Origin of the sequence: Labrys sp. 22185 (genome assembly GCF_052045555.1) — a bacterium.
In the GTDB taxonomy this organism is placed as follows: domain Bacteria; phylum Pseudomonadota; class Alphaproteobacteria; order Rhizobiales; family Labraceae; genus Labrys; species Labrys neptuniae.
Genome location: NZ_JBQEPH010000005.1, coordinates 28,213 through 82,340, shown reverse-complemented (window position 1 = coordinate 82,340; position 54,128 = coordinate 28,213). Strand labels below are relative to the sequence as shown.

The 54,128-nt window shown below is 62.7% G+C and carries 54 protein-coding genes and 1 pseudogene (1 of these 55 running past the window's edge); 31 read left to right on the top strand and 24 right to left on the bottom strand.

Annotation, left to right across the window (positions count from 1 at the left end):
- Window positions 1-670 carry the 3' portion of a sugar ABC transporter permease gene (locus ACTJKX_RS12240; RefSeq protein WP_311941894.1) on the top strand. Its footprint begins 617 nt before the window's first position, so 670 of the gene's 1,287 nt are visible here — the last part of the coding sequence; its start codon lies off the left edge, out of view; its stop codon occupies window positions 668-670.
- A gap of 121 nt (window positions 671-791) precedes the next feature.
- Entirely contained in the window at window positions 792-1,550 is a 759-nt protein-coding gene (locus ACTJKX_RS12235) for an SDR family oxidoreductase (RefSeq protein WP_415087129.1), read from the top strand.
- 98 nt (window positions 1,551-1,648) lie between these two features.
- Here ACTJKX_RS12235 and ACTJKX_RS12230 read toward each other — a convergent pair whose 3' ends face one another.
- Window positions 1,649-2,548: a LysR family transcriptional regulator gene (locus tag ACTJKX_RS12230; RefSeq protein ID WP_440725576.1), complete on the bottom strand. Its 900-nt coding sequence runs from the start codon at window positions 2,546-2,548 to the stop codon at window positions 1,649-1,651.
- Between the two features lie 103 nt (window positions 2,549-2,651).
- Here ACTJKX_RS12230 and ACTJKX_RS12225 point away from each other — a divergent pair, with 103 nt between their 5' ends.
- The 3 genes from ACTJKX_RS12225 to ACTJKX_RS12215 are packed head-to-tail and all read left to right on the top strand — an operon-like array spanning window position 2,652 to window position 4,028.
- Window positions 2,652-3,215, top strand: a complete 564-nt coding sequence (locus ACTJKX_RS12225) for a chromate transporter (RefSeq protein ID WP_440725425.1) — start codon at window positions 2,652-2,654, stop codon at window positions 3,213-3,215.
- The gene (locus ACTJKX_RS12220; protein WP_440725424.1) at window positions 3,212-3,745 is read left to right on the top strand and encodes a chromate transporter; all 534 of its coding nucleotides are present in this window, start codon (window positions 3,212-3,214) and stop codon (window positions 3,743-3,745) included. Before ACTJKX_RS12225 ends, ACTJKX_RS12220 begins: the two co-directional genes overlap by 4 nt.
- Before the next feature lie 28 nt (window positions 3,746-3,773).
- Window positions 3,774-4,028, top strand: coding sequence for a hypothetical protein (locus tag ACTJKX_RS12215; protein ID WP_394307952.1), 255 nt, complete (start codon window positions 3,774-3,776; stop codon window positions 4,026-4,028).
- A gap of 9 nt (window positions 4,029-4,037) precedes the next feature.
- On the opposite strand, the gene ACTJKX_RS12210 is transcribed toward ACTJKX_RS12215, so the two are convergent.
- From ACTJKX_RS12210 to ACTJKX_RS12200, 3 genes are read right to left on the bottom strand one after another with little or no spacing between them, the layout of a single operon-like run.
- Entirely contained in the window at window positions 4,038-4,646 is a 609-nt protein-coding gene (locus tag ACTJKX_RS12210; RefSeq protein ID WP_440725423.1) for an HAD-IA family hydrolase, read from the bottom strand.
- Between the two features lie 47 nt (window positions 4,647-4,693).
- Window positions 4,694-5,695 carry an NADP-dependent oxidoreductase gene (locus ACTJKX_RS12205; protein ID WP_440725422.1) on the bottom strand — a complete coding sequence of 334 codons (1,002 nt, stop codon included), beginning with the start codon at window positions 5,693-5,695 and terminating at the stop codon, window positions 4,694-4,696.
- A gap of 48 nt (window positions 5,696-5,743) precedes the next feature.
- Complete coding sequence (locus tag ACTJKX_RS12200; RefSeq protein WP_440725421.1) at window positions 5,744-6,559, bottom strand: oxidoreductase; 816 nt, start codon at window positions 6,557-6,559, stop codon at window positions 5,744-5,746.
- A gap of 89 nt (window positions 6,560-6,648) precedes the next feature.
- Here ACTJKX_RS12200 and ACTJKX_RS12195 point away from each other — a divergent pair, with 89 nt between their 5' ends.
- Window positions 6,649-7,080: a winged helix-turn-helix transcriptional regulator gene (locus tag ACTJKX_RS12195; RefSeq protein ID WP_434955663.1), complete on the top strand. Its 432-nt coding sequence runs from the start codon at window positions 6,649-6,651 to the stop codon at window positions 7,078-7,080.
- Between the two features lie 219 nt (window positions 7,081-7,299).
- Here the strand turns inward: ACTJKX_RS12195 and ACTJKX_RS12190 are convergent, their stop codons facing one another.
- Complete coding sequence (locus ACTJKX_RS12190) at window positions 7,300-8,874, bottom strand: MFS transporter (protein WP_440725420.1); 1,575 nt, start codon at window positions 8,872-8,874, stop codon at window positions 7,300-7,302.
- A gap of 151 nt (window positions 8,875-9,025) precedes the next feature.
- Here ACTJKX_RS12190 and ACTJKX_RS12185 point away from each other — a divergent pair, with 151 nt between their 5' ends.
- On the top strand, window positions 9,026-9,883 hold the full coding sequence (locus ACTJKX_RS12185) for a LysR family transcriptional regulator (protein WP_149251501.1): 858 nt from the start codon (window positions 9,026-9,028) through the stop codon (window positions 9,881-9,883).
- A gap of 14 nt (window positions 9,884-9,897) precedes the next feature.
- On the opposite strand, the gene ACTJKX_RS12180 is transcribed toward ACTJKX_RS12185, so the two are convergent.
- Window positions 9,898-10,380 carry an Lrp/AsnC family transcriptional regulator gene (locus tag ACTJKX_RS12180; RefSeq protein ID WP_440725575.1) on the bottom strand — a complete coding sequence of 161 codons (483 nt, stop codon included), beginning with the start codon at window positions 10,378-10,380 and terminating at the stop codon, window positions 9,898-9,900.
- 146 nt (window positions 10,381-10,526) lie between these two features.
- Here ACTJKX_RS12180 and hppD point away from each other — a divergent pair, with 146 nt between their 5' ends.
- Window positions 10,527-11,630: a 4-hydroxyphenylpyruvate dioxygenase gene (gene hppD / locus ACTJKX_RS12175; RefSeq protein WP_440725419.1), complete on the top strand. Its 1,104-nt coding sequence runs from the start codon at window positions 10,527-10,529 to the stop codon at window positions 11,628-11,630.
- Window positions 11,631-11,694: 64 nt separating this feature from the next.
- Here hppD and ACTJKX_RS12170 read toward each other — a convergent pair whose 3' ends face one another.
- The gene (locus ACTJKX_RS12170; RefSeq protein ID WP_440725418.1) at window positions 11,695-12,660 is read right to left on the bottom strand and encodes a methionyl-tRNA formyltransferase; all 966 of its coding nucleotides are present in this window, start codon (window positions 12,658-12,660) and stop codon (window positions 11,695-11,697) included.
- An 89-nt stretch (window positions 12,661-12,749) separates the two neighbouring features.
- The gene (locus ACTJKX_RS12165; RefSeq protein ID WP_440725417.1) at window positions 12,750-14,204 is read right to left on the bottom strand and encodes an aldehyde dehydrogenase family protein; all 1,455 of its coding nucleotides are present in this window, start codon (window positions 14,202-14,204) and stop codon (window positions 12,750-12,752) included.
- Window positions 14,205-14,444: 240 nt separating this feature from the next.
- Here ACTJKX_RS12165 and ACTJKX_RS12160 point away from each other — a divergent pair, with 240 nt between their 5' ends.
- The 8 genes and pseudogenes from ACTJKX_RS12160 to ACTJKX_RS12125 all read left to right on the top strand — a co-directional run bounded on the left by ACTJKX_RS12160 (window position 14,445) and on the right by ACTJKX_RS12125 (window position 21,092).
- A complete protein-coding gene (locus tag ACTJKX_RS12160; protein ID WP_311941933.1) occupies window positions 14,445-15,521 on the top strand; it encodes a substrate-binding domain-containing protein in 1,077 nt (358 codons plus the stop codon).
- A gap of 99 nt (window positions 15,522-15,620) precedes the next feature.
- Window positions 15,621-16,259, top strand: a complete 639-nt coding sequence (locus tag ACTJKX_RS12155) for a hypothetical protein (RefSeq protein WP_394307945.1) — start codon at window positions 15,621-15,623, stop codon at window positions 16,257-16,259.
- A gap of 297 nt (window positions 16,260-16,556) precedes the next feature.
- Entirely contained in the window at window positions 16,557-17,228 is a 672-nt protein-coding gene (locus tag ACTJKX_RS12150) for an amino acid ABC transporter permease (protein ID WP_440725416.1), read from the top strand.
- A gap of 8 nt (window positions 17,229-17,236) precedes the next feature.
- Window positions 17,237-17,887 (top strand): amino acid ABC transporter permease, encoded by a 651-nt coding sequence (locus tag ACTJKX_RS12145; RefSeq protein WP_440725415.1) that lies wholly within the window; start codon window positions 17,237-17,239, stop codon window positions 17,885-17,887.
- Between the two features lie 28 nt (window positions 17,888-17,915).
- Window positions 17,916-18,743 (top strand): transporter substrate-binding domain-containing protein, encoded by an 828-nt coding sequence (locus ACTJKX_RS12140; protein WP_440725414.1) that lies wholly within the window; start codon window positions 17,916-17,918, stop codon window positions 18,741-18,743.
- Between the two features lie 639 nt (window positions 18,744-19,382).
- Window positions 19,383-19,589, top strand: a pseudogene (locus ACTJKX_RS12135) (CatB-related O-acetyltransferase); the annotation flags it as partial.
- A 222-nt stretch (window positions 19,590-19,811) separates the two neighbouring features.
- A complete protein-coding gene (locus tag ACTJKX_RS12130) occupies window positions 19,812-20,531 on the top strand; it encodes a WbqC family protein (RefSeq protein WP_367623294.1) in 720 nt (239 codons plus the stop codon).
- A gap of 57 nt (window positions 20,532-20,588) precedes the next feature.
- Window positions 20,589-21,092, top strand: coding sequence for a GNAT family N-acetyltransferase (locus ACTJKX_RS12125; protein WP_440725413.1), 504 nt, complete (start codon window positions 20,589-20,591; stop codon window positions 21,090-21,092).
- A gap of 27 nt (window positions 21,093-21,119) precedes the next feature.
- Here the strand turns inward: ACTJKX_RS12125 and ACTJKX_RS12120 are convergent, their stop codons facing one another.
- Entirely contained in the window at window positions 21,120-21,992 is an 873-nt protein-coding gene (locus ACTJKX_RS12120) for a glycosyltransferase family 2 protein (RefSeq protein WP_311941951.1), read from the bottom strand.
- 163 nt (window positions 21,993-22,155) lie between these two features.
- Between ACTJKX_RS12120 and ACTJKX_RS12115 the strand changes: the two genes are divergently transcribed.
- Complete coding sequence (locus ACTJKX_RS12115) at window positions 22,156-23,301, top strand: DegT/DnrJ/EryC1/StrS family aminotransferase (RefSeq protein WP_367623295.1); 1,146 nt, start codon at window positions 22,156-22,158, stop codon at window positions 23,299-23,301.
- Between the two features lie 460 nt (window positions 23,302-23,761).
- Here the strand turns inward: ACTJKX_RS12115 and ACTJKX_RS12110 are convergent, their stop codons facing one another.
- A complete protein-coding gene (locus tag ACTJKX_RS12110) occupies window positions 23,762-23,962 on the bottom strand; it encodes a hypothetical protein (protein ID WP_311941956.1) in 201 nt (66 codons plus the stop codon).
- On the opposite strand from ACTJKX_RS12110, the gene ACTJKX_RS12105 reads away from it, so the two are divergent.
- Window positions 23,961-25,160, top strand: a complete 1,200-nt coding sequence (locus ACTJKX_RS12105) for a multidrug effflux MFS transporter (protein ID WP_394307935.1) — start codon at window positions 23,961-23,963, stop codon at window positions 25,158-25,160. The two genes, ACTJKX_RS12110 and ACTJKX_RS12105, sit on opposite strands and share 2 nt — an antisense overlap.
- 787 nt (window positions 25,161-25,947) lie before the next feature.
- Complete coding sequence (locus ACTJKX_RS12100; RefSeq protein ID WP_311942030.1) at window positions 25,948-26,283, top strand: ArsR/SmtB family transcription factor; 336 nt, start codon at window positions 25,948-25,950, stop codon at window positions 26,281-26,283.
- 34 nt (window positions 26,284-26,317) lie between these two features.
- Here the strand turns inward: ACTJKX_RS12100 and ACTJKX_RS12095 are convergent, their stop codons facing one another.
- The gene (locus ACTJKX_RS12095) at window positions 26,318-26,893 is read right to left on the bottom strand and encodes a TetR/AcrR family transcriptional regulator (RefSeq protein WP_440725412.1); all 576 of its coding nucleotides are present in this window, start codon (window positions 26,891-26,893) and stop codon (window positions 26,318-26,320) included.
- Between the two features lie 91 nt (window positions 26,894-26,984).
- Here ACTJKX_RS12095 and ACTJKX_RS12090 point away from each other — a divergent pair, with 91 nt between their 5' ends.
- The 3 genes from ACTJKX_RS12090 to ACTJKX_RS12080 all read left to right on the top strand — a co-directional run bounded on the left by ACTJKX_RS12090 (window position 26,985) and on the right by ACTJKX_RS12080 (window position 30,511).
- Complete coding sequence (locus ACTJKX_RS12090) at window positions 26,985-27,890, top strand: SDR family oxidoreductase (protein ID WP_440725411.1); 906 nt, start codon at window positions 26,985-26,987, stop codon at window positions 27,888-27,890.
- Window positions 27,891-27,898: 8 nt separating this feature from the next.
- Window positions 27,899-28,771, top strand: coding sequence for a DMT family transporter (locus ACTJKX_RS12085; RefSeq protein WP_440725410.1), 873 nt, complete (start codon window positions 27,899-27,901; stop codon window positions 28,769-28,771).
- Between the two features lie 144 nt (window positions 28,772-28,915).
- On the top strand, window positions 28,916-30,511 hold the full coding sequence (locus tag ACTJKX_RS12080; RefSeq protein WP_440725409.1) for a peptide ABC transporter substrate-binding protein: 1,596 nt from the start codon (window positions 28,916-28,918) through the stop codon (window positions 30,509-30,511).
- A gap of 146 nt (window positions 30,512-30,657) precedes the next feature.
- Here the strand turns inward: ACTJKX_RS12080 and ACTJKX_RS12075 are convergent, their stop codons facing one another.
- The 8 genes from ACTJKX_RS12075 to ACTJKX_RS12040 all read right to left on the bottom strand — a co-directional run bounded on the left by ACTJKX_RS12075 (window position 30,658) and on the right by ACTJKX_RS12040 (window position 42,500).
- Entirely contained in the window at window positions 30,658-31,917 is a 1,260-nt protein-coding gene (locus tag ACTJKX_RS12075) for an MFS transporter (RefSeq protein WP_440725408.1), read from the bottom strand.
- Between the two features lie 124 nt (window positions 31,918-32,041).
- Window positions 32,042-32,641: a short chain dehydrogenase gene (locus ACTJKX_RS12070; RefSeq protein WP_440725407.1), complete on the bottom strand. Its 600-nt coding sequence runs from the start codon at window positions 32,639-32,641 to the stop codon at window positions 32,042-32,044.
- On the bottom strand, window positions 32,638-33,000 hold the full coding sequence (locus ACTJKX_RS12065) for a MerR family transcriptional regulator (RefSeq protein WP_394307926.1): 363 nt from the start codon (window positions 32,998-33,000) through the stop codon (window positions 32,638-32,640). Before ACTJKX_RS12065 ends, ACTJKX_RS12070 begins: the two co-directional genes overlap by 4 nt.
- A gap of 102 nt (window positions 33,001-33,102) precedes the next feature.
- Entirely contained in the window at window positions 33,103-33,702 is a 600-nt protein-coding gene (locus tag ACTJKX_RS12060; protein WP_311941979.1) for a sarcosine oxidase subunit gamma, read from the bottom strand.
- Complete coding sequence (locus tag ACTJKX_RS12055; RefSeq protein ID WP_440725406.1) at window positions 33,695-36,676, bottom strand: sarcosine oxidase subunit alpha family protein; 2,982 nt, start codon at window positions 36,674-36,676, stop codon at window positions 33,695-33,697. The genes ACTJKX_RS12060 and ACTJKX_RS12055 overlap by 8 nt, the downstream gene beginning before the upstream one ends.
- On the bottom strand, window positions 36,673-36,951 hold the full coding sequence (locus ACTJKX_RS12050) for a sarcosine oxidase subunit delta (protein ID WP_311941983.1): 279 nt from the start codon (window positions 36,949-36,951) through the stop codon (window positions 36,673-36,675). Before ACTJKX_RS12050 ends, ACTJKX_RS12055 begins: the two co-directional genes overlap by 4 nt.
- A gap of 11 nt (window positions 36,952-36,962) precedes the next feature.
- Window positions 36,963-38,213, bottom strand: coding sequence for a sarcosine oxidase subunit beta family protein (locus ACTJKX_RS12045; protein ID WP_311941985.1), 1,251 nt, complete (start codon window positions 38,211-38,213; stop codon window positions 36,963-36,965).
- 372 nt (window positions 38,214-38,585) lie between these two features.
- Window positions 38,586-42,500 (bottom strand): PAS domain-containing protein, encoded by a 3,915-nt coding sequence (locus ACTJKX_RS12040; protein ID WP_440725405.1) that lies wholly within the window; start codon window positions 42,498-42,500, stop codon window positions 38,586-38,588.
- Here ACTJKX_RS12040 and ACTJKX_RS12035 point away from each other — a divergent pair.
- Window positions 42,387-42,731 carry a hypothetical protein gene (locus ACTJKX_RS12035; protein WP_394309470.1) on the top strand — a complete coding sequence of 115 codons (345 nt, stop codon included), beginning with the start codon at window positions 42,387-42,389 and terminating at the stop codon, window positions 42,729-42,731. The two genes, ACTJKX_RS12040 and ACTJKX_RS12035, sit on opposite strands and share 114 nt — an antisense overlap.
- A gap of 86 nt (window positions 42,732-42,817) precedes the next feature.
- On the opposite strand, the gene ACTJKX_RS12030 is transcribed toward ACTJKX_RS12035, so the two are convergent.
- On the bottom strand, window positions 42,818-43,726 hold the full coding sequence (locus ACTJKX_RS12030) for an aldo/keto reductase (protein WP_440725404.1): 909 nt from the start codon (window positions 43,724-43,726) through the stop codon (window positions 42,818-42,820).
- Window positions 43,727-43,760: 34 nt separating this feature from the next.
- Window positions 43,761-44,681: a LysR substrate-binding domain-containing protein gene (locus ACTJKX_RS12025; RefSeq protein WP_440725403.1), complete on the bottom strand. Its 921-nt coding sequence runs from the start codon at window positions 44,679-44,681 to the stop codon at window positions 43,761-43,763.
- 111 nt (window positions 44,682-44,792) lie between these two features.
- Between ACTJKX_RS12025 and ACTJKX_RS12020 the strand changes: the two genes are divergently transcribed.
- Window positions 44,793-45,542 (top strand): SDR family oxidoreductase, encoded by a 750-nt coding sequence (locus tag ACTJKX_RS12020; protein ID WP_440725402.1) that lies wholly within the window; start codon window positions 44,793-44,795, stop codon window positions 45,540-45,542.
- Between the two features lie 15 nt (window positions 45,543-45,557).
- On the opposite strand, the gene ACTJKX_RS12015 is transcribed toward ACTJKX_RS12020, so the two are convergent.
- Window positions 45,558-46,697 carry a Gfo/Idh/MocA family protein gene (locus ACTJKX_RS12015; protein WP_440725401.1) on the bottom strand — a complete coding sequence of 380 codons (1,140 nt, stop codon included), beginning with the start codon at window positions 46,695-46,697 and terminating at the stop codon, window positions 45,558-45,560.
- Between the two features lie 194 nt (window positions 46,698-46,891).
- Here ACTJKX_RS12015 and ACTJKX_RS12010 point away from each other — a divergent pair, with 194 nt between their 5' ends.
- Genes ACTJKX_RS12010 through ACTJKX_RS11990 form a run of 5 tightly spaced genes read left to right on the top strand, consistent with a single transcriptional unit; the run spans window position 46,892 to window position 51,971 of the window.
- Window positions 46,892-48,229 (top strand): ABC transporter substrate-binding protein, encoded by a 1,338-nt coding sequence (locus tag ACTJKX_RS12010; RefSeq protein ID WP_440725400.1) that lies wholly within the window; start codon window positions 46,892-46,894, stop codon window positions 48,227-48,229.
- Between the two features lie 4 nt (window positions 48,230-48,233).
- Complete coding sequence (locus tag ACTJKX_RS12005) at window positions 48,234-49,157, top strand: carbohydrate ABC transporter permease (protein WP_440725399.1); 924 nt, start codon at window positions 48,234-48,236, stop codon at window positions 49,155-49,157.
- Window positions 49,154-49,987: a carbohydrate ABC transporter permease gene (locus tag ACTJKX_RS12000; protein ID WP_440725398.1), complete on the top strand. Its 834-nt coding sequence runs from the start codon at window positions 49,154-49,156 to the stop codon at window positions 49,985-49,987. The genes ACTJKX_RS12005 and ACTJKX_RS12000 overlap by 4 nt, the downstream gene beginning before the upstream one ends.
- Window positions 49,988-49,991: 4 nt before the next feature.
- Window positions 49,992-50,816 carry a sugar phosphate isomerase/epimerase family protein gene (locus ACTJKX_RS11995; RefSeq protein WP_440725397.1) on the top strand — a complete coding sequence of 275 codons (825 nt, stop codon included), beginning with the start codon at window positions 49,992-49,994 and terminating at the stop codon, window positions 50,814-50,816.
- A gap of 42 nt (window positions 50,817-50,858) precedes the next feature.
- Window positions 50,859-51,971, top strand: a complete 1,113-nt coding sequence (locus ACTJKX_RS11990) for an ABC transporter ATP-binding protein (protein ID WP_394307909.1) — start codon at window positions 50,859-50,861, stop codon at window positions 51,969-51,971.
- Window positions 51,972-52,054: 83 nt separating this feature from the next.
- Here the strand turns inward: ACTJKX_RS11990 and ACTJKX_RS11985 are convergent, their stop codons facing one another.
- The gene (locus ACTJKX_RS11985) at window positions 52,055-52,405 is read right to left on the bottom strand and encodes a hypothetical protein (protein ID WP_311942010.1); all 351 of its coding nucleotides are present in this window, start codon (window positions 52,403-52,405) and stop codon (window positions 52,055-52,057) included.
- Between the two features lie 135 nt (window positions 52,406-52,540).
- Window positions 52,541-52,777, bottom strand: a complete 237-nt coding sequence (locus ACTJKX_RS11980; protein WP_440725396.1) for a hypothetical protein — start codon at window positions 52,775-52,777, stop codon at window positions 52,541-52,543.
- 36 nt (window positions 52,778-52,813) lie between these two features.
- Between ACTJKX_RS11980 and ACTJKX_RS11975 the strand changes: the two genes are divergently transcribed.
- Both ACTJKX_RS11975 and ACTJKX_RS11970 read left to right on the top strand, forming a co-directional pair.
- Window positions 52,814-53,326: a DUF1176 domain-containing protein gene (locus ACTJKX_RS11975; protein ID WP_440725395.1), complete on the top strand. Its 513-nt coding sequence runs from the start codon at window positions 52,814-52,816 to the stop codon at window positions 53,324-53,326.
- Window positions 53,327-53,410: 84 nt separating this feature from the next.
- Window positions 53,411-54,067, top strand: coding sequence for a TetR/AcrR family transcriptional regulator (locus tag ACTJKX_RS11970; RefSeq protein ID WP_394307904.1), 657 nt, complete (start codon window positions 53,411-53,413; stop codon window positions 54,065-54,067).
- The last annotated feature ends 61 nt before the right edge of the window (window positions 54,068-54,128 follow it).

Below are 54,128 nucleotides of genomic sequence, written 5' to 3'. Positions count from 1 at the left end.
CCACGCGCTCGCCTATGCGCTGGCCGCCATCGCGGGCGTGGTGATCTTCTATGCCGATTTCCGTACCGCATCGCGCCGCCGCGAGGCCGGGCTCTCCGCCCGCCCCCTCGCCTTCATCCTGCTGCGCGCCGCCGCGATCACCATCGCGCTCGAACTGGTGGTGTTCTATCTCAACCAGGACCGCGGCGTGCCGTGGATGTTCACCCTGTTCGTCGTCCTGGTCGTGGTGATGAACTACGCGCTGACCCGCACCAAATGGGGCCGCTCGATGAACGCCGTCGGCGGCAATCGCGAGGCAGCACGGCGCGCCGGCATCAATGTGCGCTTCATCTATGCCTCCGCCTTCGTGACCTGCGCCGGCCTGGCGGCGACCGGCGGCATCCTGGCCGCGGCACGCCTGGCGTCCGCCAGCCAGCAGGCCGGCACCGGCGAGGTGAACCTCAATGCCATCGCCTCGGCGGTCATCGGCGGCACCAGCCTGTTCGGCGGTCGCGGGAGCGCCTATTCGGCCCTGCTCGGCATCATCGTGATCCAGGCGATTTCGAGCGGGCTGACGCTGCTCGATCTGTCCTCGTCGCTGCGCTACATGATTACCGGCGCCGTGCTCGCCATCGCCGTGATCGTCGACTCCCTGGCCCGCAGGTCCCGCGTTTCCCATGGCCGCGCCTGACCTTGTCCCGAGCCGGTAAGTCGTTGTCGATCAAGAGCTTGCCGGCTCGTTTTCCCAAGATACTCAAAATTGTAACGGGAGGCTTCCGCCCTCGCGGAAACCGATGCAGGAGATACCAATCATGGAACAAGGCCTCAATAGCCAGAACGTTTCGGGCCAGAACTTCACCGGCAAGGTCGCGGCCATCACCGGCGCCGCTTCAGGCATCGGCCTGGAATGCGCCAAGGCCCTGCTGGCGGCCGGCGCCCGCGTCGTCTTCGTCGATCGCGCCGAGGATGCCCTCAGAACGATCTGCGCGGAACTCGGACCGAACGCCATTCCGGTGGTCACCAACCTGCTCGATCCAGCCAGCGTATCGCGCATGATGCCCGAGATTCTCGACAAGGCCGGCCAGCTCGACATCTTTCACGCCAATGCCGGTTCCTATATCGGCGGCGAGGTGGTCGAGGGTGATCCCGATGCCTGGGACCGCATGCTCAATCTCAACATCAACGCCGCCTTCCGCACGGTGCGCGAAGTGCTGCCGCATATGGTGGAGCGCAAGACCGGCGACATCATCGTCACCTCTTCGGTCGCGGGCATGATCCCGGTGGTGTGGGAGCCTGTTTACACCGCTTCCAAGCATGCGGTGCAAGCCTTCGTCCATACGGTCCGGCGTCAGGTTGCCAAGCATGGCATCCGCGTCGGCGCCGTTCAGCCCGGTCCCGTGGTCACCGCCCTGATCAGCGACTGGCCCAAGGCCAAGCTCGATGCGGCCCTGGCCGCCGGCGACCTCATGCAGCCGACGGAAGTGGCCGCGGCGGTGATGTTCATGCTCAGCCGGCCCCGCAACGTCACCATCCGCGACCTGGTGATCCTGCCCCAGGCCAACGATCTATGAATGATCGCCGGGAATGGGCGCTGCTTCCTGAACCGTAGCGTAGCCCCTCTCGAGCAGAGCATGTGTCTCGCCCAGGCCCGATGCTCCCCTGATAACGATCAAGCCTGCTGGCGCACCATGTCCAGGAACCTTGCCAGGCTGGGGCTCAGCTCGTCCGCGCGGCGCGCGAGGTAGAGCGACGCCGTCAGCCCCGTCGTGCCGTCGAGGCGTCGATAGACGATGCCATTCGTCTCCAGCTTCGCCATGGAAGCCGGCACGATCGAGAGACCGAGGCCGGCCGAGACCAGGCTCAGCGTCGAGACCATCCTCGGCGTTTCCTGCCCCACCATCGGGCTGAACCCTGCAGCACGGCAGGCCGCGATGATGTCGTCATAGAGGCCCGGGCCGGAGGGGCGACGGTTGAGCACGAAGGTCTCGTTCGCAAGAGCGCCCAGCGACAGGCGTTGCCGGCGCAGGGACGCGGCGGCAAGCGGATGATGGTCCGGCAGGGCGACCAGCATCTCCTCGACATGGAGAGGCTCCACGATGAGCCCGTCGGGCCTGGCAGCCGGGGCGCGGACAAAGGCCGCATCCAGGCGATCGGCGCGCAGCAATTCGATGAGATCGCCGGTGCTGCCTTCTTCCAGCGATAGAGCAATGCCGGGTGCGGCCTCGCGTAGCCCGCGCATGACGGCGGAGACCAGCGGATGGAAGGCTGCCGAGGTCGTATAGCCGACCGCAAGCCTGCCCTGTTCACCGCGCGCCGCCCTCTTGGTTGCCTCCAGCGCCGCATCGACATCCTGCAGGACGAGGCGGGCCCGCTCCACCAGCACCCGTCCCGGCTCGGTCAATCGGACACCGCGGGGCAAGCGCTGGAACAGGGGCGCGCCGACGGCGCGCTCCAGCGCGCGGATCTGCTGGCTGAGCGGCGGCTGCTGGATGCCAAGGCGCTCGGCCGCCCGTGTCACATGGCCCTCATCCGCAACGGTCACGGCATAGCGAAGATGGCGTAATTCGATCATGTCATATTCTTTAGATATGGATATTACCAATACCATATATTGGACATGATGGGTCGGGAAGCCTAGCTTTCGTGCAAATTTTCCAGGCAAGGCCCGACATATGGATGCTGCAACCCCATCCCTCCCAGTGGAGAGGAGATCCCCCGACATCGCCGACCTGTTCGGTGGTTTCCTCACTCTGGGCCTGATCGGCTTTGGCGGCGTGCTGCCGCTGGCGCGCCGCATGATCGTGGAAGAGCGCGGCTGGCTGAATGCCCAGGAATTCGCCGATCTCCTCGGCCTGTGCCAGTTCCTGCCGGGCGGCAACATCATCAACATGTCGGTGGCCATCGGCTTGCGCTTCCGCGGCGTGGCCGGTGCCTGCGCGGCCCTTCTCGGCCTGATCGCCGCTCCGACCGCGATCGTCATCGGGCTTGGCGTGCTCTATAACCGCTTCCATGCCGACCCGCATGTCCACCGCCTCTTTGCCGGGCTTTCGGCGGCTGCGGCGGGGCTGCTCATCTCGATGGCAATCAAGGTCGCCCGTCCGCTCCGGCGTGATTTCGCCGGAATCCTGGTCGCGTGCGCTTGCTTCCTGGCGATCGCCGTGCTGCGCCTACCGCTGCTGGCGACCATGCTGGTCCTGGCACCTCTCGGCATTTTCATGGCCTGGAGGAAGGCATGATGGCATCCCCGCTGCTGACCCTCGCCTTGATCTTCACCGAGCTTTCTCTGCTCGCCTTCGGCGGCGGCAATACCATCCTGCCCGAAATGCACCGGCAGGTGGTCGATATCCAGCACTGGATGTCGGCGCAGCAATTCAGTGCGATGTTTGCCCTGGCACAGGCCGCTCCCGGCCCGAACATGATGATCGTGCCGCTCGTCGGCTGGCACGTCGCGGGATTGCCGGGCGTTCTAGTGACCTCGCTCGCCAAGTTCGGCCCCTCCTCCCTGATCACCGGTATCGCCCTCCGGCTCTGGGACCGCTTCCGCGACCGGCCCTGGCGGCAGAAGGTACAGGCGGGCCTGCTGCCGATGACGGTCGGGCTGGTAACGGCGAGCGCTGCCGTGATCGCCGAAGCCTCCGCCGAAACCTGGCTGCTGGCGGGCATAATCGCCGTCTCGGCCTTTCTCACCGCGACGACCCGCATCCATCCGTTGCTGGTGCTGGCGGGTGGCGCCGCGATCGGATTGAGCGGGCTCACCCAGTTCTGAGGCGAGGACCAAGAGGAGGCTTTTGGCCATGACGAGATCGACGTCCGATCCGCTCGACGCCCTGCTGCGCGATCTCCTGGCCTGGCTGTCGTGCGGCGACCGCCCCTATGCCGAGGTCATGGAAGCGTGGCGGACATCATGCCCGCGCCTGCCGGTTTGGGAAGAAGCCAATGAGCGCGGCTTCGTTTCCCGCAACCGGATCGACGGCGAGGCGATGGTGGGCCTGACCGAGACGGGTCGCCGTTTCCTGGCACCGGCAAGCAGCCTCGAAAACCACGGCTGACGAGAGCTATTAGCCCAACGCCACGCCCCTGCCCGCCAGCAAGGCCAATAGCCAGCCCTCGCCCAGAAATACTTCGGCCTGGAAACCGGCCTGCCTTGCGCCTTCGACATTGGCGGGCAGGTCGTCGAAAAAGATGCAGCTGCCAGGATCGATGCCGGCCTTTTCGGCCACCACCTGGAAGGAACGCAGCGAGGGTTTCTCATGCCCGATCTCATGGCTGAGATAGGGCTCGAAACCGGCCAGCACGCCGCCCGACGCTTTCCGTACGAAATCCCAATGTTCCTGATTGGTGTTCGAGAAGATCATCACCCGGTTGCGCTTTGCCAGGCGCCCCATGACGGCAAGCATGGAGGGATTGACGGCGAGATGGCAGCTCCAATCCTCGACGAAAACGTCCCACGAAGCCTCATACCCGCCCACCTCGGCCAATTGCTGGTGAAACAGGCGGATCGGTGTTCCCGTGCCCCAACGCGATTGCCGGAACAGGCCCACCACCTCCTCGGGCGTCCAAGAGGGATGGCAGCGTGAAGCCAGGCGCTCAAACAGCACGGCATTGTCGTGCTCCACCACGACGCCGCCGAGATCGAAGACGAGCGCTTGGAACGGCGAAGACGACATGATGCTTCCTGCTTTCAAATCCGCTGACCTCTATTGGTCCCCAGACGTCACTTCACAGCGACGACGACCTTCCCCTTCGCACGACCCGTTTCGACATAGCCCAGTGCTTCGTTGGTCCTCTCGAACGGGAAAACCGAGTCAATTACCGGGCGTATGCCGCCCGCCTCGATCAGGGAAGTGATCTTACCAAGTTGCCCGCCGTTGGCTGTCATAAAGAGAAACGAATAGCTGATTTTTTGCCGTCTCGATTTTCTCCTAATACCGGAGCTCAGCAGGCGCATGACCTGTTGAAGCAGCCAGCCCGAGCCATTCTGTCTCGCGAAGTCCGGATCCGGCGGACCAGAAATCGAGATGAGCTTGCCGCCCGGCTTCAGCACAGCAAGGGATTTTTCCAGCGTATCCTTCCCGAGGCTGTTCAGCACGACGTCGTAACCCTGCAGCACTTTCTCGAAATCATCCTTCTTGTAGTCGACCACGACGTCCGCGCCGAGACTTTTCACAAGAGCGATATTGGCCGTACTCGTGGTCGTGGCCACATGAGCCCCCAGATGCTTGGCAAGCTGGATCGCGATCGTGCCCACGCCGCCCGAGCCGGCATGGATCAGAACCTTCTGCCCCTTCTGCAACTCGGCCCGCTCGACCAGCGCCTGCCAGGCCGTCAGGGTGACAAGCGGAATGGATGCAGCCTCGATCATACTCAGATTGTTAGGCTTGATCGCCACATCGGCCTCGTCCATGGCGATATACTCGGCAAAAGTCCCGATGCGATCCTGGGCCGGACGTGCGTAGACCTCGTCGCCAGGCTTGAAGCGCCGGACATTGGCCCCGACTCGCACCACCACGCCCGCTACATCGTTGCCCAGCACCAGAGGAAGGCGGTAGGGCAGGATCAACTTGAACTCCCCGTTCCTGATCTTGCTGTCGAGGAGGTTCACGCTGGCAGCTTGAATCTCCACCATGACGTCATTCGCAAGCAACGCTGGCTCGGGACTTTCGCTGAGCCGCAGAACACCGCCTTTCGTGTAGCGGTCAATCAGGAATGATCTCATTAGATTGACTTTCGTTTCTATGGAAAGCAGGCAGTCCGAGCAATGCTGTCAGACCGGCAAACGAAACTGTTTACGCAAACTCTTGTCGAATACATCTGAAGGGGCAAACCGGCGCAGCATGCCGATCTGCTGCGCCGCCTTGCCAGCGGTATAGCGGCGTCGCGGACGGGCGTCGGTCGCGGCCTTGACCACCACAGCGGCCACGACATCTGGCAGATCGGCTTTGGGCATCACGTCGCGAAGGAGCGCGTCGAGCCCAGCTCGAGCGCCATCATATTCATTCAAGATGGAATCCGGCTTAATCCCATTCTGGTCGAAGACAGTGCGGACGAACGCCGGCTCGATAACCGAGACGCGAATATTGAAGGCACGAACCTCGTGATCCAGTGATTCCGAATAGCCCTCGATTGCGTGTTTTGCCGCTGAATAATGAGCCGCATACGGCGCAGGTATGAGGCCCAAGATCGAGCCGATGTTGATGATGCGTCCTTTGCCGTGCCGCCGCATCGACGGCAACACGGCATTGGTCATGCGGATGACGCCGAACAGATTGACGTCGAACAGGGCTTGCACCTGTGCAACCGAGGATTCCTCAGCGCCCCCTAGGAGGCCGAGACCAGCGTTATTCACCAGAAGATCGATCCGCCCCGCGCGGCCCAGGACCTCGTCTACGAGGCTCTGAACGGAGGCATCGCTGGTTACGTCGCAGATCAGCATCGTGATCCCGTCCGCAGTGTCGGGCATCGTCTTTCGGCTGGTACCGAAGACACGGTAGCCATTGCGACGCAGCGCCTGTGCGGTCACCAGCCCGATGCCGGAGGAGGCCCCCGTGACCAAGGCAATGCCGCGTTCTGTCTTGCTCATCAGGTTCGACTTTCATTTTATCGTGGAACATCGATGAGCGATCCATTACTATCAATTCGATAGTAAGTCACTACTAAAAAGATACTGACATGAAAAAGCTTTCGGATCAGCCATGTCTGATCGCCCGCAGCCTAGCGCTTGTGGGTGACGCATGGAGCATGCTGATCCTGCGCGACGCTCATGCGGGGCTGACCCGCTTCGATGATTTTCGCAAGAGCCTCGGTATCGCGCCGACGATGCTGACGGGGCGGCTTTCAGCCCTGACCGACGACGGGCTGCTGGAGAAACGCCGCTATTCCGACCGCCCGCCACGGGACGAATATGTATTGACGGAAGCCGGCCGCGACTTTCTGCCGGTGCTGTTTGCGATCGGTGCCTGGGGACGCAAACATCGCGGCGGGGGCAAGGTGACCCGGTTCTTCGACGCTGAGACCGGAACGGAGATCGATCCCGTCACCATCGACCGTCAGACCGGCGCTCCTGTCGGAACACGTCCTATTCGTATCGCCGCGCCCGAATAGTCTGCCCACGGCAGATAAAGCCGCGCCTGACAACTCCTGTTGAAAGCTCGCTTCCAGTTGGGGGGCCGGTGACGCTCCGTTCGTCAAGCGACGTCTCAGGGAGTTGCTGCCAAATGCGGATGTCGGACTCCTAGGTTCCGAACCTAGAAAAGCATTGCGGCGCCGATAGGTTCAACGGCGCCGCTCGACTATTTTGCCTTTTGTATACGATCGAATACTTCATTCCCCTTTCAGAGCGACAGCAGGCGAAGGCGCAACTTCGCGTTCGGCCTTGCCCACCGTCTGTGCCTGTCCGGATCCGAAGATCAGATAGCTGAGAATGGCTAGCACGATCACGCCGATACCCCCATAGAGCATCACCAGCCCGAAGCTGTCGACCAGCGCGGCGTGAACGAGAGAGCCGGAAGGATCCGCCCCGGCGAGTTTGGGCACGTCCTGGCTCAGGCTGGCGAGATTGCCGGCGGCGACCTTCTCCGCCAGCGTCCGCAATTCCTCGGTTCCCAGCGCCGCCCCAAGGCTCGCCTGCAGCGAGGCCCGGATACCTTCGACCAGGACGAGACCCATCACCGCGATATTGATGGCCAGGGTGATCAGGCGGGCACTGATATCAATGCCGGAGGCCATGCCGGCCCTGTCCGGCGATACCGAGGCGGTGGTGGTGTTGGTGGTGGGCGTCGAGGTGATGCCGATGCCGAGGCCGGCGATCAGGAGGCCCGGCAGCAGGGTCAGCCAATTGGCGCCCTCGATGCCGGCGCCGATCTTCATGGCGAGGAAACCGAGGCCGATCGTCATCAGGCCAAGGGGGATGGCGATCCGGGCCTGATAACGCCGGCGCAGGGCCTCGCCGAGCGGCGGACCGACCATGAAGGGCAAGGTGTAGGCCAGGAGCAGCAGGCCCGCCTGCGTCGCGTCATAACCAAGACCGCTCGAGACATAGATCGGCAGATAGATGATGAAGGGCCAATAGCTGAAATTCATGCCGATGCAGCCCATGATTGCGCCTGAGAACTGGCGGATGCGAAACACCGAGAAGTCGAACATCGGATGCGGGCTGATCTTTTCGGCCACCAGAAAGGCAACGAAGGCGACGATGGCCACTGCCGCGGCGCCCCAGCGCATGGCCGGTGTCAGGTCGGCTCCCTGGGTGATCAGATAGGAGAAACCGAATACCGCCAGGGACAGCGTGACGATACCGGCCAGATCGATGCGCTTGGCCTGAGGATCACGCGATTCCCGGACGCCGACCGCGATGAGGAGCAGAGCCACACCGGCTAGCGGGACATGGATGAGGAACACCCACTGCCAGTTTGAAAGCGAAACGATCAGACCACCGATCAGCGGGCCGAAACCAAGGCCGACACCCGAGACGATGCCCCAGGCCGTGAAGGCCCGGCCGCGCTCGGCGCCCTCCTGGAACTGGTGCGAGAGCACCGCCACCGTGCACAACAACATGGCGCCACCGGCCAGGCCCTGCAGGAAGCGGGCAATGATCAGCACCAGCGAATCCTGGGCGAGGCCGCAGATCAGCGAGGCCAGGGCGAAGGCAATGGTGGTGATCACGGTCACCCGTTTGCGGCCAAAACGATCGGCCAGGGTGCCGGTCGCCATCAAGACCGTGGTGCATGCAATGGTATAGGCGTTCATGATCCACTGCAGATCCTTGAAATCGGCCTTGAGCGCGGTTTCGAGGGTCGGCAGGATCACCGGCACGCTGGAAATCTCCAGCCCGAACAAGAGGGAAGCGAGACACACGCCCGCCAATGCGACGGCATTACGCCCTGTCTGAACAGTCATGATCGAACAACCTGGTCCGGGGCCGGCGGCGATGGCCGCGCACTCTTCCCCCGGCTCTTGAAAAAGACGGTTGTCCTCACATAGAAGAAGGCCGATCATATAAAAAGACGATCATCATCTATTTCAGAAATGACAAAATGGTATTGATGCGATGACGACGCTGGATGTCGATGCCGTCAAGGCCTTCGTGATGGTGGCCGACCTGCAGAGTTTCACCCGGGCCGCCGAGGCGCTGGCCAGCACGCAGGCGACCATCAGCGTCAAATTGCGGCGGTTGGAAGAAAAGCTCGGCGCAAGGCTGATCGAGCGCACGCCGCGGCGGGTGCGCCTGTCACCGCGCGGCGCTGCCTTCCTGCCCGCCGCACGCGATTTCATCGCCGCCCATGAACGGGCGATCGCCGAGTTCGCTTCGGCGCCCTGCCGGCTCTCGCTCGGCTTCGTCGATCATGTCGCCGGCCCCGAACTGCCTGCCCTGTTGGCGCAGCTCAACGCCCACGATCCGACGCTCACCTTGAAGGTGAAGATCGACACCACCACCATGCTGATGGCCGCGCTCGACGAAGGCGGACTCGACGCCGTCATCGTCCACAATGAGGACGATCGCAGGCCGGGTACGCCGCTGTCGGCGACCCATTACGGCTGGTACGCTGCCCCGCATTTCGAATGGTGCAGGGAAAAGCCCCTGCCGCTCGCCATGCTGAGCATGTGCGAAACCTGCCCCGATCGCCTGCGCTCCACGGAAGCTCTCGAACGGGCGGGCCTGGCCTGGAGCGAGACCTTCGTCGGCGGCGGCGGCTCGGCCCTCAATCTTGCCGTTTCCGCCGGCGTCGCGGTCGCGGCCCTCGCCCATCGCGTCGCCCCGCCCGGCGTGGTCGAAGTCAGCGCCAAGCTCGGCCTGCCTCCCTTGCCGCCATCGCAAATCATCCTGCATTGCAACACTATGTCGCCGCGGGCACGGGACGCCCTGCGCATCCTCACCACAGCCTTCCGGGAACACCGGACGACTTGAGCGCCAAGGGAGCATCATTCCTCCTGGTGGATGCTGGAAAGCGGCAACCCCTCGAAGCGCTTCAGCGTGTCCAGCACGATGGAGGTCTTCACGTGCTGCACGGAATCATGCGGCAGCAAGACCTCGTTCACGAAGCGCGACAGGCCGGCAAGCCCGCGCGTTGCGATCTTGAGGTGGTAGTCCATCTCCCCGGTGAGCGCATAGGCCTCCAGCACCTCCGGCAGGTCGTTGACCAGCTGGGCGAATTTGCGGGCATTGTCGCGATTGTGGGTGGCGAGCGTCACGGAGATCACTACCAGGAGGTCGAGCCCGACCTTGTGCGGATCGAGGCTGGCCTGGTAGCCGCAGATCACTCCTGATGCCTCCAGGCGGGAGCGCCGGCGCGAGCATTGCGAAGCCGATAGCGCAATCTTCTCCGAAAGCTCGATATTGGTCAGGCGGCCGTCACGCTGCAGCTCCCGCAAGATTCGCAGATCATAAGCGTCGAGATCGATCATTGCATCAATCCGGGATTTCATGCGCGCTTCATGCATAGTTTTTGCCAAACACGCGAAAGATGCAAGCACATTGCATACGCATAGTGTCACAATTCCTCTCAAAGCGAAGGGCGCGTCATCGCCCCTTTCACAGCCAGGAGGAAAATATGGGCCCCTTCCCGCACGATGCGCCCCCCGCAGCCATCACTCCCGACAATCCCGCCGGAACGGACGGGTTCGAATTCGTCGAATTCGCCCATCCCGAACCCGCCAAGCTGCAGGCGCTGTTCACCAGCATGGGCTATGTGCCGGTTGCCACCCACAAGACCAAGGACATCACGGTCTGGCGCCAGGGCGACATCAACTACATCGTCAATGCCGAGCCCGGCAGCCACGCCATGCGCTTCGTCGAAACCCATGGTCCCTGCGCACCCGCCATGGCCTGGCGCGTGGTCGACGCGAGGCACGCCTTTGAGCATGCGGTGGCCCGAGGCGCCACGCCCTATGAAGGCAATGACAAGACGCTGGACGTGCCGGCCATCGTCGGCATAGGCGGTTCCCTGCTCTATTTCATCGACGCCTATGGCGAAAAGGGCTCTGCCTATACCCAGGAATTCGACTGGCTGGGCGAGCCTGATCCAAAGCCGGCCGGTGTCGGCTTCTATTATCTCGATCACCTGACCCACAATGTCTATCGCGGCAACATGGACAAATGGTGGGCCTTCTACCGCGAGCTTTTCGGCTTCAAGCAGATCCACTTCTTCAACATCGACGGCCGCATCACCGGCCTGGTCAGCCGCGCCATCACCTCGCCCTGCGGCAAGATCCGCATCCCGCTCAACGAGTCCAAGGACGACACCAGCCAGATCGAGGAATTCCTCAAGAAATATCATGGCGAAGGCATCCAGCACATCGCCGTCGGCACCGAGGGGATCTACGACTCGGTCGACAAATTGGCTGCCAACGGCCTGAAATTCATGCCGGGCCCGCCCGACACCTATTACGAGCGCTCCCATGCCCGGGTGAATGGCCATGACGAGCCAATCGAGCGCATGAAAAAGCACGGTATCCTGATCGACGGCGAAGGCGTGCGCGATGGTGGCATGACCAAGATCCTCTTGCAGATCTTCTCCAAGACGGTGATCGGCCCGATCTTCTTCGAATTCATCCAGCGCAAGGGCGACGAGGGATTCGGCGAGGGCAATTTCCGCGCCTTGTTCGAGTCGATCGAAGAGGACCAGATCCGGCGCGGCGCCCTGGCTGCCGAGTAGCCACCTTCAGAAACATGAAGAAGAAGCCGACGCCATCACGGCGTCGGCTTTGTTGTCTTTACCTTCAGCCCGCGGCAGCGGCGAGGCCTGCTTCGGCATCGGATTCGAAGCGATCGCCAACCGCAAGGCCGTGCGACTTTGCAAAGCTGGCCGCCGATTGCTTCTGCCCGGCATCGTTGCGGACGGTGGCAATCTCGATCACCCCGCCCTGCACCGCGATTACGACGCCCTGCTCGCCGATGGCAGCGATTTCTCCCGGCTTTCCAGCGACATCGCCGAAGCGACGCACCGGCCGCAGGACGCTGCCGAACAGGCGGACCTTCCTGCCCTGCACCATCGTCCAGGCGCCAGGAGCCGGATCGCAGCCACGGATCAGATTGTGGATGGCCTCGGCATGCGCATTCCAGTTGATCCTGGCCTCGGCCTCGCGGCACCAGCCTTCATAGGAGGCGAGGTCCTCGTCCTGGGCCTGTTCGGCATGATGTCCGGCCACCACCAGGTCGGCCGCCTCGAGCATGGCCTCGACGCCGAGCGGGAACAAATGGTCGAAATAGACGGTGCCGAGCGTGTCGTTCGGGCCGATCGCGATGGTCTTCTGCAGGATCACCGGCCCCTCGTCGAGACCGTCCGTCGGCCGGAAGATGGTGAGGCCCGTCTGCCTGTCCCCCTTGATGATCGGCCAGTTGATCGAACTCGGGCCGCGATAGAGCGGCAGCAGGGACGGATGGTACTGGATCGTGCCGTGCCGCGGGATGCTGACGAAGGATTGCGGCGCAAATTGCAGCACATAGGCCATGACGGCGAGATCGACGTCGAGCGCGCGCAGGGCGCCCTCGGCCGCCGGGCTCTTGAGATTGGGCAGCTGGAACAGCTTCAGTCCCCGTTCCTCGGTGGCGAGGCGGAGCGGATCGGGCCGTGCGCCCGGCTTTTCGGGAGCACAGAAGACGGCCGCCACCTCGTCACCGCGGGCCAGAAAGGCTTCCAGCACGCTCTTGCCGAACGCTTGCTGGCCAATGATTGCGATACGCATGATTTCTCCATGAATTCAGGCAAAGAAGGTCCATCCCCGCTCGCGCGGGGGTGGAAACGTTCCATGTCGTTGGGAAGGCCGGCGTCTCGTCAGGCGCAGGTATTGATCCACACCGCCTTGGGCTCGGTGAAATTGTCGATGGCGGCATCGCCATGCTCGCGGCCGAAGCCTGAATCGCGGGCCCCGCCCCAGGGCAGGCGGACGTCGGTCGGGCCGTAGGTGTTGACCCAGACCGTGCCGGCCTTCAGTCGCCGGGTGAAGCGATGGGCCCGGCCGATATCGCCCGTCCACACACCCGCCGCCAGGCCGTAGACCGTGCCATTGGCCAGGCGGATCGCCTCTTCCTCGTCCTTGAAGGGAATCACGGCCGCGACGGGCCCGAAGATCTCTTCCTGGGAGATACGCATCTCGTGCCGGACGCCGGCAAACACCGTCGGTTCGACGAAATAGCCGGCCTTGCCATGCCTGGTACCGCCGGCGACGACCGAGGCCCCTTCCTTGCGGCCAATGTCGATATAACCAAGCACCCGCTTCATCTGTACCTCGGAGACCAGCGGGCCCATGCTCGTCGAAGCCTCCAGGGGATCGCCGACCCGGATCGAGCGGGCGCGGGCGGCCAGTCGCTCGACCATTTCGTCATAGACGCTCTCATGCACCAGGATGCGCGAGCCGGCCGAGCAGACCTGCCCGGTGTTGAAGAAGATGCCGGCCCCTGCCGCCTTGGCGGCGGCATCGAGATCAGCGTCCGGGAACACGATGTTGGCCGACTTGCCGCCCAGTTCGAGCGTCACCCGCTTGAGATTGCCGATCGCCCCCTGCAGGATCTGGCGTCCGACCACGGGCGAGCCGGTGAAGGTGATCTTGTCGACATCCATGTGGTCGACGAGCGCCTGGCCGGCGATCTTGCCGAAACCCGGCACGACATTGAGCACGCCTGCAGGGAACCCTGCCTCCAGCGCCAGCTCGCCGATCTTCAGGGCGGTGAGCGGCGTCAGTTCGGCCGGCTTGAGTACCACGGTGCAACCGCAGGCCAGAGCCGGCGCGATCTTCCACATGCCGATCATCAGCGGGAAGTTCCAGGGGATGATGGCACCGACCACGCCCAGCGGTTCGCGCACCGTATAGGTCAAGGCGTCGGTCCGGGCCGGTATGACCTGGCCGTTAATCTTGTCGGCCATGCCGGCATAATAGGTGAGCGTGTCGAGGACGGCGGGCAGATCCTGGCGGCGGATGGCGGAAACCGTCTTGCCGGAATCGAGGCTCTCCAGCCGTACCAGTTCGTCTTCGTCGCGGCGGATGAGATCGGCCAGCTTCAGCAGCAAGGCGCCTCTTTCGCTGGCCTTCATGCGCGACCAGCTGCCTTCGAACGCCGCACGGGCCGAGCGCACGGCGGCGTCGACATCGCCGGCATCCGCCTCCGCCACCCGGGCAACGACCTCACCGCTTGCTGGATTCAAGGTCTCGAAACTGCGACCGGAAGCCGCTGCGATGCGCCGGCCATCGATCAGAAGGTCATGAATGTCGCCATATACCCGTTTAAGCACGTCAGAGCTCCCATATATGTATTATAGTTCATATCTAGCACTTTCAACAACGACGAGGATCGTCGGGTGCAAGATAGAAATGATGCTAGTTACCTAACAAAATCATGGGAATATGAAATCTTCTGCTTATAAGAGAGAGCGGAGTTATGAACGTATGATCCTATGTTGCAATCAATATAATATGTTTTCTATTTCATATGTGAGGGCACTAGCCTCGAGACTTGGAGCGGGAGGAGCGGCATGATCCGGATCGAGATCGAGCCTGTTTGGCGTTTTCACAGGCAGGAAGACGCACAATCGCTCCAGATCATGCTCGACTTCCTCGCCGAGATCCGCGCTACCGGAAAGATCACCGCCGCCGCAGACAAGGCGAACGTTTCCTATCGCCATGCCTGGAATCTGATCGAGAAATGGTCGGAGTTCTTCAGCACCCCCATCGTCGTGCGCCGGCAGGGCAGCGGCACCAGCCTCACGCCCTTCGGGGAGAAGCTGGTCTGGGCGGGACAAAGGCTGGAAGCCCGGCTGGGACCGCTGCTGCAAAATCTCTCGCAGGAACTGGAAACCGAGATCAACCAGATGCTGCCGCACGGGCCCTTGGTCCTGCGCATCCACGCCAGCCACGGCTTCGCCGTGCCCAAGCTGCGCAAGCTCCTCAGCCGCGAGCCGGACATCGACATCGATTTTCGTTATGTCAGCAACCAGAGCTCACTGGTTTCGCTGGTCCATGACGGCTGCGACCTTGCCGGCATGCATCTGCCGCAGGGCGAATTGCGCAAGCGCGCCATCGCCGCCAGCAAGGGCTGGCTCAACTCCAATCTGCATCGCGTGATCTCCTTCGTCACGCGCGAAGTCGGCCTGATCGTACAGCGCGGCAATCCGCGTGGCATCGATGGGCTGGAAAGACTGCTCGATCCCGCGATCCGTTTCGTCAACCGGGACCCGGACTCCGGCACGAGGCTCGTCTTCGAACAGCTTCTGGCCCAGCATGGCATCGATGGCAGCCGCATCAATGGCTATGAGCATTCCGAATTCACCCACGCCGCCGTTGCCGCCTATGTCGCCAGCGGTCTCGCCGACGTCGCCTTCGGGGTCGAGGCGGCCGCCCGGCAGTTCGGCCTGGATTTCGTGCGCCTCCTCACCGAAGACTATGTCTTCGTCTGCCACAAGCAGATCCTCGACCTTCCAGCCATGCAGCGCGTACTGGCGGTCATGCGCGGCCAGGAATTCCATACCGCCATCTCGCAATTGCCGGGCTATCGCGTGAAGGAAGCCGGTGCGATCAAGACCATCCGGGAGGTCTTCCGCAAATCGGAATGACGCCCTTTGCCCGAAACGCCTGCGTGTCATCCTGCACAGTGCCTTCGCCGCCATCTCCCTAGAAGGGCAACAGCGAAACCGCAAAGACAGGGGAGCGCCATGACACGCAACGACATCGCCGAAACCATTTTCGCCAGCTTCCTGCTGGGGCTGGCCGTCCTCTTGCTGCTGTCCTCCGGCGTTCTGGCGGCCGAGCCCTTCACCAGCGCCTATACGAACTTCGATACCGCCAAGTGTCCTCACCAGCCGGGAGGCGACGAGGAGGATTACGGGAGCTGGCGCTGCCCGGGCTATCGTGGCCTCCCCATGCGGCTTTCTGCCGGCGACCAGCGCATGTTTGTCAGCTTCGGCAAGGCCGGCGCCAACGACATTGCCGCCAACGAAACCTTCGCAGCCTTCAACAGTGCCGATCACGGCACGGTGGAATGGCGTCTCGCCGCCGGCCAGCGGCAGCCCTTCGCCACCATCCTGCAATGGCAGGTGATGACGGAAGCAGACCACAAGGCAGAGGCCAAGGGTTCCTCGCCCGCCTCCGGCCGCGTCCTGGTCGTCACCCGGCTGGGCAAGGACGGCACCTGCCATGTCGGCTATGTCGATGCTCGTGCCAATGGCGACGCGAATAGGCTGGCGCGCAAGATCGCCGACGAACAGGCCCGCTCTTTCCGCTGCGGCCAGGACAAGCCGGTCGTGCTCGGAGCCGTCTCTCCTGGCCTGATCCTGCCCGGCAAGGCGCGCTAAAGCGTTTTGTGATTTGAATGAATCACTTCGAGTCACAAAGACGCGTCGAACCAAAGAGTTAGAGCAAATGAGCGTTCACGCCTGAACGCGCTTTGCTCTGACAACTCCTTTGCAGGTTGTCCCAACTATCCTTGGATATCTGCCCGGCTGGTGCTTCACCCTGCCGGCCATCCATGCAAAGCTGCCCCCGTCGATCGAGGCCCACGAAGACCGGGCGCTTAACGGGAACGTCAAGGGGAGACGCTGCGTGGGCTGTTCCGTCCGAGCCGGTGCCGGATTGCCGCAAGAGCGGACGGCATGAGTTACGAATTCGAGTTCGCCGACGTCTTCGCCTATTGGCCGGAGCTTGCGGTCGGCGCTCTGCACACGCTGGTACTTTCGGGGCTGGCCATGGCCATCGGCATGGTGGTGGCGATCATTGGGGCACTCGCCAAGACCTCCGGACCACCTCCACTGCGTTATGTCATCGACGCCTACATCGAACTGATCCGCAACACCCCCTTCCTCATCCAGGTCTTCGTGATCTTTTTCGGCCTGCCCTCCCTCGGCCTGCGCCTGTCCTCGAACAGTGCGGCCCTGCTGGCACTGGTGGTCAATGTCGGCGCCTATGGCATCGAGATCATCCGGGCCGGTATCGAGAGCATCTCCAAGGGCCAGATCGAGGCCGGCAAGTCGCTCGGCCTCAAGCCGCTGCAGATCTTCCGCCTCGTCATCCTCAAGCCGGCGATCCAGGCGATCTATCCCTCGCTGACCAGCCAGTTCATCCTGCTCATGCTCAATTCCAGCGTCTGCTCGGCCATCGCCGCCAGCGAGCTGACCGCAGCGGCTGGCGATATCCAATCGCGCACCTTCCGCAGCTTCGAAGTCTATTTCGTGGCGACCGCGATCTATCTGGGCCTGTCGATCGTGTTCTGGTGCCTGTTCGCCGGCATCGAGCGCGCCTTCCTGCGCCAGCCGAGCCGGCGATAGGGGGCAGCATGCGTGTATTGAGCGAAGCCGACATCCTCTACATCCTGCTGGCCTTGCGCTGGACACTGCTGCTTTCGGCGGTCGCCTTCATCGGCGGCGGCATAGGCGGCCTCCTGGTTGCGCTGGCGCGCACGGCCGAGATCCGGCCGCTGCGCTGGCTGGCTATGGGCTACATCAAGCTGTTCCAGGGCACGCCGCTGCTGATGCAGCTCTTCCTCGCCTTCTTCGTGCCCGGCATCTTCGGCATCGACGTCAATCCCTGGACGGCGGCGGCGATCGGCCTTTCCCTCAATGCCAGCGCCTTTCTCGGCGAGATCTGGCGCGGCGCCATCGAGGTGGTGCCGCCGGGCCAGAGCGAGGCGGCCCGGGCCCTCGCCCTCACCTATCTGCCGCGCATGTTCAAGGTGGTCATCCCCCAGGCGGTACGCATCGCCATTCCGCCGACCATCGGTTACCTGGTGCAGCTCATCAAGGGCACCTCGCTCGCCTCGATCATCGGCTTCGTCGAGATCACCCGCGCGGCCCAGATCATCAACAATGCCGCCTTCAGGCCCTTCACCATCTTCGGCCTGGTGGCGCTCGCCTATTTCCTGGTGTGCTGGCCGCTGTCGCTCTGGAGCCGCGCCATGGAGCGGCGGTTGACGGTGGCAAGGCGCTGAAATTTTCAATCAAGGAGAGGAAACGATCATGGCTTTGACAGATCCGATTTCACGCCGTGGGCTTGGGCTGTGCCTCGCCGCCGGCATAGCCGCCTTGGCGCTGCCCCTCGCTGCCGGACCGGCAGCGGCCGCGACCCCCGATGAAATCAAGGCGCGCGGCAAGCTGATCGTCGGCGTCCTCACCGACTACCCGCCCTTCGGCGGCACCGATGCCGAGCAGAAGCCGGCTGGCTATGATGCCGACGTCGCCGCTCTGATGGCCAATAAGCTCGGCGTTTCACTCGAGCTGGTGCCGGTGACCGGCCCCAACCGCATCCCCTACCTGCTCACCAACAAGGTCGACCTGCTCATCGCCACTTTCGGCATCACGCCCGAACGCATGAAGCAGGTGCTGTTCTCCAATCCCTACAGCACGCTGACCACCTATATCATGGGTCCTAAGGACCTGAAGGTGACCAAGCCCGAGGATCTCGTGGGTGTGACCGTGGGTGTGGCGCGTGCCTCGACACAGGACATCACCGTCTCGCAGATCGCGCCATCAGGCACCCAGATCATGCGCTTCGACGACGATGCCACCACCACCCAAGCCTTGATCTCGGGCCAGGTCCAGTCGATCGGTGCCTCCAATACGGTGCTCGCCCAGCTCACCAAGGACTATGCCAGCCTCGGCATCGAGGCCAAGTTCAAGATGAAGGAACAGGCCAACGGCATGGCCTTTCGCAAGGCCGATACCGCTTTGCAGGAATGGTGCAACGGCTTCATCGGCGAGATTGTTGCCGACGGGCAGCTCAGCCAGATCAACCAGAAATGGTTCGGCTCTCCCCTGGCCCCCTTGCCGCCCATGCCGAAATTCTGATGACCCCGCTTCACCGGCCGGTGTGGCTGTTCCTCTCCGGCCGGCAATGCACCGGCAAGGACCGCATCACAGTTCTTCAGGCCAGGATCGCCTGGCGGACTGCCTGAAGAAGCCGTTGAGGAAACGGGCAGAGTTGGTATAGGCAACGGAAGTCTCGGCGATCCCTCCTCGATCGCCGCATGAGGAGGCCTGACCTGGCCGAGAGAAGATAGCGAAAAACGAAAGCCAGCCGTGGTAATCTCCTCCAAAGCGACGACCCTGACCTACGCCCCTGACGACATCGTCATTCGTTCCGCCCTGCATCGGCGCTTGCTGCAAATCGGGCTGCCTCGCTTCGCCTTGCGCAAAGTCTCCAAATGGTCGCGCTCGCATTATGGTCCGCGCGACGATTTCATGCGGGCGCTGGTCGAGCAGCGCTTCGGTATCCGCGTCGGCAAGTACAGCTACGGATATCGCCCGCTGTGCACCAAGCAATCCAAGATTGGCGAAATCGGTGCTTTTTGCTCGATCGCCACCGAGATCAAGGTCTCCGGCGGCAACCATCCTCTCGATCTCGTCTCGACCAGTCCCGCCACCTATCTCGAAGGCTGGGGAATCGTCGACGAAACGATCGACCGCCATTATCCCAAGAACGACCCGATCGTGATCGGGCACGATGTCTGGATCGGTATGGGGGTAACCCTGATGACCGGCATTACCATCGGGCATGGTGCGGTGATCGCCGGCGGCGCTGTTGTCACCAAGGACGTGCCGCCCTACGCCATCATGGGCGGCGTGCCCGCCAAGCTGATCCGCTATCGCTTCGATGACGACACCATCGAAAAATTGCTGGCCAGTGCCTGGTGGACTTGGCCGGACGAGACGATTAGAGCCAGGGCGTCGCTGCTGCGGGATCCGGTCGCGTTCGTGGCGCAGCTTTGAGTATGTCGCTGGACGGCCGGAAGAGGAAATGCCAGCCCCGTGAAACAGTGGTGTGACCTTGTCGTTTGCTAGGTCATTGCATAATCAAGATGTTACCTTAACGTTTTAGCGAAATAGATCACGTAGCTCACAACTCTGAAATCGAGCATGACAACTGTAGTAATCACCCAACCCATGCTGTTCCCCTGGCCCGGCTTTTTCGAGCAACTCGCCTTGGCGGACATTTATGTTTATTTGGATGATGCTCAGTTCTCGAAAGGAAGTTTTACAAACCGCGTGCAGGTGAAGGTCGGCGATCAAACCAAGTGGATGACCATTCCGCTTGCCGGCGGGGGCACCTACAAGCCCATCATGGATCTGGATGCCACGGCCGGGGATTGGCGGGCAACCCACCAATTGCTCCTCAAGCAATCGCTCGCCACCGCCTCCCATGCACAGGACGCGATCGACATTCTCGACAGGGCGTATGAGCAAGACAAGCTGTGCGACACCCTGATCCGAAGCATAGAACTGTCTGCCGACTATATTGGAATTGGGACGTCGCGAAAAATAACCCACAGCAGTGAGCTGAATATAGTCGGTTCTTCGTGGAAGCGCGTGCTGGACATCGTCCTCGGCGTGGGCGGGACGCGATATCTCACCGGACACGGCGCCGCGCGATATATGGACCACGAAGCGTTCGAAGCGAACGGTGTGAGCGTCGAATATATGGACTACAGCCTGACGCCATGGCCGCAAGATGGCGGCGCCTTTACACCCTATGTTTCCATCCTCGATCTGATCGGCCGCACCGGCCGTGATGCCAATCAATTCCTGAAACCCCGAACCGTTCACTGGCGCGAATTTCTGGCAAAGCAAACGCCATGACGCGTTAACCGGCAGACTTCCTCTATCGACTGCTGCCATCAAGCAAACAGGAATGCGATGTTGAAGCGAGTGAGCTTGAGATCTCCGGAGAATAGCGATTTTGATTTTCTCGCTTCGCTTCGGAGGGATTCCGCCCTGCAGGCCCTGCTGCTCAATGTGGTGACATCAACAGATGATGACGCAGTCGCCGGATGGCTGGAGCGCCGGAAGACCGACCCCAATGGCAGTTTCATGGTCATTGCCGATAGCACGACGGATGAACCAATCGGCTTTGCCCAGATCACCAATATTCACCATCACAATCGGCATGGCTTTATCGGCATCGTTATTGCGCCGAGCGCGCAAGGCAAGGGTTTGGGACGTGTTGCAATGGAGAACCTCGTTGCAACGGCGAAAGAAAAACATCGCCTGGAAAAAATACTCCTGGAAGTCAGAGCGGACAATTTCGCCGCGCTCTCCCTCTATAAGTCCATGAATTTTAGAATTGTTGGGACGATGCTGAACCACTTTCGTACGAACGACGACATTTACGACGTCGTACTGATGGAAAAGCGAATATAAATTTTAGTATAAATAATAATATTTACTTCAGTTTTTGCGTCTAAACAGCGCCAGAACCTGCCTGAAAGCGACGCGGGTGATCTTGCCAATGCGGGCAACCCGTTTACCGACATAGAAAAAAGTAATCCCCTTCAGGGCAAGCTTCTCGACCCCGCTAAACCCGGCTTCATCGATATCGTGGAGGCAGGCTTTCCAATAGGCTCGCCGCAACCGGACAAGATGCATGGCCGGCACGATCCTCATCGAACGGTTGGCTTCTTTCCAGACGATGCGCTGGGAAAACTGAGCCTCAGGTGCCATCGCAACGGCCCTGCGTATGAAAACCGGGTACATCACCAGATGATCGGATCCCCAGGGGTCGGGATAGGCCCGATTGACGTAATCCAGTATTCCACGCAAGGCATCGGTTCGCCACAGGCCATAGAACCAGCTTGCAGGAGAATTGTAGAGAAGATCCGCAATCTGTCGCAGTTGCGACCCCTGCAGTTCACGGGGCCGCGCAATAGTGACAGGCCTGTCGCTTCGATACGTCATCACGGTAGGAACGGCCAGCAAGGCATTCGGCGTTCGATCAAAAGCGGCGACCAATCGCTCGACATAGTCGGCGGAGGACAGGTCGTCATGCGCCCGCCACAGGAAGAGCGGTGTCTGCGCCGCATCCACCAGGCCACGGAAGTTCCTGACCGGTCCGACATTCTCGGGCCGCCTCAGATATGTAATCCGATTGTCGACTGCTGCATAGCGCTCGACGATGGCTTGAGTGCCATCCGTTGAAGCATTGTCCGATATGACGATGCGAATATTTCTGTATGTCTGGTTCAGTAAACACTCCAGACATTCCGCGATCATGTCTTCTGCATTATAGATAGGAATCCCTATAGTTACGCAGGGTCCTGACATGCTCACGGGCTCCTATCGGCCATCAACCGGAGCATGTCCTATTCCTTTGCAGCAACAGCCGCAACCGGCAATTCCTGCGCTGCGCCGGCCATTTTGATCGGTCTGGCGCCGCGCAGGTGAGCGCGGTATGTATCGGCTGCCAATCAAGTAGAGCCGAGTCACCGTGATCATTGCCCCCGAACGCATTCCCGTCGCAGGTCCCTCCATCACGGAGAGAGAGGCCGAACTCGCCGCGGAGGCGGCCCGCACGGCGTGGTATGCCAATCACTATGCCTATAATGCCCGCTTCGAGCGGATGATGGCCGATTATGTCGGCGTGAAGCATGCCGTCAGCGTGCCGCATGCCACGGCAGCACTGCATCTCATCCTGGCCGCGCTCGGCATCGGCCCGGGCGACGAGGTGATCGTGCCCGACGTGACCTGGATCGCCTCGGTGGCACCGGTCACCTATGTCGGTGCCGAACCCGTGCTCGTCGACATACTGCCCGACACCTGGTGCATCGATCCGCACGCTGTGGAGGCCGCCATCGGTCCCAAGACCAAGGCGATCCTGGGCGTGGACCTCTATGGTTCGATGTGCGACTGGCAGGCCTTGCAGGACATTGCCGACAGGCACGGCGTCCATCTCATCGAAGATTCGGCCGAGGCCCTCGGCTCTCGCTATCGCGGTCGGCGCGCGGGCAGCTTCGGGCGGGCAGCCGCCTTCAGTTTCCATGGCTCGAAGACCGTCGCCACCGGCGAGGGCGGCATGCTGGTGACCGATGACGACGATCTCCACCAGCGCGTGCTCTGCTTGCGGGATCATGGCCGGGCGCCGGGCGACCATCGCCGGTTCATCAACCAGGAAATCGCCTTCAAATATCGCATGAATGGGGTGACGGCGGCTCTCGGCGTCGCACAGATGGAACGCATCGACACGCTGATCGCCCATAAGCGCGCCATTTTCGATTGGTACCGGCAACGGCTCGGCGGGCTCAACGGCATTACCCTCAATGCCGAACCCGAGGGAAGCGAGAACTCCTTCTGGATGGTGACGGTGGTCCTCGATCCGGCCCTCGGCCTCGACAAGTTCAGCCTGATGGCCGAATTCGACAAGCGCAACATCGATACCCGTCCTTTCTTCTCGCCGCTGTCGAGCATGCAGGCTTTTGCCGATCGTCCGGCAGCCAAGCGCCTGGTCACGCCGCATGACAAGGGACAGGCGATCGCCAGGCACGGCATCAATCTGCCGTCCGGCTACAATATGACCGAAGACAAAGCAGATATCGTCGCAGGTGCCTTGCGGGAGATTCTCGCAGACAAGACCTGATGTTCCGGAGACCGACGGTATCGCTGTCGGGATAGCTGGTTCATGCGGCAAGGTCTCCTCGCCACCACTCTTCCGAATCGCCCTTCCGCGGGGCGAAACGCCAAACAACCTATAGCCGTTGCGGACTACTCAATTCGGTTCTTTTTCTCATCTGAAAAGGTAAATCGATATAAGTTCCGCAACGGACGGATTGATTCAATTTCATACTGGACAGGCCTGAAATTGATTGTAGCATTCCATCTTGTTAACAAAGACGCCATTGAGGTTGTGGGCTCCATTTCTGCCAAGCGTTGCTTCACATAACAACCAAGTGCAGATTTCGCTTGTGAAAGCTTGGCGTTTCGAGAAATCGGTGAACGGGGGAAGAAGCATTGCTTCTTCCCCCGTTTTCGTCGGCGGCCGCCATTGCTGACTTTTCCGGCTCGAGACCTTCCTTACCCAAGTACCACCTTCCTTTCCATCAATGGCCGACAAGCCCAGCGTCACGGCCGGGATGCCTGGCGGGCAGGCAGATCGAGTGCGTATTCCAGGCCCTTGCTTGACGAGTGGGCTCGCGATAACCACGTGCCAGGAAGCAGTTCTCCAGGGCCATGCTGCGCCAGCTGCCATCGGCTGCGGCCGAAAGCCCCTCCAACTCGCCGGTCGTCACAGGATTTTCCATGCCGCACAGCTTTGCTCGCAACGCTCTGGTGCTCGGCCTGCTCGCCGCCATCGGGCCCTTTGCCATCGATATGTATATTCCCGCCCTCCCCTCGATGGCGGAGCATCTCCAGACCAGCACCGCCGCCGCCCAGATGACCCTGATGGCCTTCTTCCTGGGGTTTGGCTTGACCCAGATCATCTACGGACCGGTCTCTGACATTGTCGGCCGCAAATTGCCGCTCTATTTCGGTCTGGCGGTGTTCACATTGGCTTCGATCGGCTGCGCGTCGGCCCCAACCATCGATTGGCTGATCGGCCTGCGCCTCATCCAGGGCATCGGAGCGGCGGCTGTGATGGTGATCCCGCGCGCCATCATCCGTGACCTGCATACCGGCGTCGAGGCAACCCGATTGATGTCCCTGGTGATGCTGGTGTTCAGCGTCTCCCCCATCCTCGCCCCTCTCACAGGCAGCGCCCTCATCATTCCCTTCGGATGGCGCGCGGTCTTCGTAGCCGTCACCATCGCCGCCGTGCTGAGCCTGCTGCTGACGGCTTTCGTGCTGCCGGAGACCCGGCCGCCGGCCGAACGCATTGCCGGCAACCTGCCCACCGTCCTGTCGAATTACGGGCTGCTGCTGCGTGACCGCCATTTCCTGGGAGTGACCTTCATCGGCGCGCTGGGCATGTCGAGCTTCTTCACCTTCCTGGCCAGTTCCTCCTTCATCTATGTCGATCATTTCGGCCTGACCCCAATGCTCTACAGCCTGGCCTTTTCCGTGAACGCCATCGGCTTCATCGGCGCCTCCCAGTTCAGCGCCCATCTCGGCCAACGTTTCGGCATGGGCCGGGTGATCCTCGGCGCCGTCTTCGCCTATGCCATCGCGGCCATCGCCCTTTTCGCGCTGGTTGCAAGCGGTGTCGACAGCCTGCCCGTGCTGATCGCGATGCTCTTCGTCACCTTTGCCTTCCTCGGCCTGGTCATCCCGACCAGCATGGTCCTTTCGCTGGAGCATCATGGCCCCATTGCGGGCATGGCCTCGGCTCTTGGTGGCACGCTGCAAATGGTGACGGGTGCCGTCATGATCGTGATCGCCAGCCTCTTCTTCAATGGCACGGCCCTGCCGATGGTCACGATCATCGCCCTCTGCGCCATAGGAGCGCTGATTCTGGCCAAGCTCACTTTGACTGAAAAGGAGATCGCCGCCCCGGCGGAATGAGCCCAACCACAGCGGTCTCGCACCGTTTCCGATCCCGGCCGAATCGGCGCGCATGTCGTTCCAGTCGAACAGCGATTGCTAGGCCCTCTACTAAAGAGGTAGGCGGATCGGCTTCCTGCCGGCCGCCAAACCTGCTAGATCTATTCCAATCTACGCATTTTCATGCAAAAAACCTCGCCTTCGCTTGCAGCGAGGTCTGCGCGTCATTCGCGCCTTTCCCGCCAATCCGTCAAATTCGACACGTCATATTTGACGGAGTGTGCTCCTAGCGCCGCCCGTCTAGATTGATCTTGCGAACGGCGCAGCGATCTCCAAACAGATCCCCTCCATGCTGTGCTGTTCGCACCTTCGCTCGGTTCTCTCGATACCCTCCCAAGCCCGCGCAGCGGGCTTCTTTTTGTGATCGGCAAGACAGACATAAGTTTGGAATTTCGAACGATATCAATTCGATAGGCTCCTTTGGCAGCCCGGCACGGTTTGGAAGATCATTGGCATTTTGAGGCCTGACGATGGCGCTCTCTCCCTCATCGTATCAGCTGAATTACCGGCAAGATCGCGGGCCGGATTGGGACTGTGAAGCCTTGCCGTTCGCCGAGCCGAACCATCCGTCGAAATTCGGTGCCGATGCCTCCCCTTTCCAGGCCCGGGACCCGCCAGACCGGTGCTCCCAGATTGTTCTCCCTGGCTTGATGCCCCGCCGGCCGGCACGTTGCTGGCCGGTTTCCTCCTCCGACTAAGAAAGTAGCCTGACGTGGAAGCTCGCCTCGATCCTCTCGCTCTCGACAGAATGTTCCATGCGCTCGCCGATACCAGCCGTCGCACCATGGTCGATCGTCTTGCCCGCGGACCAGCCTCTGTCAGCGAACTCGCACTCCCCCTCTCCATGGGCATGCCCGCGGTGCTCAAGCATCTCGGCGTGCTCGAAGCCGGGGGTATCGTCGTCTCCGAGAAGGCCGGCCGCGTGCGCACCTATCGCATGACGCCGCATGCCCTGGCCCTGGCCGAAAGCTGGGTCGCCGAACGCATGGCTCTGCACGACATTGCCATTGACGATGCGCCGATGCCGGTGAAGCTGCCCGAACGCAGCCCGGTGACGCAGCTTCGCTCGGTCGAAGCCCGATAAGCCCCTCAAATAGGGCGATGGGGATGGGCGCCGTTCAGGTGCCCGCCCTTTTCGGCATGATGGCTGCCACGAATTGCCTGAGTTCGCGGCCGACATGGTTCGCAACCGGACAATTGGGCTCGAAACCCCACCAAACGAGCGAGCCCTGCCATTGCGATGCCATCAATTGGCCAAGCCCTTGGCGCTGGCCGCCCTGCTCCGCCAAACAGGTGTCGAGCACGTCGACGAGGGCATCCCGCCAGCGCGCGCCGCGTGCGCGCAGCAAGGGATCGCGCAGATCCTCCCTCAGGATCAGCAATCCTTCGGCATAGGATTCGATGGCGCCATAGTCGCCGGAAAGAGCCACCAGCAGATCGACTGCCCCCTCGGGCGTGCGCGCAATATCAGCTGCCAGCTGTGACGTTTTTTCGTCCAAGCGGTCCCAGGCATGGAGCAAGGCCGCCTGCTTGAGCTGCGCCTTGCTGCCAAAGCGCTGCACCAAGGTTGCAGCCGCCAGGCCGCTAGCCCGCGCCAATCCCGCAAATGTCAGTGCCTCCGGCCCTCCAGTGTGCAGAAGCTGCAAGGCAACTCCCAGCACGGTCTCGTCGGGCAGGGTCTTATGTCGGGGCATCTTGACATCCATTTATAACCGAACGATCATTTATATATCAATCCTTATGCTCGAAAAGAGCGCTCGGCAATCGAAAACAGGAGCTGTGGTCATGCTCACCGGAAAGGTCGCACTTGTTGCCGGCGGCACGCGAGGGGCGGGCCGAGGTGTTGCAGTCGAGCTGGGAGCAGCAGGCGCAACCGTTTACGTCACCGGGCGCAGCACCCGTGGGCATCGATCGGAGTATGACAGGCCGGAAACCATCGAGGAGACGGCCGAATTGGTCAATGCGGCCGGCGGCCGGAGCATTGCCATCCGCGTCGACCATCTCGTACCCGATGAGGTACGCGGCCTGGTGGAGCGGATACGGAGCGAGCAAGGCCGTCTCGACATCCTGGTCAACGATGTCTGGGGCGGCGAGAAACTGTTCGAGTGGAACAAGGCCGTGTGGGAACACGATCTCGACAAGGGATTGCGCCTGCTGCGCCTGGGGATCGATACCCATCTGATCACCGCGCATCATGCTCTGCCCCTGCTGATCGAGCGCCCCGGCGGTCTTCTCGTGGAGATGACGGACGGAACGGCTGACTACAATGCCAGCCACTACCGCCTCTCGCCCTTCTACGATCTGGTCAAGTCGGCGGTGATCCGTCTCGCCTGGGCGCATGCCAAGGACCTCGCCAAATACGGGGCCACCTCGGTGGCGCTCACCCCGGGCTGGCTGCGCTCGGAAATGATGCTGGAGGCCTTCGGTGTCGCAGAGGAGAATTGGCGGGATGCCACGGCAACGGTGCCGCATTTCGTCATTTCGGAAACACCCCGCTTCGTCGGGCGCGCCGTGGCAGCCCTCGCCGCCGATGCCGAAAGGAATCGCTGGAACGGGCAGTCTCTTTCGAGCGGGCAGCTGGCGCGAATCTACGGTTTCACCGATCTTGACGGCTCCCAGCCCGACGCTTGGCGCTACATTCCGGAGATCGAAGAAGCCGGAAAGCCGGCCGACGCGACCGGTTATAGATAGGTTCCTTCATGGCCATGCCTGCCTCTGCCGAAACCACAGGATCCGTCCGCGGCATCCTGGCCATGATCATTGCGATGGTGAGCGTGCCGACCGTCGACGGCATCGCCAAATATCTGAGCGCCGACTACTCGCCCTTCTTCATCGGTTGGGCGCGCTATGCGGTGGCGGGCCTGGCGGTCCTGCCTCTCTCGGCCCTCCTCCATGGCCGGAGGATGTTCCCGTCGGAGCATCTGGCTTCTCATATCGCGCGCACCGTCTTCCTGGTCGCGGCGATGACCCTGTATTTCCTGGCCATTGCCCGCATCCCGCTGGCGACGGCACTCTGCGCCTATTTCGTCGGTCCCATCCTGGCGGTCGCCCTGTCTATCGTCGTGCTCAAGGAACGCATGACACCGGCCAAGGGCGTCAGCCTCGCCCTGGGTTTTGTGGGCTCGCTCATCATTCTCCAGCCCGGCAGCACCATCGAGCCCGGCATCCTGCTGGCCCTGGCCTCCGGCATCTGCTTTGCCTTCTACCTGATCGCCACCAGGCGTGCGGCCCAGCAGAGTGACCCCGTCAAGACACTGGCTTTCCAGTGTTTCTTTGGGGCAGCCCTCCTCACGCCGCAAGCCGTGCTTTCCTGGTCTGCCCCCGCCACCGATCATTTCCTCCTCTTTGCTGGTCTCGGGTTGATCTCGGCGGTCTGCCACCTGCTCTCGATCATCGCCTTTCGGCTCGCCGATGCCTCGACCCTGGCGCCTCTCGTCTATGCGGAACTCGTCGGTGCCGCCATCGTCGGCTATTTCGCCTTCGGCGACGTACCGGATGCGATAACTCTTCTCGGCGCCGCCTTCATCATCTCGGCGGGGCTCATCCTGCTGCTGCGCCGGACGGCAGCCTGATAGTCCTGCGAGACGATCTCTACCTGTGAAGACGAGCCCTTTCCCCCAGCAAATATCCAGGGTTGCCGCGGGCCGGACCAGCCAGTTTACTCGGCCCATCACGAATCTCGGCACCGGCCGGGACACCCATAGGGGGAAGTCCGCATGAAGTCCGCATTGAGACTATTCGCCCTCGTCCTTCCTCTCACTGCCGGCCTCCTGGGGGGTGCTGCCCGCCCCGCCCTTGCCGAGGTCGTGTTGCACAAAGGCAATGGCGCCGAGGCCCAGACCCTCGATCCGACCCACAGCTCGATCATCGCCGAGCAGTTCATCCTCAAGGACCTGTTCGAGGGGCTCACCGTTTTCGATGCTGCCGGCAAGCTCACGGCGGGAACAGCCGAAAGCTGGACGATCTCCCCCGACGGTCTCGCCTACACCTTCAAGCTGCGCCCCAATGCCAGGTGGTCCAATGGCGATCCGGTCACGGCCGCTGACTTCGTCTTCAGTTTCCGCCGGCTCGAAGATCCCAAGGAAGCGGCCAGCTTCGCCAATCTGTTCTATCCGATTAAGAATGCCGAAGCGGTGAACAGCGGCAAGGCCGGTGTCGACACGCTCGGCGTCAAGGCCCTCGACGACAGGACGTTGGAGATCACGCTGGAACGGCCAACGCCCTATCTCCTGCAACTCCTCGCCAATCAAGCCGCCCTGCCGGTGCATCAGGCCTCGGTCGAGAAGCTCAAGGCCGATTTCGTCAAGCCTGGCAATTTGATCTCCAACGGCGCCTATACCCTGACCGAGAACCTCGCCAATGATCATGTGACGCTGGTGAAGAACCCGCGTTACTGGGATGCCGCCAATGTCCGCATCGACAAGGTGATCTCCTATCCGATCGATGACCAGGCCGCCGCCCAGCGGCGCTTCCTGGCGGGCGAGCTCGACATGACCTTCGAATTCGCGGCTGATCAGCTGAAACTTCTCAAGGAGAAGGTGGGCGATCAGGTCCATGTCTCGCCGAACCTGACCAATGAATATTACGCCTTCGACACCCGCACCCCGCCCTTCGACGATGCCAGGGTTCGGCGTGCCCTGTCGATGGCGGTCGATCGCGATTTTCTGGCCGAGAAGATCTTTTCGGGCACACGCGTCGGCAGCTACAGCTTCGTTCCCGCGGGCCTGCCCGGCTATACCCCCGCCAAGCCGGACTTCGCCGACAAGCCTCAGCTCGATCGTGAGGACGCCGCCAAGGACCTGCTCAAGCAGGCGGGATTCGGCGAGGGCGGCAAGCCGCTGAAGCTCACCATCCGTTTCGGCACCAACGACAATAATCGCCGGATCGCCACCGCTGTGGCGGATATGTGGAAGGCACTCGGCGTCGAGGTCTCCCTGCTCAATTCGGACAGCAAGTCCCACTACGCCTTCCTGCGCGACGGCGGTGCCTTCGAGGTAGCGCGCGCGGCCTGGGTGGCCGACTATGCCGACGCCGAAAACTTCCTCGCGCTACCGACGACAGCCAACAAGGCGTTCAACTATTCCCATTTCGCCAGTCCGGACTATGACGCGCTCGTCGCCAAATCCTATGCCGAAACCGATCCGGCCAAGCGTTTGAAGATTCTGGAGGATGCCGAGGCGCTCCTGGCGCGCGACCAGCCTGTGGCTCCCCTGCTCTCCAATGCCGATCTCTGGCTGGTCTCGAGCAAGGTGAAGGGCTGGCAGGACAACGCTGCCAACGAGCACCTGACGCGGTTTCTCAGCAAGGAGTGACTGGGCAAATTCGCGTCATGCGGCCCTGCCTTTCTGGCGAGCGTCGAAGACGACATTTCCAGGATCGTAAACACGCTCCTCGCGGGGCAGGCCAACTTCGGCTTGCGCTACCTGGATCATGGCGCGCGCACCATCGCCTGGAGCCGTCAACTCTCGGACCCTTCACGTACCACCTGAAAGGAAGCCAGAATGCGCGCGCGTTTGAGGCAGGCGATCGCCCAGACGGCCAACGCGATCATGGCCGCGGCAAAAAGAGACAGCCGCAGGCCGGCCTGCTGGGCCATTCCTCCGATCGCCAGGGTTCCCAATCCGCCGGCCGCCTGCTGCAGCAGGAAGCGCATGCTCATCACCCGTCCCCGCTGCCCGTCGTCGACGCTGATCTGCAGGATCGAGACGGTGGCCGTCCTGGCTGTCTCGCCCGCAAAGCCGAAGGCCAGCATGGCGGCGATCGACCAGAAAAGGGAGAAAGAGACCGCCAGGCCGCAAACAGCCAGCGCGAATACGAGGAAGGCCCAGAATACGCGTAGCGGCGTGGCCAGATGGGCCCCGCCATGGGCCAGCCACAGGGCGGCGAGAGTCGCGCCGAGACCGCCGGTGCCAAACAGGATCGATACACCGCCGACGCCCGCTCCGAGCAGCGCGTCGCTATAAGCCGGCATCAACTGATAGACTGCCGCCAGTAACGCGTCACCGGCCAGCATCATCAAAAGCAAGGCGAGGATGCCCTTGTGCTGTAGGATGTAGCGTGCACCTTCGGGGAGGTCGCCCAGCAAGGAGCGCCTTGGTGATTTCTGCTGCTGATAGCCCTCGGGCGTGCGCAGGAAGCAGACAACCGCGAAGTAGACCAGATAACCGGCAACATTGGTAGCGAAGGCCGCCGCCACACCCCAATGTACCAGAATCCAGCCGGCGATGGCTGGGCCGGCAAAGACCGCGAACTGCGTATAGGAAGAGCTGACGGCAATTGCCGAGGACAGGCACCCGCGGGCAATGAAGCGCGGCATCATGCCGTAGGAGGCCGGTACGCTGAAAGCATGGATGATGCCATGGAGGATGGCGCTTGCGCAGATCACGGGCAGGCTGAGGTGGCCGCTATAGGCAAGGACAGTCAGCGCAACGGCTTTGAGAAAATCGAAGAAATAGGCCGATACCACCATCCTGAAACGGTCGACTCTATCGGCCAGAGCTCCCTCCAGAGGCAATAGCAGGACATTGGAGACAGTGGAGAGGAGGGCAATGATCGCCAGCCAGACGGCCGACTGCGTGATTTCCCAGGCCGCCCAGGAGAACGCGATCTGTTGAACGAAGTAGGTGATCCAGGAAATGATGGATCCCACGGAATAGAGGCGAAAATTGCGATCGGAGAACGCCTCGCCTATCCCACCAAACCATGTTCTCAGCGGCATGTTCTAGCCCTGACCTGCCTAGGGATATGAGGCACGGAAGCTGTCGCGAGACCCACGGGTTCGGGATAACTCTAGCATCTAGCCTACGTTGGGTCGCCCAATTCTGCCATGGTGCCGCAGATATCTATTCAACGATGATTACCTTGCCAGTCATGGCTCCTTCCACGCTTCTTGCATAGGCAAGCCCCACCCGTTTCGATGAAACAGGCTCATGACCGGGGAACCAACGGCCATATCGCGGCACGGATACGTCCAGAAGCCCCGGACTGACGGCATTGAGGCGCAATCCGCGCGGCATTTCGATTGCAGCGCCGAGGACGAAGCCTCCGACAGCGCCGTTGGCTGCGGCGCCCGCCACACCCATCCGTATGGGCTCGCGGTCGAGCACACCACTGGTCAGCGTGAAAGAGCCGCCCTCACTGACGATGGCCAGTCCAGCGAGCACCAGATTGACCTGGCCCATGACCTTGTGCCGCAGGCCGAGCATGAAGGTCTCCTCGGTATACTCACCAAGCCGAGCGACATGAACGTTCCCCGCCGTCGAGATAACCGCATCCACTGCGCCGCACTTGGCATACATGGCCTCGACCGATGCTCGATCAGCCATGTCGACCCGAACATCGCCGCTGGACCGGCCAGCCCTGATGATCTCGTGGCGAGATCCCAATTCCTTGCAGGCGGCCTTCCCGATATCGCCTTCGGCACCGACAACGATGATCCTCATCCTTTGCCTCCGGCGATCTCATCGTAACGCTTGAGCTTGTAGGCGAGGAGTTCCGCGCAATGGTCCAAAGCCGCTCGCCGTTCCTCCAACTGCATGACGTGGTCGAGGAGTATTTCCTTGCGTTCCGCGAGTTTTGCATCGCCCTCCCTATAGAGGCGCGCAAAGTTCCGCATCCGCTTCATGGGCATGCCCGTCTCGCGCAGCGATGACAACAGCACGAGCCATTCGACATTCTCCGCCGAGAAATGCCGATTGCCGCCGGGCCCCCGGATGATCCTTGGAAGCAGGTTCTGCTTCTCATAATAGCGGATGGTGTCGATGCTCAGCCCGCTTCTGGACGCCGCTTCCGAGATACGCATGGATTTGCCCACGATCCGACCTTTTGCCGGCAGGCTACCAATCTGGAGCGGCTCCAGGTCAAGCAGGATCTTCGGCGCGCAATCGGGAGCCGGCGGCTCCCGTTACGCCGCCAGGCCGAATTCGGCGGCGCTGTCGCTCAGCCAATGCCAGAAACTGCCGGCCATGCTGCGAAACAGGGCGATCTCGTAGGTCGGCGTTTCGTCGAGCTGCCACAGCGTCACGCCGATATGCGAGCACGCGGTCACGGCGGCATCGCCCGGTGCGAAGGCGCGCGGATGCAGGTCGATGTCCAGCCCCTTGGCGAACATATCGCGGACATGCGGGCCAGAAACCCGCAGCACGGCATAGCCGGAGGTCTGGTCGGTCACCGACGCGAGTGTGCCGACCGCCTCGATCAGGTCCGAGACGAGCAAATTGGGCCCACCTGCCTCGCGGGTGACCAGCCAGGCCGACGGCCCGGTGCCCAGCGCCGCGAGCGAGCCGGCCACGACCCGCTTGGGCCCGTTTGGCAGCCTGAGGCCATAGGCGGCCTGCATGCGGGCCGCCAGCGCTCCTTCCTGGCCCTTACGGGCGGCCAGGGTGACGATTTCCAGGCCCGAGCGATCCTGCACGGTGACGCCTGCACCCGTTCCCACCGGTTTGAGCAGGCCGGCAAAGGCGCTACGGGACTCCAAACGCCCCGCGCTCATTGCGTCAAACATGGAGACGGCTCCCTTCAGGATCAAAGAAGATGGGCGAGATGACTTCGACCTCGATATCGCCGTTGCGTACCGGATCATAGGCCCGGATCACTTCGCCATGACGAGACGGACCGTTGGCGAGCAGGCCAAGGCCGATCCAGCTTTCGAGCATCGGCGAATAGACCACCGAGGTTGCGAAACCCTCGTCATTGGCGGCGACGGCCGCAGCCCCCTTCTTGAGGAAATGCGAACCGGCCCGCAAGCGATCGGCCGGATTGACCGGCTTGACGCCGACGAGGCCGGGCCTGTCGGCCGCCACCAGCGCAGGACGCTGGGCCAGGACGCGGCCGATATAGTCCTTCTTGGTCGACATCATCTTGCCGAGGCCAAGATCGCGGGCCGTGGTCTGGCCGTTGAGCTCATTGCCGGCGACATGGCCTTTCTCGACGCGCATGACGCCGAGAGCCTCGGTGCCATAGGCGCAGCCGCCCATCTCCTCGGCCAGCGCCATCAGTGCCTTGAGGAGGTCAAGGCCGTAATGGGCGGGTACCGCGATCTCATAGGCAAGCTCGCCCGAGAAGGAGAGGCGGTAGAGCCGCGAGCCGACATTGCCGAGCTGCAGCGTGGCACATCCCATATAGGGGAAGGCTTCGTTCGACAGATCGGCGCTCGAGCCATAGAGCTTCTGCAGCAATTCGCGCGCCTTCGGCCCGGCCACAGCATATTGCGACCACTGCTCGGTGATCGAAGAGAGCGAGACGTCGAGTTCGGGCCAGAGTGTCTGGCGGCAGAATTCGAGATGCTGCATCACCTTCACGGCATTGGCCGTGGTGGTGGAGATCACATAGTGATCGGGTGCAAAGCGGGCCGCCGTGCCGTCGTCCATAACGAAGCCGTCTTCGCGCAGCATCAGGCCGTAGCGGCATTTGCCGACAGCGACCGTCGAGAAGGTATTGATATAGACGCGGTCGAGGAACGCGCCGGCATCAGCCCCCTTGATGTCGATCTTGCCCAGCGTCGAGACATCGCACACGCCGACGATCGAACGAGTGGTCTTGACCTCCCGGCAGACGCTTTCCAGCCAGTCCTTCTCGCCGGGGCGCGAAAACCATTGCGGGCGCAGCCATTGGCCGGCTTCGACCATGGTGGCGCCGTTGGCCATCGCCCATTCATGGCCCGCCGTGAGGCGCGTCGCCTTGAAATGCTTGTCGCGATGCGGCCCTGCCAAGGCGCCGATCGCCACCGGGAAATGCGGCGGCCGCGAAACCGTGGTGCCGACCGCCGTCATCGAACGACCGAGCAGGCCCGCCATCATGGCATGGCCCGGTATGTTCGAGGTCTTGCCCTGGTCTGTGGCCATGCCCAGCGTGGTGTAGCGCTTGAGATGCTCGACCGAGCGGAAGCCTTCGCGATGGGCGATCTCGATGTCCTTGGCCGTGACGTCGTTCTGCTGGTCGACGAAGGCCTTGCTCTTCGTCTCGGCGACATGCCAGAGCGGCTTGAGGCCGACAGGCTCGTCGTCGCAGGCGGGGATAGGAGCCTGCCCGGCGGAAAAACCGCAATCGCCGGCTGCGACCCTGCCGGCTTGCGCACCAGCCCGCAGGCAGGCGCCGAGGGAAAAGTCGCCATTGGCGGCGCCGACCACCGTCATGCCCTCGGGCAGATCGCCCGGCACGAAGGCCGCCAACTCGTCGGACCAGCGCGGCCGGGCGCCCTTATGCGTGGTGAGGGCGACCTGCGGGTTCCAGCCGCCGGAAACTGCCAGGAAATCGGCGGAAATCGTCTCGCGCTTGCGCCCGGCGATCACCTCGACCGACTTGATACCCTGGGCTCCGCCCTTGGCATCTGTCACGCTCGCCCCGAGCAAGGTGCGCGTTCCCGCCTTGCCGGCCCAGCCCGACACGGCGGCATCGACCTGCGAGCGCGGATCGACAATAGCGGCCACGGTCACGCCGGCAGCCACGAGATCGGCCGCCGTGCGCCAGCCATCGTCACTGGTGGTGAACACCACGGCCTGGCGGCCCGGCGCCACGCCGTAGCGGTTGAGATAGCTGCGCGCCGCCGAGGCGAGCATCACGCCCGGCCGGTCATTGCCGCCGAAGACGATGGGGCGTTCGATGGCGCCCATGGCGTTGATGCAGCGCTTGGCCATGATGTGCCACAGGCGCTGGCGCGGCTGGTGGGCGGGCGGCACCGGGAGATGATCCGACACCCGCTCCAGGGCGCCATAGGTACCGGTGTCATAGACACCGAAGACCTGCGTCCGGCGCATGATGCGCACCTCGGGCATGGCAGCGAGTTCTGCCTCGATATCGGTGGCGAAGGCAGCAGCCGGCTTGCCACCGACCTCATGCCGCTCGGCCAGCAACCGCCCGCCCAGCCGGAAATCGTCGTCGCACAGGATCACGCGGGCACCGGCCCGGCCGGCTTCCAAGGCTGCCATCAGGCCAGCAGGACCCGCGCCGATCACCAGCACGTCGCAAAAGGCGGCGGCCTTCTCGTAATGATCCGGGTCCGGCAATTGGCTGGCGCTGCCGAGGCCCGCCGCGCGGCGGATCATCGGCTCGTAGAGCTTCTCCCACAGGGCAGCCGGCCACATGAAGGTCTTGTAGTAGAAGCCGCCGACGAAGATCGGGCTGGCGAGCTGGTTCACCGACAGCAGGTCGAATTTCAGCGAAGGCCAGCGGTTCTGGCTCGCCGCCTCCAGGCCATCATAGAGCTCGATGGTGGTGGCCTTGGTGTTGGGCTCGCGCCGGGCGCCGCTGCGCAGTTCCACCAGCGCGTTCGGCTCCTCAGGGCCAGCCGTGAAGATGCCGCGCGGGCGATGATATTTGAACGAACGCCCGACCAGGCGGACACCGTTGGCAAGCAGGGCAGAAGCCAGCGTGTCACCGCTCAGGCCCTCATAGCTGTTGCCATCGAAACGAAACCGCACGGTGCTGTTGCGATCGACCAGGCCGGCGGAAGGCAGACGAAAGGAAACGGCCTCGCTCATGATGCGGCTCCCAAAGCTTGAGGCATCACCAGTTCCGCCTTCTCGATTACGTGGGTCTTGGTGTTGCGCCGGACTTTGAGCCAGGAACGGCAGCCCGAGCCGTGATACCAGAACTCCTCATGCGCGCCCTCGGGGTTGTCGCGCAAATAGGCATATTCATAGAAGTTCTTGCCGGCGTCGGGCGCCGAGGCATCCGGCCGCGTGAGCCCGGCATCGCCGAGATAGGTGAATTCGTGCACGCCGCGCGCACCGCAATAGGGACAGGCAATCCGCATCGAACCGTGCCTCAGTGAAGATTGGGTTGGGCGCCCTGGCCCTTTTCGTCGATCACCGCTCCGGTCTCGAAGCGATTGAGCCGATAGGCGGCAGCCACCTCGTGCGGCTGATCCTTGGCGATGAGATGGGCAAAGCACCAGCCCGAGGCCGGCGTGGCCTTGAAGCCGCCATAGCACCAGCCGCAATTGAGATAGAGGCCGTCGATGCCGCTCTTGTCGATGATGGGCGAGCCATCCATCGACATGTCCATGATGCCGCCCCAGCTGCGCAGCAACCGGAGGCGGCCGATCATCGGCATCACCGCCATGCCGCCTTCGCAGACATCCTCGACCACCGGCATGTTGCCGCGCTGGGCATAGGAATTATAGCCGTCGATGTCGCCGCCGAAGACCAGGCCGCCCTTGTCGGACTGGCTGACATAGAAATGACCGGCGCCGAAGGTGATCACGCCCGGGATCAACGGCTTGAGCCCCTCGGTGACGAAGGCCTGCAGCACATGGCTCTCGATCGGCAGGCGCAATCCCGCCATGGTGCCGACCTTGGAGGTATTGCCCGCCACCGCCATGCCGATCTTCTTGGCCCTTATGGTGCCGCGGGTGGTCTCGACGCCGACGATGGCCCCGCCTTCGCGGACGAAACCCGTCACCTCGCAATTCTGGACGATGTCGACGCCGCGGTCGCTGGCGGCGCGGGCATAGCCCCAGGCCACCGCGTCATGGCGCGCCGTGCCGCCGCGCCGCTGCAGGAGGCCGCCCTGGATCGGGAAGCGGGCATTGTCGAAATTCAGGAAGGGCGCCATCGCCTTGACGCCGTCGCGATCCAGCAATTCGGCATCGACGCCGTTCAGGCGCATGGCGTTGCCGCGACGGGCGAAGGCATCACGCTGGGCATCGGAATGATAGAGGTTCAGCACGCCGCGCTGGCTCATCATGGCATTGTAGTTGAGGTCCTGCTCCAGGCCCTCCCACAGCTTCATGGCGTGCTCATAGAAGGGAATATTGCCCTGCAGCATGTAGTTCGAGCGCACGATCGTGGTGTTGCGACCGACATTGCCGCCACCGATCCAGCCCTTCTCGATCACCGCGACATTGGTGATGCCGTGATTCTTGGCGAGATAGTAGGCCGTCGCCAGGCCATGGCCGCCGCCGCCGATGATGATCACGTCGTAGTTGAGCCGCGGCTCGGCGTCACGCCAGGTCGGCGTCCAGCCACGGTGGCCATTCAGGGCATTCTTGAGAAGGGAGAACAGGGAGTAATGCATCGATCTTCTTGCCGGGGAAGAGTGCGGAAAACTTCGGTCGTCCGGTCGCTTCGTCGCCTAGCGAGAGGTGGATTCGAGAGCATGCTGCTCAGGCGCCCACTTCCAAGACCAGGCCACACCGGCACGATCAGCGCTTGTCGTCGAGAATCATGGATCCCTCTGCCCTTTGCGAATACGGGCTGTATTGTTATTACGCATAGCAGCCTGTTACCCACAGTGAAAGATTATTCCTGCGCGTGCAAGATTTTTTGCTACTTTAATGCCAGGAAAAAAGTTTCACCACGAATGCCGGTCGCCGACAAGCAACCGGTTCGTCAGGCCGCCGCTGCTGCGGGCATGGGCGTTTCGGACCGCCTGCCACGGCATGCAGGCTCAAAAGAGGGTGTCCAGCGGCTGCGGGCGGGCAAGAACGAAACCCTGGGCACGATCGACACCGATGGCACGCAATAGGGTCAATGTCTCCTCATCCTCCACCTGCTCGGCCACCGTAATGGTTCCCAACCGGTGGCCGACCATGTTGATCGATTCGACGATGGTGCGGTCGACGTCGCTCCGTGCCATCTGCCGGATGAAGTCGCCATCGATCTTGAGACCATCGACGGAGAACTGCCTGAGATAGGTGAACGAGGACAGCCCCTTGCCGAAATCATCGAGCATCACGCCGCAGCCGGCAGCGCGCGCCTTGGAAAGGAACTGCTGCGCGGCCGTCAGATTGTTGATCACCGCCGTCTCGGCAATCTCGAAATAGATGCGCCGGGGCGACAAGCCCGATTGAGCGAATTCCTCCTGCAGCAGCGGCCAGAGGAAGGGATCGTTTAGTGAATTGGCAGAGAGATTGATGGCGAGGGAGATATCGCCGGCGTCGAGCAAGCGGGGACCATAGCGGCGGAACGTGGCATGAATGACCCAGCGGTCGATACTGCCCATCAGGTCGTAATGTTCGGAGGCCGGGATGAAGGCAGCCGGCTCGACGATGTTGCCGGCATCATCGAGCATGCGCAGCAGGATCTCGAAATGCCGCTGCCTGCCTTCCCGCCCGGAAAGATCGAAGATCTGCTGGACATAGAGGCGGAAGCGGTTGGCTTCGATCGCGTGGCGAATGCCGTCTGCCACCCGCATCTCGCTGTGGTTGCGATGGGTCTTGCTCTCCCCATCGCCATAGACGGCAAGCTGGTTGCGGCCCGAGGTCTTGGCGGTATAGCAGGCTATATCGGCCTGGCTCATCAACTCGTCCTGCCTTGGCGCCTCCGCATCGATCCGGGTCAGCCCCACGCTGGCGCCGATCTGATAGGTCCGGCCATCCCAGGCAAAGCGCAACTGAGCCAAACCGCGCAGAAACCGTTGCGCAATCGCCTCTCCCTCCACGACAGAGCAGTCACGCAGCAGAAGAGCGAACTCGTCACCACCCAGGCGGGCGGGTACGTCTTCCGTCCGGCAGACGCGGCGCATCAGATTGGCGACTTCGCGCAACAGCGCATCGCCGGCGGCATGCCCGGCGCTGTCATTGACGATCTTGAAGCGATCGAGGTCGACGAAGCACAGCACGTGCCGATGCTGACCCTTGCGCGCCTGCTCGAGTGACAGGCGGATCTCGCGCTCGAAGGCGGAACGGTTGGGAAGTCCGGTCAGGCTGTCGTGATTGGCCGAGTGTTCCAGAGCCTGCTGCAGGATGCGGGCCTTGGTTACGTCCTGGAAGACCAACACGGCGCCGATGATTTCACCCGAGGCCGTGCGCACGGGCGCAGCGGAATCGCGCACGCTGCGCCGCTCGCCGTCCCGCCGCAGCAACACGGCACCGTCACTGAGATAATAGGGGCGCATCCGCGCCAGGCAGGTTTCCACCGGGTCGGCAAGGGGTTCACCGGTGGCTTCATCGACGATGCGAAACACTTCGGACAGGCGCCTGCCAACCGCATCCGGACCGGGCCATCCCGTCATTTCTTCCGCACCGGGATTCATGAACGTGATCCGGGCATGAGCATCGGTCGAGATCACGGCTTCGCCGATCGAATGCAGGGTGATACGCAGCCTCTCCTTTTCCTCGAACAGCGCCTCCACCAGTTCCTTGTGCTCGGTCACATCCCAATCCATGCCGACCGTGCGGATCGGGCTGCCGGCCTCGTCGCGGATCACCCGGGCCAGCGAATGGATGTGGCGGATCTTGCCGGAATGCCGGTCCCGCAGGCGGAACTCCATGTCGAACAGCGTGCCTTCACGCATTGCCCTGTCATATTCGCGCGTGATTGCGGCCACGTCATCGGGGTGAATGCGATCGAGCCAGGCCTGCCGGCTGCCGTCATAGCTGTCGGGCGGCATGTCATAGAGCCGGTGCAGGCGATCGTCCCAAGTATAGCGCTGGGAGGCGAAATCATATTCGAAGACGCCGACGCCAGCTGCCTCGATCGCCAGTTGCAGTCGCTGGTTGAGGGCCAGGATGGCGCTTTCGGCCTCCTTGCGCGCAGTGATGTCGGTATGGGTGCCGATAATGCGCAAGGCACGCCCATCCGCCGCCCTCTCGATCACCTTGCCGCGATCATAGATCCAGCGCCAATTGCCATCCTTGGCCAGCAGGCGGTTCTCTATGGCGAAATCCGGTGTCTCGCCGCGCAGATGGGCTTCAATGATGGCCCGGCACCGCGGCAGGTCCTCCGGATGTACACGGTCGGACCACTCGCTGGCGCTGGTCCCGACTTCGTCCTGGTCGTAGCCCAGCATCGCTTTCCACTGATGCGAATAGAACACCTCCCCCGTCTCGAGATTCTGATCCCAGACCCCATCTCCCGAGCCGTATAGCGCGAATTGCCAACGCATTTCGCTATGTCGAAGAGCCTCCTCCGCGACCTTGGCATCGGTGATATCGCGGGAGATGCCGATCAGCCCGGTGATCTCGCCGCGCTCGTCGCGCCGCGGCGCCTTGGTGGAGGAATAGGTGCGCAACACGCCGCCGAGCATGGCTGTTTCCTCCATCGTGGAGGGCTCGCCGCTCTGCATCACATGGCGGTCGTTCTCGATCAGGCGGCGCGCCATCTCGGCCGGAAAGATGTCTGTATCGGAGCGGCCGAGGATCTCGCCGCTCGACCGGCCCATCAATCTCTCGACCGCGGGGTTGACCAGAGCGTAGCGGCCGTCACGATCCTTTGCATAGATCAGATCGGGCGTGCCGTTCATCACGGCCTGCAGCAGGACCAGCGTGTCGTGCAGCCTCTGGTTGCGCTCCACATCATCGGTGACATCCCAACAGACACCGGTTCCATGTGTCAAGGCACCATCATCGCCGCGGATCAGCCTGACCGTGGAACGGATATGGCGCACCCGGTTGGTCCTTGCACACCGGACGCGATAGTCGAGCTGATAGTGCGAACCCGACTGCAGCGCGCTCTGGCGAATGCGGTCGACCCTCGCGGCATCCTCGGGCGAGAGCAGGCCGAAGAACTCTTCCAGCGTGTTGCCGAACGTCTCGGGCGTCACGCCGTGAAGCGCGTAGGTTCGCGCATCCCAATGCCGGAGGCCCGAGGGGTAATCGACGTGGAAGATGCCGATTCCGCCGGCTTGAACGGCGACCTCCAACCGCTCCGAAACAGCGGTAAGACGTTCCTCCATTTCCTTTTGGTAGGTGATGTCGGCAATGGTCCCGATCATACGCTTGACCGTGCCATCCGGTGCGTACTCGACCGCCCTTCCGCGGCTGACCACCCAGATCCAGCGACCGTCATTGTGCCTCAATCGATAGGTCGCGTCGAAGTCCCGATTGCCATCGCGCCCGACACGTCCTGCCGCCTCCGCCATGCGGGCACGATCGTCCGGATGCATCTTGCTCAGCCAGTTGCCGATCGAATGCACGCGCTCTTCGTCCGGCAGGTCGAGCATGGTGCGCCAGTGCGACGACACCCACACCATTTCATTGGGCACGTCGAAGTCCCACACGACTTGCCTTGAGCCTTCCAGGGCCTGGCGCCAGCGCCACTCCGCCTCGGCGAGGCCGGCCTCGTCCGGCTTCTGGTCCCTGACGGCCACGATCTGCACAATCGCGGCAAAGGGAGAGGCTTCGTCCAGCGCGCCAAGCCGGGAGAGACTGGTTAAGCCGGTGAAGACTGTGCCGTCATGCCGGCGATAGCGGCGCTCCACGCCGTCCTCGTTCCGGCCATCCCAAGAGAAACCGGTGCGATCGTCCGTATGAGCGAAGTCGGCAAAAGTCATGCCGACATAGCCGGCGGCCTGGTAACCGGTGAGGCGACAAAAGGCAGGATTGGCATAACAAAACCGGCCGTCATGGCCGATCAACGCCATGGCGACGCCGGCTTGCTCGACGACATGGCGAAGCAGTGCCACGTCACCCGGAAGTACGACCGCATCAAGGCGACCGAAGCCAAGCCCGGCGTCTATCTTCATCTGGCGGATCTCACCTGCGCGAGCGAAATCATCAGCATTCAAAGTGTGAGAATGGTACTGAGAAGCGGCGCCATTGCCAAATGGCACTGCGAGAATTTGTGCCCTTTTTCAGCAGTGTTTTGTGTATGACGCAGCGCGCCCGGCAGAAACATTCGGGAAGCACCGGGCTGCCGGTCATTCTTCTTCCGAGGTCGTCGAGCAGGGGCGAGGCGCCGTTAGGGCAGGCGCTCTCCGCGCGAAGCCACGAGCACCGCATACCACTCCTGTCGGCTCCAGCGCGGCAGATAGGCCTGCGGGATCTCCCGGACGCGGTCGAGGTTCTGGGTACCGACGATCGGAATGGTTCGTGCCGGATGCACCATCAGCCAGCTCAAGGCCACCGCCGTGCGGGATACACCCGCCTGCTCCGCCTTGGCATCGAACAAGCCAACTACCGCCCGCGCCCGTTCATCCTGCGGCAGGGCAAGCCGCCCGCCCGCCAAGGGCGACCAGGCCAGCACCGCCATGTCGTTCATGATCGCCTGGTCCAGAATTCCATCCTGGAGCGGATCGAGCTTGAGGGCCGAGAATTCGGGCTGGTGGCTGACGATGGGCAGGCTGAGGCAGGCCGCCAGGCCCTGCGTCTGGGCAGCCGTATAGTTCGACACGCCGATGGCGGCGATCTTGCCGGCCCGATGCGCCTCCTCGAGGGCCCTGGCGATTTCACCGGGATGGGTGAGGATATCAGGGCGATGGATCTGCCACAGATCGATGCGATCGACCTGCATTCGCTTCAGCGACGCATCGATGGCCGAGGCGAGATAAGCGGCGGAGGAATTATAGGGCGTGCCGAAGACGATACCGCCCTTGGTCGCCAGCACCATGCGCCGGCGCAATCCGGGGCTGGCCTCGAGCACGCGGCCGAGTTGGCTTTCGGCAACGCCGAAGCCGCCGAGGTCGGACGGGCCGTAGATGTCGGCGGTATCGAACAGCGTGACGCCGGCCTCGAGCGCGGTCTCCACCAGCTTCTGGGCCGAAGCAAGATCCTCACCGCCGAAGCGCCACATGCCCCAGGCGACCGAACTGACCGACATGCCACTGCGGCCGAGGGGACGGATCGGTTCGGGTGCCGGCAGGTCGCTCATCTCGGGATCTCGCAGTCACGACGCGTCACTTCTATCAAGCGGAGGTCGTATTGGACATCCCCTCCTCCCAATAAGGCGGATCGCCGAAACTGCGTTTCAGATGCTCAGCCAGCGTCCGCAGCTTGACGGAAGGCCGCCGTCCTTCGGGATGGGCAAGGAAGATGAATTCCGGCTCGGGCCGGACACCGATGTCGATGACTTTCAGCCTTCCGGCGCGAATCTCGGGTCCGACGATGAATGTGGGCAGCAGCCCGATGCCGAGGCCGGCAAGCGCAGCGTCACGAATCACATCGCCATTGTTGACACGCAAGGCGACCTTGGCCCGCACGATTTCGACGCCATCAGGCCCGAGGAAACGCCAATCGGCAGCCCCGCGGTTCGAATAGAACAGCCCTTTGTGACGATCGAGCTCACTGATGGAACGCGGCATCCCCTCGCGATCCAGATATTCCGCCGACGCCACCAGCAGACGCTGGCTCGGCGCGAGACGCCAGACCATCAGCCGCGTATCCGCGATGGTACCGTGCCGGATGACACCGTCATAAGCACCGGAGGAGACGTCGACGCGGCGATCGTCAAGATCGAGGATGAGCTCGACCTGGGGATGCGCCGCCAGGAACGGAAACAAGGCGGGGCCGAGATGAAGGCGCCCGAAGGTGATCGGCGCACCAATCCGTATCGGGCCGGCCAGGGTGCCGCGCCGCTCGGCCAGATCCGCAGCCGCCTCTTCCACCTCGCGGAGGATCCGCCTGGCGCGTTCCAGAAAAGCGGCTCCATCTTCCGTCACCGACAATCGCCGTGTGGTACGATGAAGCAATATCGTACCGACACTCCGCTCCAGGTCACCCAGCCGCTCGCTCACAACCGATTTCGACAGGCGCAGGCTGCGTGCTGCCTCGCTGATCGATCCGGCCTCGGCGACCGCAACGAAACTTGCGATCCCGTCCAGTTTCATTGTTCGGAAATCCCGGAAGATAGAACCAATATCGGCAGTATACTCCGAACATGACGATTGCGCCATATTCGCCCCATCCAAAGCGTCTCCCATGAACGAGGAACGGCAATCATGAACAGACTTTCGGGCAAGCGTGCACTCATCACCGGCGGCACCACCGGCATAGGCCTGGAAACCGCCCGCCAATTCCTGGCGGAAGGCGCCCGCATCGCGGTGACCGGCACCAATCCCCAAACGCTGGAGGCCGCCCGCAAGGAACTGGGCGAAAATGTCCTGGTCATCCAGTCGGATGCAGCCGACGTCGCCGGCCAGAAAAGGCTCGCCGAGACCATCGCCGAGGCCTTTGGCGGTCTCGACATCCTCTTCGTCAATGCCGGCATCGCCCAGCTCAAGCCGTTGGCGGACTGGAGCGAGGCCGCCTTCGACAAGGTCTTCGACATCAATGTGAAGGGCCCTTATTTCCTGATCCAGGCGCTGCTGCCGATCCTGGCCAATCCGGCTTCGATCGTGCTCAACACCTCGGTCAACGCCCATATCGGCATGCCGAATTCCAGCGTCTACGCCGCGTCGAAAGCTGCGCTGCAGTCGCTGATCCGCACCCTGTCGGGCGAGTTGATCGGGCGCGGCATTCGCCTGAACGCCGTCAGCCCCGGCCCGATCGCCACGCCGCTCTATGGCAAGCTCGGCTTTGCCGAGCAGGATCTGAAGAACGTCGCCGACAGCATCAAGGGCCTGGTTCCCGCCGGTCGCTTCGGCGAGGCCAGCGAAATCGCCAAGGCCGTGGTGTTCCTGGCCTCCGACGAAGCGGCTTATACGGTCGGCAGCGAACTCATGATCGATGGCGGCATGGGTACGCTCTGAGCACTGGCAGCGATCCTATTCTTCCCGCCCGAGGCTCGCCGCCTCGTCTTCCGACAGGGCCGGGGGCTGGACGCCCCCGGCTTCGATGGACACCGGCCTTCCGGAGCGCGCCGCCTCCAGGATGCCCTCCATGATCTCGAGCACATGCAGCGCAAGGTCGCCGGAAGCCCGAGGCCGCCGCCCTTCCTTGAGGCTGCGAGCGAGATCGGCCACTCCGAGCATGCGATAATTCGCTCGGTCGGGCGCGGCGTAGGGCCAGTTCAGGCCGCCATAGGTCATGGCGGCCGTATTGATGTCCTGCCAGGGCTCGCCCTTGCGGCTGAGGGCAAGAGTGCCGCCGAACGTGTCGGGGTCGGGCAGGCTGAGCGAGCCCTCGCTGCCATGCAGTTCGATCGGCTGGTTGGAATGGCGGAAGACATCCCAACTCATGCCGACATTGACGATGGCGCCGCCGGCGAACTCGACCAGGGCCATCAGGGTGGTGGGCGTACCGACGGCGAAGCTCGTGCCCTGGTTCGGCCCGGGCGCCGTGATCAGCCGCTCCGCCTGCCCGGTCGTGGCCATCGCCGCAACCTGGCGGGCCGGTCCCAGCAGATTGACCAGCATGGTCAGGTAGTAAGGGCCCATGTCGAGGACCGGGCCACCGCCGGGCTGGTAGTAGAATTGCGGATTGGGGTGCCAATGCTCCATGCCGCGGGTCATCATGAAGGCGGTGCCCGTGGTCGGGTGGCCGATCGCCCCTTCCGCCATCAAACGGCGAGCCGTTCGTCCTGCCGCACCGAGAAAGGTATCGGGCGCAGAACCGATCGCCAGATTGCGCCGGCGAGCCTCTTCGACCAGCCTCCGACCCTCCGCAGCCGTAACGGCAAGCGGCTTTTCGGTGAAGACATGCTTGCCCGCGGCAAGGGCCGCCATCGACACTTCGAAATGGACGGCCGGAATCGTCAGGTTGAGAACGAGGTCGACTTCGTCGTCCGCAAGAAGTTCTTCCACGCCGAGAGAGCGAATGCCGTATTCCTCGGCTCTGATCTTAGCGGATTCCGCTGAGATATCGGCGCAAGCCTTCAATTCGACGCCTGGGAAAAGCGCGGCGTTGCGCAGATAGGTCATCGAGATATTGCCGCATCCGATCACACCGATGCCGAGTTTACCCATGCGTCTCCTCCGCCATCCATTCCAGCTTGGTTGCTCATTTTTGCATTAATTTAGAAAGTAAACACGAGAAACTTTGTGTTTGAATGAAATTTTTTGAACGGAAATGACAATTTGTCCTTGACAGTACGCGGGCCCAGGCCAAGCATGCCCTCAAAATCAGGGTGGTCATTCACCTAACAAAGGGAGGACTTGTGATGTCGGACGTTCAGTCACGCTCGACCCCGGCTGCCGGGGCTTCGCAATCCGGATCGGTGGCGCCGAGCCGGCGCACCTTCCTGCAGGGAGCGGGCCTCGCCGCGGGTGCCCTGGCACTCGGCCTGCCCAAGCGGGCCCGTGCCGCCGACCGCACGGAAATCACCTTCGCCAGCGCCAAATTCTTCGGCAAGCAGACCATGGCGCAGGTGGTGGACGCCTATAACCAGTCGCAGGGCAAGATCCACGTTACCTATGTCGAGCTGCCACCGCCCAGTTCCTCCACCGAAGTGCACACGGCGCTGGTGCAGCAGCTCGCGCGCCGCACCGGCACGCCCGACGTCTTTACCCAGGACGTGGTCTGGATCGCCGAGTTTGCAGGCGCCGGCTGGGCCTTGCCGCTCGACGAATATTTCAACGCCTCGGTGCAGAGCCAGTTCTTCCCTGGCCTGGTGGCGGCCTGTACCTACAACAACAAGCTCACCGCTTTGCCCTGGTATGTCGATTCAGGCATGCTGTTCTATCGCAAGGATCTCCTGGAAGGGATCGGCGCCAAGCCGCCGGAGACCTGGGACCAACTCGCTGCGGCCGCGCAGGAGATTCAGAAGTCGGGCAAGGCCGATTTCGGCTATCTCTGGCAGGGCAAGCAGGCCGAAGTGCTGGTCTGCGATCTCGTGGAAGCCATTGCCTCCAATGGAGGCTCGATCCTCGCCCCCGACGGCAAGTCGTCGGCACTCAGCGACGACAAGGCGGTGGCAGCCGTCCAATTCCTCTACGACACCATCAACAAGACGAAGATCAGCCCCTCCGACGTGCTGAGCTGGGACGAGGAACCCTCGCGCCAGCCCTTCACGGCCGGCCGCGCACCTTTCCTGCGCAACTGGTCCTATGTCTATGCCATCGCGCAGGACAAGGCCGCGTCCTCGGTGGTCGACAAGGTCGGCGTGGTGCCCCTGCCCCATTTCGCCGGCGGCAAGAGCGCAGCCTGCCTCGGCGGCTATCAATATGGCGTCAATGCCAACACCAAGAACCGGGAAGCGGCCATCGAATTCCTGACCTGGATGTCCTCGCCCGCCACCCAGCTCCAGTTCGCCCTGCAGCTCGGCATTGCGCCCACCCGCCCCGAGGTGTTCGAGGATGCCCAGCTCGGCAAGGAACAGCCCTTCATGAAGCAGCTCAAATCGGTGTTCACCGGCGCGACCCCGCGTCCGGTCACCCCGAAATATGCGCAGGTCACCCTCGCCATCCAGTCCGGCGTGTCGAAGGCGCTGGTCAGCGGCAATATCAAGGCCGAGTTGGAGGCCGCCAGCACCAAGATCAATTCGATCGTCGCGGGATGACGCAATGAGCGTTGAAGCCTCCGCGGCCAGTCCTCCCCTCGGGGCTGGCCTGCGGTCCCTGGACCTGGCGCCCTGGCTGCTGATCCTGCCGCTGCTGATCTCGCTCGGCTCGGTCTCGGTCTATCCCATCGTCAACGGGGTCTGGCTGTCGCTGACCAATACCTCCCTGGTCACCCAGGAAGATGCCTTCGTCGGCCTGGCCAATTATCGCGCGCTGCTGGGCGACGACGCCTTCTGGAACGCCTGGCGGCATACGGTGTTGTTCACGGCGGCGTCGACGGCGCTCGAAACCGTGCTCGGCCTCGCCATGGCCCTCCTGCTCTACGAACCCTTCGTCGGCCGCTCGCTGGTGCGCGCCGCCATGCTGGTGCCCTGGGCCATGCCCACCGTGGTCACCTCCAAGATGTTCGGCTGGCTGTTCGATGGGCAGCACGGGCTGATCAACTACCTCCTCAAATCCGTCGGGCTGATCGACGGCAACATCAACTGGTACGGCTCGGTCGACCATGCCCTCGACACCATCATCATCGCCGACGTCTGGAAGACCACGCCTTTCATGGCCTTGCTGCTGCTGGCGGGACTGCAGACGGTGCCGCGCTCGTTGACCGAGGCCGCCAAGATGGACGGCGCCTCGGCCTGGCGTATCTTCTGGCATGTGCGTCTGCCCCTGCTGCTGCCGACCTTGCTGATCGCCGGCATGTTCCGCGCCCTCGATGCCTTCCGCATCTTCGACCTGGTCTATGTCCTCACCGGCGGCGGCCCGGCCGACTCCACCGAGACCCTGTCGACCCTGAGCTACAAGGTGCTCTTCTCCACCCTGCAGTTCGGCTATGGCTCGGCGCTCTCCACTGCGATGTTCATCACCGAGACGCTGATCGCCATCGGCTTCGGCATCTTCATCGTGGCGCAGCTCAGGAGGCAGGGATGACGGCCCGCGAGATCCTGCGCCTCGCCATCGTCTACACCGGCGCAGCCCTGCTTCTCGTCTGGTCGGCCGGCCCGTTCCTGTGGCAGTTCTCCACCTCACTGCAGCTCGACAAGGCGCTGACCGATCCGGTGCCGAGCTTCTGGCCCTCGCCAGCGACGCTGGAACATTATGCCAATGTCTTCTTCGTCAAGAAATTCCAGCTCTATGTGTTGAATTCGGTGATCGTTGCCGGGCTCACCACCTTGTTCTGCCTCGCCATCGGGGCACTGGCCGCCTTCTCGCTGTCTCGCCTGGAGATCAAGGGGCGCTTCGGCATACTCGGGGTGGTGCTGTCGGTCTCGATGTTTCCGCAGATCGCCATCGTCGGCCCGCTCTACCTCACCGCCTCCAATTACGGCTTCCTCGACACCTATAGCGGCCTCGTCATCGTCTATCTGGCGCTCGGGCTGCCGCTGGTGACCTGGGTGCTGTTCGGTTATTTCGACACGCTGCCGCGCGAGATCGACGAAGCCGCACGCATGGACGGCGTCGGGGTCATCGGCCTGTTCGTCCGCATCATCCTGCCGATGTCCCTGCCGGGCCTCGTCACCACCGGCCTGCTCGCCTTTATCGCGGCCTGGAACGAATTCATGTTCGCCCTCGCCTTCACCTCGACCATCGAGCACCAGACAATCCCGGTCGGTATCGCGAATTTCACCAACCTCTATTACGTGCCCTGGGGCGACGTGGCCGCCGCCTCGGTGGTGGTGACGGTGCCGCTGATCGCCCTGGTGCTGTTCTTCCAGCGCCACATCATCGAGGGCCTGACTCAAGGCGCCGTCAAGGAATGACATCATGAATGAAACCGCCAAGCTGAGGGCCGGCTGCCAGACCTTCACCTGGGAAATGCTCGGCAAGGCCTGGACCGGCAATGCCGACGACCTCATCGCCGCCATCGCGGCGGCAGGCTATGCCGGCATCGAGATCACCGACACCATGATCCCGCCCTATGCCGACCGCCCGCAGGACTTCGCCAGGGCATTGGCAGACCATGGCCTGACGCTGGTCGCCTTTGCCTGCGGCAGTTCCTCGGGCTTCACCGAAGCCGATGCCGTCGAGGCCGATCTCGCCATGGTTGACCGCACCTTGCGCTTCACCGCGCATTTTCCCGGCGCCATCCTGTCGTTGGGCAGTGCCACAATCATGAGCCCCGGCCCCCTCGATGACAAATTCGCTGTCGCAGGGCGTTTCTATAATGGTGCCGGCGAACTCGGCCGTATCGTCGGCGTCGATGTCGCCGTGCATCCGAGCTCGCATCACGACACGCTCCTGAGCTCACGGGCCGACTATGACCGCATCATGGCCCTTTTGGACCCGACCCTGGTCGGCTGGGTGCCCGACACCGGCCATATCCTGCGCGGGGGCCAGGATATCCTCGACACGCTGCGCACCTACCAGGATCGCATCCGCTATCTGCATCTGAAGGATGTCGATGCCGAGGGCCATTGGCGCATGCTGGGACAGGGCGTCTGCGACCTCAGGAGCGTGGTCGACATCGTGGCCGCCGGGCCGAACTTCAACGGTTGGCTGGTGCTCGAGGAAGAATCCGACGTCGCGGCTGCCGATCCCGCCGCCGCCGTCAGGGCCAATCGCGAAACACTGCGCCTCGCCGGCATCTGAACTGCGCACCGGCAGCACGAACCCGTAAAGGAGAACGCCGAGATGGCCACCGTCAATCTCAAGGGATTGCGCAAATCCTATGGCGCCGTCGAGGTCATCAAGGGCGTCGACCTCGAGGTCGAGGACCGCGAATTCGTGGTCTTCGTCGGCCCCTCCGGCTGCGGCAAGTCGACCCTGCTGCGCATGATCGCGGGGCTGGAAAAGATCACCGGCGGCGACCTGCTCATCGACGGCCGCCTGTCCAACGACATCGCGCCGGCCAAGCGCGGTCTCGCCATGGTGTTCCAGAGCTATGCGCTCTATCCGCACATGACCATTGCCGACAATATGGGCTTTGCGCTGCGCATCGAGGGTGTGCCGAAGGCCGAACGCGCGGCCAAGGTGCAGGCGGCCGCCGAAACCCTCCAGCTCGGGCCTCTGCTCCAGCGTCGTCCCAAGGAACTTTCCGGCGGCCAGCGCCAGCGTGTCGCCATCGGCCGCGCGATCGTGCGCAATCCCAAGGTCTTCCTGTTCGATGAGCCGCTCTCCAATCTCGACGCCGCCCTGCGCGTGCAGATGCGCATCGAGCTGATGCGCCTGCACGAACAGCTCCAGGCGACGATGATCTACGTCACCCACGACCAGGTCGAGGCCATGACGATGGCGGACAAGATCGTGGTGCTCAATGGCGGCCGGATCGAGCAGATCGGAGCACCGCTCGAGCTCTACAACCATCCTCGCAACCTGTTCGTGGCCGGCTTCATCGGCTCGCCGCGCATGAACACGCTGCCGGCCCGGATCGTCGAAATCGACGCGAGGGGCTTGAGCCTATCCCTGCCGGGAGGCAAACGCGTCACTCTGCCCGTCTCGGCCGGCGGCCTGAAAGTCGGTTCCGATGTCACTTTCGGCATTCGGCCCGAACACATCACGCTCCTGAACGGAGCCGACGACGCAGGCGATGCCATCGCCGGCACGACCAGCATCGTCGAGCATCTGGGCGGGCTGACCGTGTTTCATACGGCCATCGCGGATGGGCAGACATTGGTGGTGCAGACCGACGGCAAGAACCCTGTAAGAGCCCATAGCAAGGTCAATTTGCGGATCGATCGCGACTCAGCCCACGTCTTCGGGCCGGACGGCACGGCCCTGCCGCACCTGGCCGCAAATGCCGCCTGAAAGACCCGGACCGCAAAGGCGCAAAAAGCCACGGCGGACAGTACAAAACGTCCGCTTCCTCTCCCTGCGTCCTGTCCTATCGCTCAGCCATGCAGAGCGTGGCTGCCACGCAATTCGGTAAGCGGCGCCCCTGTCATGGCGGGGCGTGGGTGCTGCACCATATGGAAGGCCATGCGCCCGGCGCCGATCAATTCGTAGTAGCGCAGCATCGCATCCGCCGCCCGAGGCGCATGCCCCTCGAGATTGGCCCGGTGCTGTCCATCCTTGGGCACCACCTTGAAATCACCATTGGCCGCCATCAGCCGGCGGGCACAAAGGCCTTCGATTATCGGACGGGTCTCTTCCGTCCATACATACCAGCCATAGTCATCGGCCTGCGTGCGCAGGAATTCCAGTTCCTCGACCGAGAAGACGGCGGCACGGCTTTCTTTCATGGCTCCACCCTATCGTTTCTGGCCCCGCTCGATTGAACGCGACGAGGCACATATGGTTCCGTCAAGGCAGTGCAAAAACTATAGCGCGCATTCGCGTCATAACCTAGGTATAGAAATCGATTCATCTTTTAAATTTTATTCATTTACCTGGATTTCATCGCGTAAAAATTGAGCAAACAAGTCATAATTCGGGCAGAGTTGCATAAATCCGTCATATGGGCATTTTCCGGGCCGGCAGGCGCGCATGAAATTCTGCCGTCTTGAGTCGTCGCCTTGCAACGGAAAAACCCGTACATCACCGCCGGGTCCGCGCTCAAAAAGGCCAACAAAGACCGGACCTTGCCGTTCCCGGACGCCGATCTTGACCGGCATGATCACGAGAGTGCCAACACATCCGGAAAAGCTCTCATGCGCCGCCTTTCAATCGCCTTCGTCACGACCGTCTTGCTCGCCGGTTCGGCCACGGCCGAGACCTTCAAGGACTGGCAGGTAAGCTGCGACGCAAACCACCAGTGCCAGGCCACCGGCCTGGCCGCAGGCGACCCGGATGCGAAAGGCTATGTCAGCATCCGCCGCCACGTCTCGGCACCAATGGAGGTTCGCTTCGCGGTGACCGATCCGACCGGTGCCCTTGCCGGCCGGCCTCATGTCCTTCTGGCGGATGGCAAGCCCGTCGGGGCCCTCGCAGACCCGATCACCTTCTCGGCTCCCGAAGAAGAAGGGGGGCTGGCCGAGGCTACTCTCGTCCTCGATGCAAGGTCATCTCTGCCCCAGACCCTGCGGCAACACCATTCCCTGCAATTGCAGGCAGCGGACGGCAGCCTCGCGGTGAATGTCTCGCTGGCCGGCGCCGTTGCCGCCTGGCTCTACATGGACGATCGGCTGGTGCGGACCTCCCCTCCCGCCAAGCCTGCAATATGAACGGTGGATCGCAGGAGGGGGAGCCTTGCGCCTGCCTCTACGCACGTATACTCCTGCGGCCCCGAAATCATTGCAGGCGCGGGCATGGCCAGGAAGAAAGCACTCCATCCCTCCCAATCGAGCCCCGCGCCCAAGGCCAAGCGCCCACGCAATGCCGCGGCAACGCGCGAGGCCATTCTGCAATCGGCCCTGATCGCCTTTTCGCGCGCGGGTTATGACGGCGTCGGCCTGCGCGAAATCGCGGGAGAAGCCGGCGTCACCGCCATCCTGGTCAATCGCTATTTCGGTTCGAAGGAAGAAATGTTCGCCGAGGCGGCCAAGATCGCCTGCGCCGATGCCAGCTTGTTCGAAGGCGACGCCGCCTCCCTTGCCGACCGGGTGGCGCAGGCGATGGTGGCCAGCTCTCCCGGCGAGAGCACCGGCGTCGATCCCTTCCGGCTGATGCTGCACTCGGCCTCCAACCCCAGGGCCGCCGAAATCCTGCGCGAAACCGTCGCGGCGCAACTCGAACGCCCGCTTGCCGCCGGCCTGCCCGGCAAGGACCAGCCGGAACGCGCCGCCCTGTTCCTCGCCCTGATCGCCGGCGTCGCCCTGATGCGCGACGTGATCGCCAATTCCTCCCTCGCCGAGGCCGATCCATCGGCGCTGGCCAAGCGGCTGGCTCAGATGCTCAAGCCCCTGGTCGACGACAAGCCGGGCAAGAAGACCGACAAGCCCCAGCAGCTCAGCCTGGGATTTTGAGGCGAGCTCTAACACGACAGTTGCGTTTGTATTAGGAAGTGCAGGATGTGCGGAGTGTCGG

What these genes read in the sequence shown, in the direction of transcription:
- ACTJKX_RS12235 (WP_415087129.1), top strand. Translation starts at nt 792, where the DNA reads ATGGAACAAGGCCTCAATAGCCAGAACGTTTCGGGCCAGAACTTCACC.
- ACTJKX_RS12225 (WP_440725425.1), top strand. Translation starts at nt 2,652, where the DNA reads ATGGATGCTGCAACCCCATCCCTCCCAGTGGAGAGGAGATCCCCCGAC.
- ACTJKX_RS12220 (WP_440725424.1), top strand. Translation starts at nt 3,212, where the DNA reads ATGATGGCATCCCCGCTGCTGACCCTCGCCTTGATCTTCACCGAGCTT.
- ACTJKX_RS12215 (WP_394307952.1), top strand. Translation starts at nt 3,774, where the DNA reads ATGACGAGATCGACGTCCGATCCGCTCGACGCCCTGCTGCGCGATCTC.
- ACTJKX_RS12210 (WP_440725423.1), bottom strand. Translation starts at nt 4,646, where the DNA reads ATGTCGTCTTCGCCGTTCCAAGCGCTCGTCTTCGATCTCGGCGGCGTC.
- ACTJKX_RS12205 (WP_440725422.1), bottom strand. Translation starts at nt 5,695, where the DNA reads ATGAGATCATTCCTGATTGACCGCTACACGAAAGGCGGTGTTCTGCGG.
- ACTJKX_RS12200 (WP_440725421.1), bottom strand. Translation starts at nt 6,559, where the DNA reads ATGAGCAAGACAGAACGCGGCATTGCCTTGGTCACGGGGGCCTCCTCC.
- ACTJKX_RS12195 (WP_434955663.1), top strand. Translation starts at nt 6,649, where the DNA reads ATGAAAAAGCTTTCGGATCAGCCATGTCTGATCGCCCGCAGCCTAGCG.
- ACTJKX_RS12190 (WP_440725420.1), bottom strand. Translation starts at nt 8,874, where the DNA reads ATGACTGTTCAGACAGGGCGTAATGCCGTCGCATTGGCGGGCGTGTGT.
- ACTJKX_RS12185 (WP_149251501.1), top strand. Translation starts at nt 9,026, where the DNA reads ATGACGACGCTGGATGTCGATGCCGTCAAGGCCTTCGTGATGGTGGCC.
- ACTJKX_RS12180 (WP_440725575.1), bottom strand. Translation starts at nt 10,380, where the DNA reads ATGATCGATCTCGACGCTTATGATCTGCGAATCTTGCGGGAGCTGCAG.
- hppD (WP_440725419.1), top strand. Translation starts at nt 10,527, where the DNA reads ATGGGCCCCTTCCCGCACGATGCGCCCCCCGCAGCCATCACTCCCGAC.
- ACTJKX_RS12170 (WP_440725418.1), bottom strand. Translation starts at nt 12,660, where the DNA reads ATGCGTATCGCAATCATTGGCCAGCAAGCGTTCGGCAAGAGCGTGCTG.
- ACTJKX_RS12160 (WP_311941933.1), top strand. Translation starts at nt 14,445, where the DNA reads ATGATCCGGATCGAGATCGAGCCTGTTTGGCGTTTTCACAGGCAGGAA.
- ACTJKX_RS12155 (WP_394307945.1), top strand. Translation starts at nt 15,621, where the DNA reads ATGACACGCAACGACATCGCCGAAACCATTTTCGCCAGCTTCCTGCTG.
- ACTJKX_RS12150 (WP_440725416.1), top strand. Translation starts at nt 16,557, where the DNA reads ATGAGTTACGAATTCGAGTTCGCCGACGTCTTCGCCTATTGGCCGGAG.
- ACTJKX_RS12145 (WP_440725415.1), top strand. Translation starts at nt 17,237, where the DNA reads ATGCGTGTATTGAGCGAAGCCGACATCCTCTACATCCTGCTGGCCTTG.
- ACTJKX_RS12140 (WP_440725414.1), top strand. Translation starts at nt 17,916, where the DNA reads ATGGCTTTGACAGATCCGATTTCACGCCGTGGGCTTGGGCTGTGCCTC.
- ACTJKX_RS12130 (WP_367623294.1), top strand. Translation starts at nt 19,812, where the DNA reads ATGACAACTGTAGTAATCACCCAACCCATGCTGTTCCCCTGGCCCGGC.
- ACTJKX_RS12125 (WP_440725413.1), top strand. Translation starts at nt 20,589, where the DNA reads ATGTTGAAGCGAGTGAGCTTGAGATCTCCGGAGAATAGCGATTTTGAT.
- ACTJKX_RS12120 (WP_311941951.1), bottom strand. Translation starts at nt 21,992, where the DNA reads ATGTCAGGACCCTGCGTAACTATAGGGATTCCTATCTATAATGCAGAA.
- ACTJKX_RS12105 (WP_394307935.1), top strand. Translation starts at nt 23,961, where the DNA reads ATGCCGCACAGCTTTGCTCGCAACGCTCTGGTGCTCGGCCTGCTCGCC.
- ACTJKX_RS12110 (WP_311941956.1), bottom strand. Translation starts at nt 23,962, where the DNA reads ATGGAAAATCCTGTGACGACCGGCGAGTTGGAGGGGCTTTCGGCCGCA.
- ACTJKX_RS12100 (WP_311942030.1), top strand. Translation starts at nt 25,948, where the DNA reads ATGTTCCATGCGCTCGCCGATACCAGCCGTCGCACCATGGTCGATCGT.
- ACTJKX_RS12095 (WP_440725412.1), bottom strand. Translation starts at nt 26,893, where the DNA reads ATGCCCCGACATAAGACCCTGCCCGACGAGACCGTGCTGGGAGTTGCC.
- ACTJKX_RS12090 (WP_440725411.1), top strand. Translation starts at nt 26,985, where the DNA reads ATGCTCACCGGAAAGGTCGCACTTGTTGCCGGCGGCACGCGAGGGGCG.
- ACTJKX_RS12085 (WP_440725410.1), top strand. Translation starts at nt 27,899, where the DNA reads ATGGCCATGCCTGCCTCTGCCGAAACCACAGGATCCGTCCGCGGCATC.
- ACTJKX_RS12080 (WP_440725409.1), top strand. Translation starts at nt 28,916, where the DNA reads ATGAAGTCCGCATTGAGACTATTCGCCCTCGTCCTTCCTCTCACTGCC.
- ACTJKX_RS12075 (WP_440725408.1), bottom strand. Translation starts at nt 31,917, where the DNA reads ATGCCGCTGAGAACATGGTTTGGTGGGATAGGCGAGGCGTTCTCCGAT.
- ACTJKX_RS12070 (WP_440725407.1), bottom strand. Translation starts at nt 32,641, where the DNA reads ATGAGGATCATCGTTGTCGGTGCCGAAGGCGATATCGGGAAGGCCGCC.
- ACTJKX_RS12065 (WP_394307926.1), bottom strand. Translation starts at nt 33,000, where the DNA reads ATGCGTATCTCGGAAGCGGCGTCCAGAAGCGGGCTGAGCATCGACACC.
- ACTJKX_RS12060 (WP_311941979.1), bottom strand. Translation starts at nt 33,702, where the DNA reads ATGTTTGACGCAATGAGCGCGGGGCGTTTGGAGTCCCGTAGCGCCTTT.
- ACTJKX_RS12055 (WP_440725406.1), bottom strand. Translation starts at nt 36,676, where the DNA reads ATGAGCGAGGCCGTTTCCTTTCGTCTGCCTTCCGCCGGCCTGGTCGAT.
- ACTJKX_RS12050 (WP_311941983.1), bottom strand. Translation starts at nt 36,951, where the DNA reads ATGCGGATTGCCTGTCCCTATTGCGGTGCGCGCGGCGTGCACGAATTC.
- ACTJKX_RS12045 (WP_311941985.1), bottom strand. Translation starts at nt 38,213, where the DNA reads ATGCATTACTCCCTGTTCTCCCTTCTCAAGAATGCCCTGAATGGCCAC.
- ACTJKX_RS12035 (WP_394309470.1), top strand. Translation starts at nt 42,387, where the DNA reads ATGAGCGAAGTCGGCAAAAGTCATGCCGACATAGCCGGCGGCCTGGTA.
- ACTJKX_RS12040 (WP_440725405.1), bottom strand. Translation starts at nt 42,500, where the DNA reads ATGGCGTTGATCGGCCATGACGGCCGGTTTTGTTATGCCAATCCTGCC.
- ACTJKX_RS12030 (WP_440725404.1), bottom strand. Translation starts at nt 43,726, where the DNA reads ATGAGCGACCTGCCGGCACCCGAACCGATCCGTCCCCTCGGCCGCAGT.
- ACTJKX_RS12025 (WP_440725403.1), bottom strand. Translation starts at nt 44,681, where the DNA reads ATGAAACTGGACGGGATCGCAAGTTTCGTTGCGGTCGCCGAGGCCGGA.
- ACTJKX_RS12020 (WP_440725402.1), top strand. Translation starts at nt 44,793, where the DNA reads ATGAACAGACTTTCGGGCAAGCGTGCACTCATCACCGGCGGCACCACC.
- ACTJKX_RS12015 (WP_440725401.1), bottom strand. Translation starts at nt 46,697, where the DNA reads ATGGGTAAACTCGGCATCGGTGTGATCGGATGCGGCAATATCTCGATG.
- ACTJKX_RS12010 (WP_440725400.1), top strand. Translation starts at nt 46,892, where the DNA reads ATGTCGGACGTTCAGTCACGCTCGACCCCGGCTGCCGGGGCTTCGCAA.
- ACTJKX_RS12005 (WP_440725399.1), top strand. Translation starts at nt 48,234, where the DNA reads ATGAGCGTTGAAGCCTCCGCGGCCAGTCCTCCCCTCGGGGCTGGCCTG.
- ACTJKX_RS12000 (WP_440725398.1), top strand. Translation starts at nt 49,154, where the DNA reads ATGACGGCCCGCGAGATCCTGCGCCTCGCCATCGTCTACACCGGCGCA.
- ACTJKX_RS11995 (WP_440725397.1), top strand. Translation starts at nt 49,992, where the DNA reads ATGAATGAAACCGCCAAGCTGAGGGCCGGCTGCCAGACCTTCACCTGG.
- ACTJKX_RS11990 (WP_394307909.1), top strand. Translation starts at nt 50,859, where the DNA reads ATGGCCACCGTCAATCTCAAGGGATTGCGCAAATCCTATGGCGCCGTC.
- ACTJKX_RS11985 (WP_311942010.1), bottom strand. Translation starts at nt 52,405, where the DNA reads ATGAAAGAAAGCCGTGCCGCCGTCTTCTCGGTCGAGGAACTGGAATTC.
- ACTJKX_RS11980 (WP_440725396.1), bottom strand. Translation starts at nt 52,777, where the DNA reads ATGCCGGTCAAGATCGGCGTCCGGGAACGGCAAGGTCCGGTCTTTGTT.
- ACTJKX_RS11975 (WP_440725395.1), top strand. Translation starts at nt 52,814, where the DNA reads ATGCGCCGCCTTTCAATCGCCTTCGTCACGACCGTCTTGCTCGCCGGT.
- ACTJKX_RS11970 (WP_394307904.1), top strand. Translation starts at nt 53,411, where the DNA reads ATGGCCAGGAAGAAAGCACTCCATCCCTCCCAATCGAGCCCCGCGCCC.